This window comes from Bradyrhizobium frederickii (assembly GCF_004570865.1).
Lineage (GTDB): Bacteria > Pseudomonadota > Alphaproteobacteria > Rhizobiales > Xanthobacteraceae > Bradyrhizobium > Bradyrhizobium frederickii.
Genome location: NZ_SPQS01000011.1, coordinates 226854 through 272774 on the forward strand (window position 1 = coordinate 226854; position 45921 = coordinate 272774).

Annotated in this window: 49 protein-coding genes (1 of these 49 cut by a window edge); 22 read left to right on the top strand and 27 right to left on the bottom strand. The window is 61.6% G+C overall.

Going from position 1 to position 45921, the window contains the following annotated elements; translation table 11 throughout:
• Positions 1-1864 carry the 5' portion of an autotransporter outer membrane beta-barrel domain-containing protein gene (locus E4K64_RS20940; RefSeq protein ID WP_235884730.1) on the bottom strand. Its footprint begins 215 nt before the window's first position, so only the first 1864 of its 2079 coding nucleotides appear in the window; its start codon is at positions 1862-1864; the stop codon falls past the left edge of the window.
• Between the two features lie 4 nt (positions 1865-1868).
• Here E4K64_RS20940 and E4K64_RS41215 point away from each other — a divergent pair, with 4 nt between their 5' ends.
• Positions 1869-2441, top strand: coding sequence for a hypothetical protein (locus E4K64_RS41215; protein WP_235884731.1), 573 nt, complete (start codon positions 1869-1871; stop codon positions 2439-2441).
• A 322-nt stretch (positions 2442-2763) separates the two neighbouring features.
• Here the strand turns inward: E4K64_RS41215 and E4K64_RS20945 are convergent, their stop codons facing one another.
• The 3 genes from E4K64_RS20945 to E4K64_RS20955 form a co-directional block, all read right to left on the bottom strand.
• Positions 2764-4077 (bottom strand): GGDEF domain-containing protein, encoded by a 1314-nt coding sequence (locus E4K64_RS20945; RefSeq protein WP_135165201.1) that lies wholly within the window; start codon positions 4075-4077, stop codon positions 2764-2766.
• Between the two features lie 230 nt (positions 4078-4307).
• On the bottom strand, positions 4308-5612 hold the full coding sequence (gene pncB, locus E4K64_RS20950) for a nicotinate phosphoribosyltransferase (RefSeq protein WP_126259868.1): 1305 nt from the start codon (positions 5610-5612) through the stop codon (positions 4308-4310).
• A gap of 75 nt (positions 5613-5687) precedes the next feature.
• A complete protein-coding gene (locus E4K64_RS20955; RefSeq protein ID WP_167772159.1) occupies positions 5688-6617 on the bottom strand; it encodes a LysR family transcriptional regulator in 930 nt (309 codons plus the stop codon).
• Between the two features lie 88 nt (positions 6618-6705).
• On the opposite strand from E4K64_RS20955, the gene pcaH reads away from it, so the two are divergent.
• Positions 6706-7494 (top strand): protocatechuate 3,4-dioxygenase subunit beta, encoded by a 789-nt coding sequence (gene pcaH, locus E4K64_RS20960; RefSeq protein ID WP_135165203.1) that lies wholly within the window; start codon positions 6706-6708, stop codon positions 7492-7494.
• Positions 7495-7497: 3 nt separating this feature from the next.
• Complete coding sequence (pcaG, locus tag E4K64_RS20965; protein ID WP_135165204.1) at positions 7498-8124, top strand: protocatechuate 3,4-dioxygenase subunit alpha; 627 nt, start codon at positions 7498-7500, stop codon at positions 8122-8124.
• Positions 8125-8147: 23 nt separating this feature from the next.
• On the opposite strand, the gene E4K64_RS20970 is transcribed toward pcaG, so the two are convergent.
• Complete coding sequence (locus tag E4K64_RS20970; RefSeq protein WP_135165205.1) at positions 8148-8759, bottom strand: LabA-like NYN domain-containing protein; 612 nt, start codon at positions 8757-8759, stop codon at positions 8148-8150.
• Positions 8760-9096: 337 nt separating this feature from the next.
• Positions 9097-9996, bottom strand: a complete 900-nt coding sequence (locus E4K64_RS20975) for a helix-turn-helix domain-containing protein (RefSeq protein ID WP_135165206.1) — start codon at positions 9994-9996, stop codon at positions 9097-9099.
• 50 nt (positions 9997-10046) lie between these two features.
• Between E4K64_RS20975 and pobA the strand changes: the two genes are divergently transcribed.
• Positions 10047-11219 carry a 4-hydroxybenzoate 3-monooxygenase gene (pobA, locus tag E4K64_RS20980; protein ID WP_135165207.1) on the top strand — a complete coding sequence of 391 codons (1173 nt, stop codon included), beginning with the start codon at positions 10047-10049 and terminating at the stop codon, positions 11217-11219.
• Between the two features lie 277 nt (positions 11220-11496).
• Here the strand turns inward: pobA and E4K64_RS20985 are convergent, their stop codons facing one another.
• The 3 genes from E4K64_RS20985 to E4K64_RS40460 form a co-directional block, all read right to left on the bottom strand.
• Positions 11497-13647, bottom strand: a complete 2151-nt coding sequence (locus E4K64_RS20985; protein ID WP_135165208.1) for an adenylate/guanylate cyclase domain-containing protein — start codon at positions 13645-13647, stop codon at positions 11497-11499.
• Positions 13648-13666: 19 nt separating this feature from the next.
• Complete coding sequence (locus E4K64_RS20990) at positions 13667-14335, bottom strand: hypothetical protein (protein ID WP_167767638.1); 669 nt, start codon at positions 14333-14335, stop codon at positions 13667-13669.
• Between the two features lie 230 nt (positions 14336-14565).
• Entirely contained in the window at positions 14566-14730 is a 165-nt protein-coding gene (locus E4K64_RS40460; protein ID WP_167772160.1) for a hypothetical protein, read from the bottom strand.
• A 104-nt stretch (positions 14731-14834) separates the two neighbouring features.
• Here E4K64_RS40460 and E4K64_RS20995 point away from each other — a divergent pair, with 104 nt between their 5' ends.
• From E4K64_RS20995 to E4K64_RS21010, 4 genes are all read left to right on the top strand, one after another.
• Entirely contained in the window at positions 14835-15113 is a 279-nt protein-coding gene (locus E4K64_RS20995; protein ID WP_235884732.1) for a hypothetical protein, read from the top strand.
• A gap of 149 nt (positions 15114-15262) precedes the next feature.
• On the top strand, positions 15263-15709 hold the full coding sequence (locus E4K64_RS21000; RefSeq protein ID WP_135165253.1) for a hypothetical protein: 447 nt from the start codon (positions 15263-15265) through the stop codon (positions 15707-15709).
• 109 nt (positions 15710-15818) lie between these two features.
• The gene (locus E4K64_RS21005; protein WP_135165254.1) at positions 15819-16100 is read left to right on the top strand and encodes a hypothetical protein; all 282 of its coding nucleotides are present in this window, start codon (positions 15819-15821) and stop codon (positions 16098-16100) included.
• A 146-nt stretch (positions 16101-16246) separates the two neighbouring features.
• Positions 16247-16693, top strand: a complete 447-nt coding sequence (locus tag E4K64_RS21010; RefSeq protein ID WP_135165210.1) for a CHRD domain-containing protein — start codon at positions 16247-16249, stop codon at positions 16691-16693.
• Between the two features lie 43 nt (positions 16694-16736).
• Here E4K64_RS21010 and E4K64_RS21015 read toward each other — a convergent pair whose 3' ends face one another.
• The 4 genes from E4K64_RS21015 to E4K64_RS40465 form a co-directional block, all read right to left on the bottom strand.
• A complete protein-coding gene (locus E4K64_RS21015; protein ID WP_135165211.1) occupies positions 16737-17102 on the bottom strand; it encodes a VanZ family protein in 366 nt (121 codons plus the stop codon).
• An 85-nt stretch (positions 17103-17187) separates the two neighbouring features.
• Positions 17188-18774 carry an EAL domain-containing protein gene (locus E4K64_RS21020; protein WP_135165212.1) on the bottom strand — a complete coding sequence of 529 codons (1587 nt, stop codon included), beginning with the start codon at positions 18772-18774 and terminating at the stop codon, positions 17188-17190.
• Between the two features lie 465 nt (positions 18775-19239).
• On the bottom strand, positions 19240-19371 hold the full coding sequence (locus tag E4K64_RS41630) for a hypothetical protein (protein WP_283812330.1): 132 nt from the start codon (positions 19369-19371) through the stop codon (positions 19240-19242).
• Between the two features lie 38 nt (positions 19372-19409).
• A complete protein-coding gene (locus E4K64_RS40465; RefSeq protein ID WP_164718874.1) occupies positions 19410-19583 on the bottom strand; it encodes a hypothetical protein in 174 nt (57 codons plus the stop codon).
• A 900-nt stretch (positions 19584-20483) separates the two neighbouring features.
• Here E4K64_RS40465 and E4K64_RS21025 point away from each other — a divergent pair.
• The 3 genes from E4K64_RS21025 to E4K64_RS21035 all read left to right on the top strand — a co-directional run bounded on the left by E4K64_RS21025 (position 20484) and on the right by E4K64_RS21035 (position 21817).
• Positions 20484-20774, top strand: a complete 291-nt coding sequence (locus tag E4K64_RS21025; RefSeq protein ID WP_135165213.1) for a hypothetical protein — start codon at positions 20484-20486, stop codon at positions 20772-20774.
• A gap of 42 nt (positions 20775-20816) precedes the next feature.
• Positions 20817-21233, top strand: coding sequence for a hypothetical protein (locus E4K64_RS21030; RefSeq protein ID WP_126259844.1), 417 nt, complete (start codon positions 20817-20819; stop codon positions 21231-21233).
• Between the two features lie 347 nt (positions 21234-21580).
• Positions 21581-21817, top strand: coding sequence for a hypothetical protein (locus E4K64_RS21035; RefSeq protein WP_235884734.1), 237 nt, complete (start codon positions 21581-21583; stop codon positions 21815-21817).
• Positions 21818-21832: 15 nt separating this feature from the next.
• On the opposite strand, the gene E4K64_RS21040 is transcribed toward E4K64_RS21035, so the two are convergent.
• Positions 21833-23041, bottom strand: a complete 1209-nt coding sequence (locus E4K64_RS21040; protein WP_135165214.1) for a hypothetical protein — start codon at positions 23039-23041, stop codon at positions 21833-21835.
• 185 nt (positions 23042-23226) lie between these two features.
• On the opposite strand from E4K64_RS21040, the gene E4K64_RS21045 reads away from it, so the two are divergent.
• Together E4K64_RS21045 and E4K64_RS21050 are read left to right on the top strand one after the other, a co-directional pair.
• Positions 23227-23472: a hypothetical protein gene (locus tag E4K64_RS21045; protein ID WP_135165215.1), complete on the top strand. Its 246-nt coding sequence runs from the start codon at positions 23227-23229 to the stop codon at positions 23470-23472.
• 69 nt (positions 23473-23541) lie between these two features.
• The gene (locus tag E4K64_RS21050) at positions 23542-23784 is read left to right on the top strand and encodes a hypothetical protein (protein WP_135165216.1); all 243 of its coding nucleotides are present in this window, start codon (positions 23542-23544) and stop codon (positions 23782-23784) included.
• 35 nt (positions 23785-23819) lie between these two features.
• Here E4K64_RS21050 and E4K64_RS21055 read toward each other — a convergent pair whose 3' ends face one another.
• A complete protein-coding gene (locus E4K64_RS21055) occupies positions 23820-24197 on the bottom strand; it encodes a hypothetical protein (RefSeq protein ID WP_135165217.1) in 378 nt (125 codons plus the stop codon).
• 361 nt (positions 24198-24558) lie between these two features.
• On the opposite strand from E4K64_RS21055, the gene E4K64_RS21060 reads away from it, so the two are divergent.
• Entirely contained in the window at positions 24559-25008 is a 450-nt protein-coding gene (locus E4K64_RS21060; RefSeq protein WP_235884735.1) for a hypothetical protein, read from the top strand.
• Position 25009: 1 nt separating this feature from the next.
• Here E4K64_RS21060 and E4K64_RS21065 read toward each other — a convergent pair whose 3' ends face one another.
• A complete protein-coding gene (locus E4K64_RS21065) occupies positions 25010-25669 on the bottom strand; it encodes a hypothetical protein (RefSeq protein WP_135165218.1) in 660 nt (219 codons plus the stop codon).
• 61 nt (positions 25670-25730) lie between these two features.
• The gene (locus E4K64_RS21070; RefSeq protein ID WP_135165219.1) at positions 25731-26468 is read right to left on the bottom strand and encodes a metallophosphoesterase family protein; all 738 of its coding nucleotides are present in this window, start codon (positions 26466-26468) and stop codon (positions 25731-25733) included.
• A 194-nt stretch (positions 26469-26662) separates the two neighbouring features.
• Here E4K64_RS21070 and E4K64_RS21075 point away from each other — a divergent pair, with 194 nt between their 5' ends.
• The gene (locus E4K64_RS21075; protein ID WP_126259834.1) at positions 26663-27289 is read left to right on the top strand and encodes a transglutaminase-like cysteine peptidase; all 627 of its coding nucleotides are present in this window, start codon (positions 26663-26665) and stop codon (positions 27287-27289) included.
• A gap of 11 nt (positions 27290-27300) precedes the next feature.
• On the opposite strand, the gene E4K64_RS21080 is transcribed toward E4K64_RS21075, so the two are convergent.
• The 3 genes from E4K64_RS21080 to E4K64_RS21090 all read right to left on the bottom strand — a co-directional run bounded on the left by E4K64_RS21080 (position 27301) and on the right by E4K64_RS21090 (position 29586).
• The gene (locus E4K64_RS21080; protein WP_235884736.1) at positions 27301-28623 is read right to left on the bottom strand and encodes a hypothetical protein; all 1323 of its coding nucleotides are present in this window, start codon (positions 28621-28623) and stop codon (positions 27301-27303) included.
• A 38-nt stretch (positions 28624-28661) separates the two neighbouring features.
• The gene (locus E4K64_RS21085) at positions 28662-28937 is read right to left on the bottom strand and encodes a hypothetical protein (protein ID WP_135165220.1); all 276 of its coding nucleotides are present in this window, start codon (positions 28935-28937) and stop codon (positions 28662-28664) included.
• A 76-nt stretch (positions 28938-29013) separates the two neighbouring features.
• Positions 29014-29586 carry a hypothetical protein gene (locus E4K64_RS21090; protein ID WP_235884737.1) on the bottom strand — a complete coding sequence of 191 codons (573 nt, stop codon included), beginning with the start codon at positions 29584-29586 and terminating at the stop codon, positions 29014-29016.
• A 276-nt stretch (positions 29587-29862) separates the two neighbouring features.
• Between E4K64_RS21090 and E4K64_RS21095 the strand changes: the two genes are divergently transcribed.
• The 7 genes from E4K64_RS21095 to E4K64_RS21125 all read left to right on the top strand — a co-directional run bounded on the left by E4K64_RS21095 (position 29863) and on the right by E4K64_RS21125 (position 37783).
• Positions 29863-31065: a polysaccharide biosynthesis/export family protein gene (locus E4K64_RS21095; protein WP_135165221.1), complete on the top strand. Its 1203-nt coding sequence runs from the start codon at positions 29863-29865 to the stop codon at positions 31063-31065.
• 169 nt (positions 31066-31234) lie between these two features.
• Positions 31235-31816 (top strand): hypothetical protein, encoded by a 582-nt coding sequence (locus E4K64_RS21100; protein WP_235884738.1) that lies wholly within the window; start codon positions 31235-31237, stop codon positions 31814-31816.
• Positions 31817-31848: 32 nt separating this feature from the next.
• Positions 31849-33390, top strand: coding sequence for an O-antigen ligase family protein (locus E4K64_RS21105; protein WP_135165222.1), 1542 nt, complete (start codon positions 31849-31851; stop codon positions 33388-33390).
• Between the two features lie 101 nt (positions 33391-33491).
• The gene (locus E4K64_RS21110) at positions 33492-34103 is read left to right on the top strand and encodes a hypothetical protein (RefSeq protein ID WP_135165223.1); all 612 of its coding nucleotides are present in this window, start codon (positions 33492-33494) and stop codon (positions 34101-34103) included.
• Between the two features lie 263 nt (positions 34104-34366).
• A complete protein-coding gene (locus E4K64_RS21115) occupies positions 34367-36622 on the top strand; it encodes a polysaccharide biosynthesis tyrosine autokinase (RefSeq protein WP_135165224.1) in 2256 nt (751 codons plus the stop codon).
• A gap of 37 nt (positions 36623-36659) precedes the next feature.
• The gene (locus E4K64_RS21120) at positions 36660-37379 is read left to right on the top strand and encodes a hypothetical protein (protein ID WP_135165225.1); all 720 of its coding nucleotides are present in this window, start codon (positions 36660-36662) and stop codon (positions 37377-37379) included.
• On the top strand, positions 37376-37783 hold the full coding sequence (locus E4K64_RS21125; RefSeq protein ID WP_135165226.1) for a hypothetical protein: 408 nt from the start codon (positions 37376-37378) through the stop codon (positions 37781-37783). The genes E4K64_RS21120 and E4K64_RS21125 overlap by 4 nt, the downstream gene beginning before the upstream one ends.
• Positions 37784-37799: 16 nt before the next feature.
• On the opposite strand, the gene E4K64_RS21130 is transcribed toward E4K64_RS21125, so the two are convergent.
• The 7 genes from E4K64_RS21130 to E4K64_RS21160 form a co-directional block, all read right to left on the bottom strand.
• Positions 37800-38846 (bottom strand): glycosyltransferase family 2 protein, encoded by a 1047-nt coding sequence (locus E4K64_RS21130; RefSeq protein WP_135165227.1) that lies wholly within the window; start codon positions 38844-38846, stop codon positions 37800-37802.
• A gap of 81 nt (positions 38847-38927) precedes the next feature.
• A complete protein-coding gene (locus E4K64_RS21135) occupies positions 38928-39977 on the bottom strand; it encodes a glycosyltransferase family 2 protein (protein WP_135165228.1) in 1050 nt (349 codons plus the stop codon).
• Positions 39978-40086: 109 nt separating this feature from the next.
• A complete protein-coding gene (locus tag E4K64_RS21140; RefSeq protein ID WP_135165229.1) occupies positions 40087-41529 on the bottom strand; it encodes an oligosaccharide flippase family protein in 1443 nt (480 codons plus the stop codon).
• Positions 41530-41805: 276 nt separating this feature from the next.
• Entirely contained in the window at positions 41806-43119 is a 1314-nt protein-coding gene (locus tag E4K64_RS21145) for a hypothetical protein (RefSeq protein WP_135165230.1), read from the bottom strand.
• A gap of 74 nt (positions 43120-43193) precedes the next feature.
• Positions 43194-44366 carry a glycosyltransferase gene (locus E4K64_RS21150; protein ID WP_135165231.1) on the bottom strand — a complete coding sequence of 391 codons (1173 nt, stop codon included), beginning with the start codon at positions 44364-44366 and terminating at the stop codon, positions 43194-43196.
• 17 nt (positions 44367-44383) lie between these two features.
• On the bottom strand, positions 44384-45445 hold the full coding sequence (locus tag E4K64_RS21155) for a glycosyltransferase (protein ID WP_167772161.1): 1062 nt from the start codon (positions 45443-45445) through the stop codon (positions 44384-44386).
• Positions 45446-45686: 241 nt separating this feature from the next.
• Positions 45687-45921 (bottom strand): integrase core domain-containing protein (locus tag E4K64_RS21160; RefSeq protein ID WP_135161597.1); only part of this gene is annotated, 235 nt, incomplete at its 5' end.

A 45921-nucleotide genomic window follows, 5' to 3' on the forward strand; every position in this document is an offset into this window, starting at 1 on the left:
CCCAATCATGCGCCCAGGCCGCGCGACCGCGCAACGTCAGGACCGCATTCGGTGCAATCAGTGTCGTCCGATCGAAGCGCGCGCCGAGTTCGCTCCGTGTGTCGGAGGCGGTGCGGCCCTGATACGTCAGCCCAAGACCGCCGCCCGCCAGATCAACCTCGGCGTAAGTCGGCGTGCGAAACGCCTGCGCCTGTGCCGCTGCGTATGGCGTGAAGCCGCCGATCGGCGTCGCGAAGCGATAGCCGCCCTCGATGCGGCCGCCGAAGGTCTGCGCATTGAATTTCGCGGTGAGCTGATTGCTGAACGGCGCGAGGCGGTCTGTCGACATCCAGTGGTTGGCCACGGCCAGCGAGGCGGCGAAATAGGCCGGGCCGGTACGCACCGCGGTATAGACGCCAGCCTGCAGCGCATCGCTCTTGCCGCCGCCCAGCGCCTGCGCCAGATCCCATTTGGTGCCGCCGCCGGAGAGCGCAAAGCCGACGATCGCGTCGCGGCTGACATGATAGTCGGCTCCGGCCGCGACGCCGCCCGCGCGCGCGCTGAGGTCGTGGCTGCCGATCACGACGGGGTCGCCGCCGGTGCGGTTGGCGCCGCCGAACGCCGTTCCCCAGGCGGTCCAGCGCTCCGCGAAGGTCGGCGCCTTCGCGGCCGGTACGCCCAAGACCTTGTTGTAGGCCAGCGCAATATCATCCGGAAGCACGGCGCGCGCGGGGTTGAAACCGAGCACGGTGTCGCTTGTGGCATTGCCGAAGGTCCCGCGTCCGCTGACGAATGGATCGAGCATGAGGCCGAGGAACTGGCCCGTGAACTGGAAAGCGCCCTGCTGGGCTCCTGTCGCGGCTTCCCCCGAAAGTTGGTCCATGCTGTAGCGGAGCTGGGCATCGCTCTGGCCGGCGAACGATGCCAGGAAGGGCAGGTTGGGGCCGAACGCGCTCAATGCGCCGGCCACGGCCTTCTGGTTCTGCGTTTGGGCGACGGATTGGAACACGGCCGTGTTGTAATTGAGCGTCAGGAATACCGAGAGCCCATCGTAGCTCAGGGCGGAGGTGAAGAACTGCGGATTGTATCCGCTCAGCGTGACGTTTGCGAAGGATCCGGTGACGCCGGTCGTCGTGCTGAGGATCGTGTATTGCGTCGATGCGCCGTAGGCGCCGGCAAGCGTGGTGACGGCGACGGTGCCGCCTGTCAGCGTCGCGCTCATGGCGGCAATCTTGTCTGATTGTCCGGCCGCGTTGACCGAGATCGCGTACGTCGACCCTGACTGGAACGCTGCATTGGTGTTGACGATTAGTTGACCGAGATTGCCGGGCGCGACCCTGCCGCCCGACAGCACTGTGAGCGATCCGATCATGCCGCTGCCACTGAGCGTGCCGCCGGTCACGATCGTCGCGATGTTGGCCATCGTGCCGTTGACGATGAGGGTGCCGGCCTGGACGTCCATGGTCGCCGTGTCCGTCGTCGAACCCGTCAGTGTCCAGGTGGAACTGCCGGTCTTTTCCAGCACCTCGAATTCCCGGAACTGACCGGCCGCGCCGAATGTGCCGAGGTCGAACGTCGCGTTGGCGGTCCCGCCCAGGCGCAACGTGTCCAGTCCGTTGCCGCCCAGGACCCAGCCCGTGACGCTCGATCCCGCCCGCAACTCGAACACGTCGTTGCCGTTCTTGAGATCTACGGCCGTGCTGGCGCCGGTCATGATCGTGCCGGAGTTGATGACGGTGTCCTGATTGGCCGAGCCGAGGATCGCGGAGCCGGTGGCGCTCGAGATCGTGCCTGCGTTGTTGACGATATTCCCGGCGCCCGCGCCGTTGAGATCGACAGCCCCGACATTGCTGGCCTGGACAACGCCGCCCGACAGGACGTTCACCTGGTTGTTCGCCGATCCGTTGCCGATCCCAATGCCGCTCGTTATGGGCGCGGCGCTTCCAACCGTCCCCCCGATGACGACGACGTTGTTGCTGGAATTGGACAGGGCGAGTGCCGTAGTTCCGACGGCCGACGACCCGACAACGGCACCCGCATCTATCGTGACAACGTTGTTGTTGCTGCCGCTGACCAATGTAATGCCGTCGCTGTTGGCCGACGTGATCGTCGCGTTGCCGGAAACATTGATCGCGCCATTGGATGCGGCCTCGAAGACGACGCCCGCAAAGGCGGGGTCGTTTACGGACGTCGCGGTGCCGTCACCGATGTTGACGGTGACGCCGCTGACCGCAGGTGCCGTCTTGACGAGGGTGTTTCCCGCGCCGGTGCAGGTGATCGAATCGCCCGATTGGAGCGCCGTCTGCGAACCGCTACCGGTAATCACGCAGGCCGCTGCTGCCGGCGCGGTGAACCAGGGCAGTGTGGTACCCGCAGCAAGAGCACTGATCGCGGTGCTCAAGAGGAGCGCGTGTCGCGGGCGCGTCGTTGCAGCGCTGACGTACGGCGAGGTCATCCAATGATTCCAAGGCAACTGCAAACTCCGTTCGCGATGCGGTCCGGATGGAATCCGGCCAGCAACGCTGGGCGATTGCTATGCTTAGTGATGGAGGCCTTGGCCTTCTTGGACCAGCGCGCAAAGCGAAGTGTCGAAATGCGAAAGACGCAACGTTTTCGGGAATGTTGTGGCCGGGGTACCACAACCGGGGCGTTGCGGCCCTGCGCCTTACGCAACGCTGCTCAGGAGGCAGTTGTGCAGGCCTGGAGCGCACCCGGCCTGATCCCGCTTGCGTCCGAGCGGCCGGTCCTCGTGGCTGACGAGATGAAGCGGCTCGCAGGCGGCGATCAGCCTCGCCCCGCGACGGCCTCGCGCGGCCGGGTTGCAACGAGGACGACGTCGGGTCTCCCGTCGTCGACCTGGACCCGGTTGCGTCCCTTCTCCTTGGCGCGATAACAGGCGGCATCCGCGCGCCGCATCGCGTCCTCGAGCGTGGTGGTGCTGTCGGCGATGCAGGCGACGCCGATGCTGGCGGTCACGGCAAAGCAGCGATCGTCCCAGGCGAAGGTGAACAGCTCGAGCGCTCGCCGCAACCGTTCAGCGATATCGACCGCATCATAAGGCGAGCACTGCGGCAGGATCAGGCCGAATTCGTCGCCGCCCAGGCGCGCCACCAAATCGTGCGGACGCCGGTCCTGTTGCAGGAGGCGCGAGACCTGGCAGAGCAGGCGATCGCCGGCAAGGTGTCCGCAGCTGTCGTTAACGTTCTTGAACTGGTCGAGGTCGAGCAGGATCAGGCTCAGCGAACCCGCGGGGGCAACGTCCAGCTCGCCCTGCAGTCGCGCCTCGAAGGCGCGGCGATTGGACAGGCCGGTCAGCCAGTCGTGCGAAGCCTGGAAGGCCAGACGTTCCTTCTCGGCATGCAAGGCGTCTTCGAATGTCTGTCGTTGCAGCACCAATCGTCTGGTGTGCCAGATCAGGAGCAGGATCAGGGTCACCGCGGTGACGATGTTGATGCCGGTCAGCGTCAGCTTGATGGCGCGGGAGCCTTCACTGAGGACGGCCGAGAACCGTTTGGCATGCACCGTGAATTGGGTGTTGAGCTCGGAGAGCCGTGACGATAGGACTTGCACGCGGCTTGCGTCCTGAACCCGACCGCCCTCCCACTCGGACCGAATGACCTCGCCGAAGACGCTCAGCTCCAGCAGCATGGGGTCGGTGGCGGCCCACTCGCGGATCGCTTCCTGGAGGAAGCTGACGCGGTTGAAATAACGAAACAGCCAGATCAATCCCGGAACGTCATCGGGATGGTTGCCGCCTTGCAGGAAGCCGATGCGGGCCGCCTCGACGTCGACCGGATCGCGTTCGAGTGCCCAGCGCGCGAACTCGTCGCCGATGGGGACGGCGAGCGAGGCCTGGTACTGCGCGAACTGGCTGGCCTCGCCGGAATGCAGATAGAGATTGAGGAAATAGACGGCGTTCTTCTGCGAGCGCGACCACAATGCTTCGCCCGCGACATAGGCGCGAACCGACGACATCACCTCCAGGCTGAATCCCGCGATCGCCGCCTGAAGCACGACGACCATCACGAAAGGCGAGACGAGCTTGATGACGTGAAGAAGGCTGCGCCCCTTCATCGATGTCGCTGTTCTGCGAAACACCCTGGCGTTCCCCAAATCGCGCAACGCCCCCAACGGTGCGCTGCGTCTGCAACGCGAAGTAGAGGCGATGGTTGCTTAACTCGACCTGAAAGGTGCGCAGGACTGCGTCGCAGGGTGAAGGCGTCGTGAAATGATCGGCCGCAGATTGCTTCAAATGCCGGCAAATCGCCCGATCGGCTGATCGCGTTCGTCGTGGGCGCTTTGCTTGACGAGGAGGGACGTGTCCCGAGCTAGACCAGCACCGGCTTGCGCACACGGCCGGCGTCGCCGAACACGCGCAGATACCGCTCGATCTCCGAGGGTATGCCGGTCGCCTTCTCCGGATTGTCGGAGAGCTTGACGGCGGGACGGCCGTCGACCGACGACACCTTGCAGACCAGCGAGATCGGATCGAGATTGAACGAGCCGTCCGGCGTGCAGCCGACGAAATCATTGGTGAGGTTGGTGCCCCAGCCGAAGGAGAGCCGCACCCGGCCGGCAAAGTGATGATAGGTCTCCTCGATCGAGCCGACATCCATCGCGTCGGAAAATACGAGCAGCTTGTCCTTGGGGTTGCGACCCTTCTTCTCCCACCACGCGACGATCTCCTCGCCGGCCTGGATCGGCGGCGCGCTGTCGGGCCGGAAGCCGGTCCAGTCAGCAACCCATTCCGGTGCATCGCGCAGGAAGGCCTTGGTGCCGAAGGCATCGGGCAGTGCGATCAGGAGGTTGCCGCCATAGGTCTGGCGCCACTGGTCGAGAATGCGATAGGGCGCCCAGCGCAATTCCTCATCGTCCTTGGCGAGCGCGGCCGCGACCATCGGCAGCTCATGCGCATTGGTGCCGATGGCCTCGAGGTCGTTGTCCATCGCCAGCAGCACGTTGGACGTACCGATGAAGGACGAGCCCAGGCCTTCCTTCACCGCCTCAACGCACCAGCGCTGCCAGAGGAAGCCGTGACGGCGGCGGGTGCCGAAGTCGGACAGGCGCAGATTTTCCAGCTTGCGAAGACGCTCCACCTTGGTCCAGAGCTTGGCCTTGGCGCGGGCATAGAGCACGTCGAGCTCGAAGCGGCCGCGGCCCTTGATCGCCGCACGGGAGCGCAGCTCGTTGAGGATTGCGAGCGCCGGAATCTCCCACATCGTGGTGTGGGTCCACGGCCCGTGGAAATGCAGTTCGTACTGGCCCTCGACCTTGCGCAGCTCGTACTCGGGGAGGCGGAATTCGGCCAGCCAGCGGATGAAGTCCGCCGAGAACATGTGAGTCTTGCCGTAGAAGGTGTTACCGGCGAGCCAGATCAGCTCCTTCTTGGTGAAGCGGATGGTGCGGGCATGGTCGAGCTGGGCGCGCAGCTCGCTCTCGTCGATGATCTCGGCGAGCCGCACGTGGCGCGACCGGTTGATGACCGAGAAGGTCACCTGCTGATCCGGGTAGGCCTCCCGAATCATTTGCAACATCAATAGCTTGTAGAAGTCGGTATCAAGCAGGCTGCGGATGATGGGATCCAGCCGCCAGCTGTGATTGTAGGTCCGGCTCGCAATGTCGGTCACTGTCATGGGCGAATTCTAGCGTGGCGGCCGGCGCGCAACCAGTGGATTTGGCGAGGGCTGGTCTTCCGAAAGACGGTCCAATCACGCCTTGGCGGCCGTTGCCGCCACCGTCTCGAGCTGGCTCCTGACCCATCGATGGGCCGGGTCCTTCTGATAGCGCTGGTGCCAGACCATGAACATCGGCAGCTCGGCCAGCGTCCGCGTGCGGGAGGCCAGCGGAATCCGCGTTTGCGCGAAATCGCGCATGATCCCCGACGCCAGCAGGCTCGGCATGCTCGCCAGCATCTGCGAGCCGCGCAGGAACGACGGCACGCCGGAAAAGCTCGGCACCGAGATCGCGATGTCGCGGTGAAGGCCGTTGGCCGCCAGCCGGCGGTCGAAGTCGAGCCGCTCATTGTCGGTATAGACGACCGTGATGTGGCGCGCCGCGAGATAGGCACCGCGGCCGGTCGGCGCGGTGCGCATCTTGGAATCGAAGTAACAGACGTAATGATCGCTCAAGAGACGCTTCTGCACGATGTCGATACCGGACGGCGGCAGCGGCGTGATCAGGACGTCGCAGCGGTCTTCGCGCAGCATCGCGGGCGAGGGGGACTGCGAAGGGATCACGCGCAGGTTCAGGCTCTTCACCTGTGCTGCGACATGATCGAAGAACCGCGGCAGCAGCAGATCGCGCTGGAAGTCATTGGCGGCGATCGTCAGCGAAAGCTGCGCGCGAGCCGGCTCGAACGTGACGCCGCCGGCAAAGCTCCGCATCTCGTCGATCAGCGCCCGTGCCTTTGCGGCGAGGGCCTGCGCATGCGCGGTGGCGACGATGCCGCGGCCGGATTTCGCGAACAGCGGATCGCCTGCGATCCGCCGCAGCTTGTTCAGCCCGTGACTGACCGCCGATTGCGTCAGGCCGAGCCGGGTTGCCGCCGCGGTCACCGATCCCTCCTCCAGCACGGCGAGGAACAGTTCGAGCGCGTGGCCGTCGAGCGCCAAATGATCGATTTCTTTCATGCAATACATTATAATCGATCTATTTATCCGGGGAATAGATCGGGCCATGATCTCCCGATAAGCGCGTCCGGACCGGGCGCCCCCAGGGAGAGACACGATGAATGCCCAGGCGCCAGCCTTGCGGGACGCCCGCCTCAACCGTCCCGAGCCCCTGACGCCGCCGCTCGGCGACGGCGGCTTCTTCCAGCGCGACCGTTCCATCCATCCGCCGGCGCATGCGCCGGGCTACAAATCCTCCGTGCTGCGCTCGCCGCGGCAGGCGCTGCTGTCGCTGGAGGGTTCGATCTCGGAGATCACGGGGCCGGTGTTCGGCCATAATGATCTCGGTCCGCTCGACAACGACCTGATCCGCAACTACGCCAAGGACGGCGATCCGATTGGCGAGCGCATCGTCGTCCACGGCCGCGTGGTCGACGAGACCGGCCGCGGCGTGCCGAACACGCTGGTCGAGTTCTGGCAGGCCAATGCTGGCGGCCGCTACCGGCACAAGAAGGACACCTATCTGGCGCCGATCGACCCGAATTTCGGCGGCTGCGGCCGCGCGCTGACCGACGACACCGGTTACTACTACTTCCGCACCGTGAAGCCGGGACCCTATCCCTGGCGCAACTACGTCAACAGCTGGCGTCCCGCCCACATCCATTTCTCGGTGTTCGGCTCGGGCTTCGCGCAGCGGCTGATCACGCAGATGTATTTCGAGGGCGATCCCCTGATCCCGATCTGCCCGATCCTGACGACGATTCCGGACAAGGATGCGCTCGACCGCTTGGTCGCACCGCTCGATCTCAACGCCTCGACGCCGTTCGACTCGCTCGCCTACCGCTTCGACATCGTCCTGCGCGGCCAGCGCTCCACCTATTTTGAAAATCGCACCGCGGGGAACTGAGCCATGCCGCAGCCGCTCAACTATCTCAAGGAAACCGCCTCGCAGACGGCCGGGCCCTACGTCCATATCGGACTGATACCGGCGATGGCCGGCTTCGACATCTTCGAGAAGAACTTCTCGAATGTGCTGACAACGCCGGATACGCAGGGCGAGCGCATCACGCTGGAAGGCAAGGTGCTCGACGGCACCGGCACGCCGCTGCGCGACGTGCTGCTGGAGATCTGGCAGGCCAATGCCAGCGGCCGCTACAACCATCCGGCCGATCGTTCGGCCGGCGCGCTGAGTGAGGAGTTTCGCGGCTGGGGCCGTGCCGGCTCCGACTTCGAGAGCGGTCTCGTGACGTTCGAGACCATCAAGCCGGGTGCGATCGTCGACAGAGCGGGCCGGACATGCGCTCCGCATGTCAATGTCTGGATCGTCGCGCGTGGCATCAATATCGGCCTCAACACCCGGCTCTATTTCTCGGACGAGGAAGCCGCCAATGCCGCCGACCCCGTGCTCAATTTGATCGAGCAGCCGTCCCGGCGCTCGACCCTGATCGCAAAGCGTACCGAGCGCGGCGGCAAGGTGGTGTATTCCTTCACGATCAATCTGCAGGGGCCGGAGGAGACGGTGTTCTTCGACGTGTGACGATCGGGCGGCGTCCCGCAGGGTCACTCTACCCGGTCGTCGCGCTTGATCGTTCCGCGCGCGAGGAATTGCGGTGGGTGCCGCACCTCGCGAGATGCCAGCCGGTCGACCGGATCGCGGCCGACCTTTGGTCTCAGTTCGACCAGATCAATGAAAACGTCCGCCTGCCGGCGCAGGTTGTCGGCGACCATGGGGGGCTGAGTGGCGAGCGTGGAGACGACCGTCACGCGGACGCCGCGGCGTTGCAGGGCCTCCACCAGCGAACGAAAATCTCCATCGCCCGAGAACAACACGATCTGGTCGACATTTTCGGCAAGCTCCATCGCGCTCACGGCAAGGTCGACATACATGCTGCCCTTCACCTTGCGGCGGCCCGTAGTGGCGTCGACGAACTCCTTGGTGGGTTTGGTGACGACGGTGTATCCGTTATAGCCGAGCCAATCGATCAACGGGCGGATCGACGAAAACTCCTGATCCTCGATGACGGTTGTGAAGTAGAAGGCGCGCAACAGCGTGCCCCGGCTTTGAAATTCGTCGAGCAGACGCCTGTAATCGATGTCGAAGCCAAGCGCCTTGGAGGTGGCATGGAAATTGGAGCCGTCGATAAAGAGTGCGATCTTCTCGATCGAAGACATTCTGCACAAATCCCCCGTTCCGAACGAAAGCAGCCAGTCCGGCCGTCAGGGCACGCTGTGTGGGCCGGAAAGCAATGCCGGCGCCGGCGGCCCTGTTGAAAAAAGCGACGCAGACGACCGGACAGGGGGGCCGTCTTGCGCCGAGGTTAGGGAGTTCGATGCCACCAGCGCCAGGGCGCCGAATGCAGCCACGCTAAGGCGCGTGCAACCCTTCCTCAATTGTACAAAGGGTAGCTTCCCCTATACGAAGGTAAGTGGCCGCACCGACAGCCAGCGGAATTACAGTTCGCGGCCGGCCTCCGACCATAAGCGCCGCCCGGATCGTTCGTCCGATGTGTCAGCCCTCGTCGCCATGGAGCTGCGCGCGGAAGGCGCGCGGTGACACGCCCGTGGCTGCGGCATAGACGCGGCTGAAATAGGCGGGATCCTCGAAGCCGAGCGTGTAGGCGATCGTGGAGACCGGCAGATTGGTGTAGACGAGGTTCCGCCGCGCCTCGCGGATCAGCCGGTTGAGGATCAGGTGCGAGGCGGTATCGCCGGTCGCCGCCCGCGTGATCCGGTTGAGATGCGTCGGCGTCACCGCCAGCGCCTCGGCATAGTCCGCGACGCTCCAGCGCTCCAGATGGTGCTGCTCCAGCAGCGCCTCGAAGCGGCGGAACAGGCTGGATTCGACCGTGCCGTTGCCGCCGCTCTCGCTCGTGAGCGCGCGTGCCACCAGCCCGATCATGGCGGACGACAACGCGCGCAGCACATGCGCGCGGCCGAAATCGCGTGCTGCGTGCTCGGCGAAGATCTGCTTCATGATGGCGCGGATCTGCGGCGTGCCGCGCACCACGGCCGAGCGCGACAGCGCGCCACGCAGGCCCTCGGCGGCGAGCAGCGCCTCGTCCAGAATCTCCGCGGCGATGGTCAGCACCCATCCTTGCGTCTCGGGCACGAAGCGGAAGCCGTGGACGTGGCCGACGGGCACGTTGACGATCTGCATCGGCTTCAACGGCACCACGCGTCCGTCGAGCGTCGCCTCGCCGCCGCCGCGCTCGATCAGCAGCACCTGGTGCAGCCGGGCGTGGCGGTGCACGGCCAAGGTCCAGTCGTGCAGCACCGAGCGCGCCGCGATGGTCTCGCAATGCACGACGTCGGGCAGATCGCCGGACTCGCCGAACAGGTTATAGATCCGGATCGCGGGGGCAGGCCCTTTCATGTTCGAATAGTACAAGACAATGACGAAACCCTCCATCGGTCTGCGGCATTAAATCTGCAAAAAAGTGCCGACGGGAGGACGCAAAAATGAAAGTTCAGGTCTGTATCATCGGCGGCGGGCCGTCCGGGCTGCTGTTGTCCCAGCTTCTGCACCTCAAGGGCATCGACACGATCGTGCTGGAGAAATACAGCCGCGACCATGTTCTCGCCCGCATCCGCGCCGGCGTGCTCGAGCATGGCTTTGCCAAGCTGATGCGCGAGGCGCAGTGCGGCGAGCGGATGGACCGCGAGGGCGAGATTCACACCGGTTTCGAGATCGCCCATGACGGCGTGCTGTCCAAGATCGATCTGCACAAGCATTCCGGCGGCAATTCGGTGCTGGTCTACGGCCAGACCGAGCTGACGCGCGACCTCTATGAGGCCCGGGACCGCCTCGGCGGCAAGGTCGTGCACAATGCGGAAGACGTGGCGCCGCACGATCTGACGTCGGACCGGCCCTACGTGACCTATCGATCGAACGGCGAGACGGTCCGGATCGAGTGCGATTACGTCGTCGGCGCCGACGGCTTTCACGGCGTCAGCCGCAAGTCGATCCCGAAGGACGTGCTGCGCGAATATGAAAAGGTCTATCCGTTTGGCTGGCTGGGCGTGCTGTCGCGCACCAAGCCGGTGTCGCCCGAGCTGATCTATGTGAAGCACGAGCGCGGCTTTGCGCTGTGCTCGCTGCGCTCCCAGGTGCTGAGCCGCTATTACATCCAGGTGCCGCTGACCGATAAGGTCGAGGATTGGTCGGACGATGCGTTCTGGGCCGAGCTGAAGCGCCGCCTGCCGGATCAGGTCGCCGCCAATTTGATCACGGGGCCGTCGATCGAGAAAAGCATCGCGCCGCTGCGCAGCTTCGTCGCCGAGCCGATGAGCTATGGCCGGCTGTTCCTCGCCGGCGATGCCGCCCACATCGTGCCGCCGACCGGCGCGCGGGGACTGAACAGCGCCGCGTCCGACATCTACTATCTCTATCACGCCTTGCTTGCGCATTATCAGCGCGGCGATGATTCCGGCCTCAAAGGCTATTCAGCCAAGGCGCTCGCCCGGATCTGGAAGGCGCAGCGCTTCTCCTGGTGGATGACGATGCTCTTGCACCGCTTCCCCGACCGCCCCGACTACGAGGATCGGCTGCAACAGACGGAGCTGGACTATCTGCTCTCGTCCGAGACCGCGCAGCGCCTGCTCGCGGAAAACTACGTGGGCCTGCCGTTTTAGACCGATCCCCACTTCACCCTCCCCTGGAGGGGGAGGGCAATCGCATATGGCATCACTCGCGAGCTGAGCGCGCGCCTCGTCCTTCGAGACGACCGCTTCGCGGTCTCCTCAGGATGAGGCTAAGCAGCATTGGTGCTCGTTGAAGCTCGCCACGCACTCCGTCCTCATCCTGAGGGCCCGCCAAAGGCGGGCGTCTCGAAGGATGGCCGCAGGGAAAAGCTCTCATCCGCGATAGCCCTGCCCACAGGGGGAGAGGGTGAGAAGCGGACGCATGTCGTCACTTCCCTTCCAGAATATTGACCGGTGTCCAATCCGGCGGCGGTGGATTTGCCGCAAGCGCATTCGCGCGCCCGGCGAACAGCGCTGAGGCCGGATCGGCTTCTGCCATCTGCCGAAAAACGTCAGCCGCCTTCGCAAAGTCCCGCGCCCGCCAGCAGGCGAGCCCTTCCGCATAGGCAGCAGCCAGCTTCGCCTGCCGGTCGCCCTCCGCGCCCTTCTCGGCCAATGGCTCGAACACCTTGATGGCCTCGCCGCGGCCCAGCACCCGGATCGCGTCGAGCTCGCGCCAGGCGAAGGCATCGCCGGTCTGCGCCATCGTGGTTTCGGAGGCCATGATCGCGGTGCCGTAATATTTGTTGGCGCCCTCGAGCCGCGAGGCGACGTTCACGGTGTCGCTCATCACGGTGTAATTGAAGCGGCGGCGCGAGCCGATGTTGCCGACCACGGCTTCGCCGCTGTTCAGCCCGATGCGATGCGACAGGCCATGGCCGGCGAAGGCAGGGTTGTCGGCGTTGAGCTCCGCCAGCTTGTCGTGGCACTTCAGCGCGGCGCGAACCGCATTCGTTGCGTGTGCGGGATCGTCGGCCGGCGCGCCGAACATGGCGACGATGGAATCGCCGATATATTTGTCGACATAGCCGCCATGGCTTTCGATGATGTCGGTCATCGCGGACAGATATTCGTTCATCAGCGTCACCAGCTCGCCCGGCGTCATGGTCTCGGCAATGGACGAGAAACCGCTGAGATCGGAGAAGAACATGGTGACGTTGCGCGTCTCGCCGCCGAGCGCCGGCATCTTGCCGGAGGCGACCATGGTCTCGATCACCTCGGGCGCGAGGTAGAGCGCAAAGCTCTTGCGCAGGAAGCGCTCGTCGCGGTCGGCCAGCACGAAGCGGTAGCCGATCATCATCGCGATCGCGGCAAGGCTCGCGAGCGCCGGCTCGGCCAGCGGCAGCGCCAAGGCGTGAACGAAGGCGCCAACGGCCGCGGCGGTGTAACCGGCAGTGAGGACGAGCCAGACCGCGAGCGCCCCGGTCGGCACGAATATGGAGGCCGCGCAGGCAATGATTGCAGCGAACAAGATCGTGAGAATGGCCCGCATCGGAAAGCCGAGCTCGGTTACAGCGTCGTGCTCCATCAGGTTTCGGACCGCCGTGGCGTGGACGAACACGCCCGCGACGTCGCTGCGGGATTTCTGCGGCGCGCTTGCCGGCGCGGGCAGGGCGCATCGGGCGGCCGGCGTGCCGTCGTGGCCGCCGGACAGGCGCATCGAGGTGAGCTTGCGGTCCTCGAAATTCAGCACGGTGCCAAGCAGCACCACCTTGCCGTCGAAAGCGCGGCGAAAGAAATCGCGGTCGCCCTTTTCGACGCAGGCGCGCAGGTCGACGAAGGAAAAGGTCGGGATGTCGCGTCCCAGACCTCGAAAATTGAGCGTCATCGTATTCGGCACCGCGCTCGGGATCGCGTAGCCGGACAAATCGGTCGCGCCGGAAGGCGCAATCTCGGGCTTTGCGCCGCTCGCGCGCGCAGCGAGCTCGACCGCCATCGCAGGGACCGGCCGCCCCTCGATGGCGAAGCTCAGCGGCATTCGCCGGATGACGTCGTCGTGGTCGGTGTGGACATTGAGCGCCCGGACGGTGTTGCGCACGGCCACTTGCTGGGCGCGATAGGGCACTTCCGGATGGTCGTTGCTCAGGATTTCGCCGAGCACCAATTTGCCGCTGTCGGAGATTTGCCGCAGCGCGATGAGATAGTCCCGATCGAATCCTTTCATGCGGCCGCCAAGGGCGGTGTCGCCAAAGGGAATCTCCGACTGCTCGATCGAGTTCTTGAAGATGACGTCGAAGCCGATCACTCTGGCGCCGCCTTCGGTGATGCTGCCGAGCACCCGGCCGATCTCGCGGGTCCAGGTCTGCGTCGGCGATCCCTTGAAGGGCGCCGTCTCGTAGGTCTCACCGTCGATCGCCACGACGACAACCGGTGAATTGGCGGGATCGCGGCGGTCGGCAATGAGCTTGCCGCGCAGCGCCGTGAGGATGTCGAGCGAGAGGCCTTGCAGGACCTGAAGCGGCGGAGACGTGAAAATTGCGCCCGCCAGGAGCGCAATCAGAATCGCTGCAACGATGTCCCGTCCCCCGATCCGCCGCATCGCCCCGTCGCTAGGTCCGCTATTCGAGCCGCAGCAGGCGGCCGATGATCGGGGTGGGCGATGCGGTGGCGCTGGCGTCGACCTGGAAGGTGTAGCGCTTGCTGCCGAGGCTTGCGAGATAGCTGCCGCCCGGGGTCAGCGACTTCCCGGCCTTGGCGAAATCATAAAACTTGCCGCGGGTCATGACGTCGCTCTTGAGCGGTACGCTGATCGTGGGTTCCTTGCCGTCGGTGCGCTCGATCACCAGCGTGCTGCCGCTCTTGGCCTGGATGAGCGGCGCGACGCCATAGATCGTCGGCAGCCTGGATGGAGCGGCCTTGGCATCGGACCGCATGGTCCGGAACGTGGTCGCGGCACTCTGGTTCGCCTCGCGTTCGGAGAGCTGCGCCGCCTTGGTGTCACACGGCACCTTGGCGCGCTGCACCTCGCCGAGCTGCACGGTGCTTTGCTCGGCGCCGACCAGCACGACGCCTTCGCTGATCGTCTCGCGCAGGCAGGATTTGAGATAGCTGAGCGTAATGCTGGCCTTGGGGCCGAGCTTGATGATCTTGCCGGCCGCGACATAGTCCATGAATTCGACGCCGTCGACCTTGCCTTGCACATCCTCGACGATGGCGGCCGGCGTCTCCGCCAAGGCAGGAGCCGCAACACAGAACGCGCCGACAGCGGCGCCGATCAGGCATTTCATTGCAATTCTCATCCAGTTCGACCGACGGTATGACCAGTCCCCGTCCTGGTCCGATGCTTAGCAGCAGGGTTTCCAGGCAAGTGTGACCAGAATCACTCTATGTTGTTGGTGCTACTCTAGCAGGAACAGGTTCAACCCGGCGACCGGAGAAAACGGAGCCGCGGCAAGCTGTTGGTCGAATTGTCAGGCGGCCGGGACGGGCTCGACCGGAGGGCGCTCCGCTGCACTCTCTATATCGGGACGGGCGTGGCTTCGGTCTTCTGAAACGGCGTGGCCCGCTGCCCCGCGGCGCTGCCCGCGGAAAGCGCGCTGCTGGAGACGATCGGCAAGAGCACGGCGGAGGCGTCTTCGCTGCTCAAGCCGCTGTTCAAGCACATCCAGATGATCACCATCATCGCGCGCAGCGCGCGGATCGAGGCCGCCTCGCTCGACGGCGACCGAGCGGCTCGGCAAGCAGATGAGCCGGCTCGTGAACGAAGGCGCGGAATTCGAGAGGCTGATGAATTCGGCCCAGGGCCTGATGACCACGCTCGGCGAAAGCTCGGCGGCCCTGCCTGCGGTCGCCGCGCGGCTGGAGACTGCGGGCGCGGGTGCGCAGCGGCTACAGCTGGAGGTGCAGGATCAGGCGATCCTCGACGATCTCTTCGCGCGCTACACCATGGAACGCGAGCGCGACGTTCATCGCGACTTCCTGCAAACGCTCGGACTGGTATCGACCGCCGCCTCGCGCCGGGTCGAGGCGGTCGAGCCGGCGGACGACGGCATAGAATTGTTCTGACGCGCCGCAGCGATTGCCTCGTGCGGCGGGGGCAATTTGACGGGTTGGCTTTGCAGGGCATTAACCGTGGCGGAATGCTCGCTGCGTCGGTCATTGTCGCGCCCCGGACTTGGTTGCAAATACCGGTGGATTTTACGGTGGGTGCTTCCATGATGCGAGACGGCAAATACGCGGCCTGGTTCAGGACACCGCGCGCCCAGGGCACGGGCATCGTGCATCTGGCGAATGGACGGATCTCCGGCAGCGACAGCTTCTTCACCTATGGCGGGTCCTATCGGTTCGCTGACGACCAGCACTTCACGGCCGTGCTGACCACGCGGCGGTATGCCGAGGGCCCGCCGACCGTGTTCGGTCTGGACGAGGTCGAGGTCGAACTCGCGGGCGTGTGCAGCGGCGCGCTGGCGACCTGCTCCGGAAAAGCCAAGCAAGCGCCCGACGTGATGTTCGAGGTGACGCTGATATTCTGCCGGGACGAGGCGCCGGCTGCGGAGGCTCGATCCGCTGTCGTGAAGCTCAATGACAAATTGCCCAAGGGCCTCGACAGCCGTTCGCGGCCGCGCCAGTTCCCTGCGCCTGCGAGGCCTCCCGTATCTTAGTCTTGCGATGACGGTGTCGCAGTGAAACGGGCTGCGACGGCGGCGCGGCAACGGTGCATTTACACGCAGAACGCTAGGATGCGGCCGCTGCAAGGGAATGAACGAGAACATGCCCCAGATCTGGATGACCTACGACGAACTGGCGACGCTCTGTGGCTGCACGCCGGCAGAGGCCAGGCTGCGAGCCCTCCATTTGTCGCTCGACCGCCGCAAGAGCCGCGACGGGGCAACGCGCGTCAAGCTTGACCTGGCGCTGACGGCCAGGTTCTTCGCATCGATCCGCGAAGCGGATTTCGATCTCGACGGGGCCATCGAGGCGCTCCAGACCACGCACAGGCAAATGGCCGAAAAGCTGGCACCGCCCGGGTTCCGCGAGCGCGGGGCAGCCTAAGCGCCTCGCGTCACGCTCGCTCCTGATGCCGCCAGCGGGATCTCCGATAGCCTTTCGCGAATCAGGCATAGACTCGCCTTCCGGAATTTCGAGCCGGGGGTCGGGGTTTAAACCGCAACGGGTCCAAGAGCCCGCAGGAGAATGCCATGAGGAAAGCCAGGGATCGGATCGGCGCGACGTTGTGGGGAACGGCGATGCTCGGTGGGCTCCTGATCGTCGCAGCCGCGCCGTCGCGTGCCGAGGTCGTCAAGCTGCAGGCCGAGCTCAAGGGCAGCAATGAAGTCCCTCCGAACAATTCCTCCGGTTCAGGCAGGGCCGAGGCCACGTTCGATAGCGAGACGAAAGTCCTGACCTATACGGTCACCTATGCCGATCTGACGGGGCCGGTGATCGGGGCTCATTTCCATGGTCCGGGTGAAGCGGGCAAGAATGCCGGCATCGCTTTGCCGTTCAAGACGGTTCAAAGCCCGATCCAGGGCAGCGCCGCCCTGACGGACGCTCAGGCGGCCGATCTGTTGGCCGGGAAATGGTACGCGAACATCCATACGGCCGCGAACCCGGGCGGCGAACTGCGCGGGCAGATGATGAAGTAGGGATGATGTCCCGGCGGCGCTGAAGAGATTGTCGCCGTGATCTTCAGGCTGGCGGGCGGGGCAGGAAGGCCAGGATCGTCTGTGCGAGCAGGACGCCGACGGTGCCTCCCGCCGCCTTTTGCAGCACGTCGAGGAAACCCGGATCGCGATCGGGGATCAGCGTTTGCAGAACTTCCAGCCCCATGGCGACGGCCACGACGAGCGAGCAGGCCAGAGCGACCCGGCCGGGCAACAGGAAGGACAGCAGGAAGCCCAACAGGCCGTAGGCACTGAAGCGCTCGATCACGACGATCCAATAGGCCTCGTGATGCCCCATCAGCGCCGGCCGCCCCGCCAGTCTTGCCAAGGTGGCATAGACGATGAGAGCGAGGCAGATGGCCGCGGCTGCGATGAGGTGATTTCGACGCATGGCCTACCATAGCCGCTCGGAAATCGTACCGCTTCGAAAGACGAGAACATCGTTAAAGCGCCGTGTTGGGCGCCGGGGAGGATGGTCAGGCGACCAGGACGTCGCCAGCCGGTGCCGCGGCTGCGGAGAGGCGGCGCGACTCGACGAGCTCGCTGAATTTGGCGAATGGGAGCGGAGCGGCGACGAGATAGCCCTGTCCTTCTTCGACGCCGGACGCGATCAGGGCACGGCGCTGCTCCTCGGTCTCGATGCCTTCGGCAACGACCGTCATCCGAAAATCCCTGGCGAGCGCGACCAGCATCTCGACGATCGTCGTGGTCGACGCATCCTCGGTGATGGTGTCGACGAAGAACTTGTCGATCTTGATTGCGCTGGCGCCGAGCCCCTTCAGCCGCGACAGGCCGCTATGGCCGACACCGACGTCGTCGATGGCGACGCGGAAGCCATGGTCACGCAGCTCGGCGACCACAGTCGCGGCGTGCGCGAGATCGTCGAGCTCGTCGCGCTCGGTCACTTCGACCACGATCTGGCGTGCGGAGATTCTCGCCGTCAGCACCGTGCGCCGCAGCGTTTCAACGAAGCCGGCGCTCAGAAGGTGCTTGGGCACGACATTCACGGACATCTTGAAGCTCTTGTCCGCCTTCAGCACGACCTGCAGATCGGAGAGCGCCGATCGCAGCAACTGCCAGGTCATCGCCTGGATGCGCCCGCTGGATTCGGCCAGCGGAATGAAGTTCATGGGCGGCACCACCGAGCCGTCCTTCCGGACCCAGCGCGCCAGCACCTCGCATCCGGTGATCCGGCCGGTCCTGAGGTCGAAGATCGGCTGGTAGTAAGGCTTGAATTCGCCGGCTGCGAGGGCGCGATCGAGGTCGGCGACCGGCCCTTCCGTCCGGCGGCTGCGTGCCAGTAGGATACCGAAGAGTGCCCCCAGTCCGAGCGCGACCGCGAGCGCCGGCCAATAGGCCTCGCTGTTCCAGCTCGAAAGCACCGCCTGCTCGAGCCGGATCGTGGCGTGAAGCGGCAGGCGCGCGGACTGCCTGTCGAAGTTGATCGGCCCCGGCAGCGGCTTGTCGGCATCGAGCCGGAATTCGCCGAGCTTCTCGCCATTGCTCAAGGCGAGGATCACCTCGCTGTGCGCGCGCAGCTCGGCGGGCATGAGATCGAACAGGCCGGCATTGATGCCGACGATGGCCACCAGCGCCGAGCTGCGATTGACGTCCCTGAGCACGCCCAACGCGTCACCGCCGAATTGCTCGACGCGGAACAGGGAGAGCTTCTTGTCCCGCGAGGGCAGCATGTCGCGGCGATCCGCCCATCCCTTGTCGAACTCGAGCGTCTCGGAATAGGCCGAGCAGACCACCGATCCGTCCGGATTGACGAGACGGACGTCCTTGATCGCCGAGCGCTGGTAGACGTGGAGCCGGATGGCTTGCAGCGCTGCCGGCGCGCAGCTGGCAAGATCGCGCTTGGCGAGTTCGTCGAGGCTGGCCGCGGCAAAATCGACAGCCAGTTCGGAGCGGCGCAGAACCACCTCGGTCAGCTCGTTCAGCTGGTGCACCTGCTGGTGGCGAATGACAGCCTCTGCCGCGAAATGGCCCGCCAGCCCGAACGCCATCATGCTCGCAAGCACGAGCGCCACAAACGGCAGGTTCGGTCGCTGGTGTCTCATCCGGTCCGGGTGGAATTCAGGTGAGGCAGGGGACTGATCTTGGGACTGATCTTGGAACTGATCTTGAGAATTATCTTGGGAATTGATCCTAGCCAGCGGGGGCTAAGATAGGGTTTAACGGCCGGACCGCCCCGGAAGGGCGACCGCGTGGTTTGCCTGACCGATGGTCCGCGCGGCCCAAGCATGAAAGTTGAGCAGTATGATCAGGACGTTAAGCCTCCTCCTGTCGTTGGTCCTCGGAAGCTCGGTGGCCTCCGCGCAGGGGACCAAAGATCAGCCAGCGGGCAATCAGCCCACCACCCGCAGCGGCACGGCCACGAATTCCGGCTCGGACAGCATGGGTGGAGCTTTCAAGGGGACGGGGACACCCAATTACGGAACCAGCCCCGGGATGGGCTCCCAGAAGAAGACGCGCAACTAGGTCTGAACGGCCGGGCGGACTGAAGGCAGGACGCCTGGCCGCGTTCACCGGAGGCGGGCGGAGACGGCCTCCGGATAAGGTCTGCCGGACCTGTCGGTGCGGGGCGCGGCGGGATCGCGGACGGCCCGCAGCCGCAGCACCACGAAAGCGATGTTGATCGCCAGCCAAATCAACATTGCGCAAAGCTGCCGTCGGCGACGAACTGTTTCCGGGACTAGCCCTTCTTGCCGGTCTTCGACTTCAGCGAAAGACCAAGCCGCAAAGCCATGCGCTTGATCGCATCCGGCGAGCGGCCGAGAAGTTTCGCCGCCTGCTCCAGCGAAGCCGAAGACTTGGCCAACTCCATGAGCCGGCGGTCTTCCTTGAACGACCAGGGCTTGCGCGCCATAACCGAAATGATCCTCTTGTCGACACAATGACAAAGCCGCCAAGCGACCCATGTTCGCTCGACGGCTTTGCTTGGGTGGGGCCAGGCTTGGGGGAGCCCGGTGCGAAGATGGATATGCGATCGGTGAGACTTCGCAACAAACAACGCGGATTAAGCTAACCGCTCAACCTTACCGCGACAAAATCGGCGGGCGAGGTACCGTACAACCACGGTGAACGAGGGTTCATGGTGTCGGCGGGTCGAGTTCTGGTAAAAAGAACTGGAGCCTCTTCACCGCATCTCTCCCTCACGTGCCGACCAATCTTCAAGCACCACGTTGCACAAACTTCATCTTCGTCTGACAAAAGTTTCGGCGCTGCCGATCTTGAAGTCGGTGCAACGAAAAGATGAAATGAGTGCGGGAGGAACGTTCCAGCAAACGTGGGACATTCCAAATGTTGGCTGTTTTGGTTTTGGTTTCGATTTTCGCAGCGGGCTTTGGCTGCGGCTATGGTGTAAGGGCATGGCGCTCGCGGAGGCGATCGGCGCGATATCGTCTTTACGCGCCCTATACCCCAGCCTCGATGGAGGCCGGTCGAACCCAGGGGCCATCATCATCGTAGACGAAGCGCGGGCCCCCACTCCAACAATCGTGGCGGAAACGAAATACCCATGTGCGGTTAGGTTAACTCGTCGCCGTCCTTGAGCGCTTCGGACAGGCAGCCTAAGACGGAACAATTCATGGCGAGCGTTTGGCCGCCTCTATTTTTTCGGAGGCGCGCAGGTGGACATAGATGACGTATCTCATTGCGTTGCTGGGCGCGACGATCTGCGTCCTCATTTTGATTGCGTTTGTTTGTAGTTATGGCCGGCATCTGAACGACCTTCCGGGTCCTTGGATCATGAACGAGGGTCGTTCAAATGATTGACCAACGGCACAACGCGCCGCGCAGGTATTTCGTTGACGCGCAGGGGCACCGCGTTCTGATCGGCCTTTCGCTGCAGGAGACGGCGGAATTCGAGGCGCTGGATCTTGCACTGACGGAGACGGTGCAAATGGCGGCCGAAACCGGCATAGGCAAGGAAACGGGTGCGGTTGACGACGTTCGGTGGCTTGAGCTCTACTCCAAGCACGAGGGAGCCTGGCGGGCCTGGATCGCACGAAGCCAGGCGGAGCGGCCGCGGGATTTAGGCTTTGTTAACTATGCGTGACCGATGGTAGCGGCTTAAATCTCGAATGTGGGGATAGCCCAAATGTTTCAGCTGTTCCTGAGAGCGCGCGCACACAATCTTCTCGGCTCTCGCCGCGAGGACAAAGGTTTTAAGGCGCGCTCCGTCGAGCGTGATGCGGAGACCGACCGTGTCCGGATCGGTGCGGTCCTGGCGGCGATTGAAACGGCTTTGCAGGAAGCGGAGCGGGAGCAGGCCGGCCTCAACCGGCGTGTCGATGACGCACTTGCACGTGCATCCGTCACCTTCGGAAACGGCACCGACGAATATCTCGAGCGGGAAGCGCTCGACAATCATCACCAGGACCTGTTCGCCGCCGACATCTCCAACGGCCAGCGCCGGCTCAAGGAATTGGCAAGCAGCATTGCGCACTTGAAGTTCGTCAGAACCGCAATGCTGACGCGCTTTCCGGATTTCAAACCGCCGCAGCTCAACAGCTAGGGTTGGGAGCCGCGCGCTCTGCGGCCATCCTTCGAGACGCCCGCTTGCGGCGGGCCCTCAGGATGAGGACCGAGTGCGTTGCACCAGTCCTCGACGAGCACGGATGCCGCTTAGCCTCATCCAGAGGAGGCGCGTAAGCGCCGTCTCGAAGGACGAGGCGCGCGCTCAGGTCGCGCAAAATGCCCTGCACTATATCGGCGTCAGAAGGCAGGCCGCGTGACAATTCGGCACCGCTTTGCGGTTTGGCGCTTCGATCCTTTTTGCTATGGTCCCGGCAAGCATTCATGGTTCGAAGGAGCAACAAGGTGCCGGTCAGACATATGCGAAGATTGGTTGGATTGGCATGCATGTTGACACTGGCTGCGCCAGCGACGGCATCGGCCATTACCGTCGAAGTTGCGCGCGCATGCGACGCGGCGGTGGCCAAGGCCTTTCCGCCGAAGCAAATCGGCAATCCCGCGGCCGGAAGCACCAAGGGCACGGCCAAGGATCAGCGTGAATACTTCCAGAAATGCGTCGCCAACAACGGCAAGGTCGACGACGCTCCGCCGGAAGCGTCCAAGGACAGCAAGCCGGCCAAATAAGAAATCGGGCCTCGGCTAGCGTCGCGGCGGCGGACAGGGCGAGTAGAAGGCCCCGTTCGCCGCATTGATGCGTTCGACGCATTGATTGGGATCGGTGACCGTTCCGGCCACCGTGAAGTCGTAGCCCATGCCCTTGATCACCACGACGTAGCGGCCGGGAGCGAGCGTAAAGCCGTCCTGCTCCGGTTGCAGCAACAGCATTCTCGGCTGGTCGTCGACCGGGCCTACCTTATAGGGGTAGGACATGCTGCGGATGACCCAGGAATCTCCGGCGCTGACCATGGAGGCTTTCCCGCTGGCATCGACGCCCATGGCTCGCGAGACCTTCGCGACGACCCGAACTTCGGTCCCGCTTGCATCGACACCACCATCGGGCCTGAACACGATGAACTTGACGTCGCCGTCCATCAACGTTGTCGCGCTCGGCGTGGTGATGGCCGCCGAGATCGCGACGCGGCGGTCCGGAATCTTGCCCGGCACCGACTTGAGCTCATGGAGCTGGCCCTCGTTCAAGGCGTAGACTCCGAACGTCGTCGGCAGAGGCATCGAGGGGTGTGCAGCTTGCGCCGGCTCTTTCAGGCTATCCGGCGTCCGTTCAACAGCCTCGCCCACGGCGGAAGGCGGGCTGGCGCTCGGCTGAGATGCCGGGCTGTTCGGTGCTCGATCGGGCGGCGGCGCCATCTGCGACAATGCGGATCTCAGCCGAGGCCAATAGACAGCCGCGGTCGAACCACCGCCAATGAGCAGGAGGATGACCGCCAATCGAACCAGATAGGTGAAGGCCCTGCCGCGTTTGGGCGGATCGGGCGATTGCGGCGGTGCCACGGGACGGTGCGGTGCTCCCGCGTCCTTCGCAGTCGGCGCCGCAGCGGAAGCGGATGGCGACGGAACGGGCGGAGGAGCGGGAGTCGGGACCGGCGGGGGCACCGGAACGGCAGGTGCCGCCACGACATTCTGTGGCTCCGCCTCGCCGCTGCGCGCGAAGGAACGTTCGACCTCCTTGATGGCGCGTTCGAGGACCTGCAGGAGCTCGCGGGATTCCCGCGCGTCGGCGTGCGTGAATTGCTCGAGCAGCTTGACGCGTGCCAGCTCATAGACGATCTCCCGCATCTGCTGGGGATCGTCGGATACGGCGCGGATGCGGCTCGACAGGAGACGGATAAACCCGGCTTTGATCTGTTGCGCCGAGGGGGCGTTGGCCGCAGTTTCACCGGAGTCGGTCATCAAGGGCGATCAAGTAGCCCGGATGAGGCCATTTCGCTAGGCTTTTCCGCTTGAGACGTCACGACTGAGGCCGCTCTGCCGCTGGTTGCCGGGTCTGCCGACGCCCCTTTCGGTGCTTCGAAGGTGCTTGCTTTTGGGGGAAAACCTGTGACATTTCGCGGAGCTCCTCATTCCGGTGTTTGATCATGCGCGGCGTTCTAGCAGTCCTCACGGCTTTGACCTTCCTGGCTTCGCCTGCCGTTGCGCAAGGGACCAAGGATCAGGCCAACACCACGAGCTCCAGCATCATCACGACGCCCACGAAGAAGGCGCAGACCGGTCAGACGGCGTCGCGGCCGACCGCCGTTCGAAACCTGTCAGGCAGCCTGCCCGCTGGAAAGTCGGCCCAGGGCGTCTGGCGCGATGGCAAGCTGGTTGCCGTTCCCCGCTGAGGCCGCCACCCAACGAACCGTGATGGAACGGTGATCGCCTCCCTGACGTTCTTGCTTCGGGAGATATTCATGAAAAGACCAGTCCTGATCGCCATCGCGTTGCTTGTGCCTGCAGCCAGCTGGGCCCAGGGCGTCAACGACTCCTCGACGCCCAACCGCAACGTCACCATCATCAATCCGTCGCAGCCCGCGCCCCCCAACGCGACGAGGAATATTCCGAGCCGGATCGAGCCGCCCGTGACGACCGGCAACGGGCGTGCCCGCCCGTATTACGGGAACAGAACCCGGGGCAGCGGGTCGAGCCATCGCTAGCGTGACGCCCAGCTTCGGTCGCGTTGTCAGCCAAGCTAGTCCGGGTTGACCTCGACCTCCAGGGTCGAGGTCCCCGCAACTTGTCGGTTCTTGCCTGAGATCAGCAGCGTGAACTTGTCGGTGCCGCGCGTTTGTTTCTCGGCCGAATAGCGGAAGCCGGAGCCCAACACGGCCAATTGTCCCCGCGAGGGTCCGCTAACGACCGATACGTTGAAGATCTGCATGTACGACCAACGCAGGCCCTGGACGCACTCCGCGCCAGGCGCGATCGACATCGTCCATTTCACGGTATCGTGCGACAGAGCGAACGGCGTTCGCTCCTTGATGCAGAGCGGGCTGGCGAGAGCCGCGAGGCCTGACATCGCGGAAGCCGCCACGGCAACACCCAATAGCAATACCGCTCTTGCACGCATGCTCCGCAACTCCATGAGGGGAGACCGGAAGTTAGCAATGGGCTATGAGGTCTTAGAAGGAGCTGATTGTCCGTTCTGACGCGGATTTCGGATACAGCAATCATCCGTCGGCTTAGCTCGGAACGATGCCATTCTGCCCCCGATTTGTCCGACAAGTCAATATGAACTTCGGAAAATTCGTAAGCCATTGTATTAGCTGGGCCCGGCTACTTTGCATGGGGTTGTTTTTCGCTTTTTGGGTCCGTGTCATCACGCCGGCAAAGCACTGTCTGCGAATCCACGATCTTGCAATTGGCAACCGCATGAGCTGAAGTTCCGAAAGGGCCCTGACTGCTGTGGGGTCTGCTTTGGAGACATCAGATTGCAATCCACTCGCCGCAATTCCGCATCGGGCCGCCGGATGCTGAGGAATGCACCAGTCAAGGCGATCGTGGCCGCCGCGGTCGGACTGACCGTGTATGGGGCTGGTCCGTTCTCATGTCTTGCTCAGAGCGACCCGGAGCCGTCGCTCAGCGACTATCTTCCGCCAAGCGAGCCGGAAGTCTCGCGCGACGAATGGCGGCAACGCATCGAGGAGGCGCGGCGGCGGGCCAAGGAGGTCTCGCGCGAGCGGCGGGAGCATCCCGAACTCTACAAGCCCATCCCGGAAGATCCGGATCTCGTCGCGACCGAACGTCTGCTCCGCGACGACAGCCTGCAGCGGGGTGACATCGTCACGACCAAGAAGGGCATGTTCGTCTACCAGGGGCGATCCGATCAACCGCGCCGCGATCAGGACTTCGTGCCGCTCGCCCCGAGATCGGTGCGCTGAGTTAGTAGCGCCGCAAAATCTCGTTGAATTTGGGATCGGTCACTTTCGTGGTTTCGAGCAGCAGCGACTTGCCTTGCGGCGTTGCCTGCACGTAGGCCGCGACCAGCAGCGGCTCGTAACGAGGGCGGTTGGCGAGCGCGGTGCGGATGTCGGATTGCGCCAGCAGCCTGATCTCCTCGTCCGTTGCGGCGGCGCCCGAGGTCACGGTCCGGACGCGAGACATGGCAACGTCGATCGGCACCGATCCGGTCAGGTAGGACATCTTCACCGCTGGCGTCGCCGCCTCGCCGGCCTGGGCCTGCAGCGTGCCGAGCGTCAGCCACAGTGCCGGCCTGATCGGCGAGACCTTCAAGGCTGCCACGACGGCGGCCTGCGCCGCCTTGTTCTCGCTGGCCCTTCCGCCCGCATCGGTTGCAGGACGGTGAAGAACGTCAGCGGCCGTCGCTGCCGCGTAATTGGCAAGCAAGTCGCCGTCCCATGAAAAGGATGCCAAACGGCCGGCGGTCGCCAGCTTGGCCTTCTCAGGCGGAATCTCGCCCGAGAACAAATCACTCGCGCGAAAGTTCGGCCGTATCAGGTCGCCGTAGAATTCCATGCCGGCATGAAGCGCCAGCACGATCGCAGTTGAGATGCCGATGACGCGAAGCAGGATCATGTTCATGGTGAAATCGGCGAGGCCTGTGAGGGCGAAACGAGCAAGGATTTGAAAGTAAGGCAGGGATTCAAATGGCCAACAGACTATCGCCCTGGATCGTCAGCAGCGTCAAGTTTCCGGTCGCGTAAGCGCCGGTGTCGATGTTGATGCGGTTCGGGCGAATGTCGGGCACGCTGACCGGCGTATGACCGTGGACGATGTATTTGCCGAAGCGTTCTTCGGAGGCGAGGAACTCCTCGCGGATCCAGAGCATGTCCTCATCCTTCTGGCGCTCGAGCGCGACGCCGGGCTTGACGCCGGCGTGCACGAAGAAGAAGTCGCCGCAGGTAAAGGACGACGGCAATTGCTGCAGGAAGGCGAGGTGCTCGGGCGGCAGCGCGCGCCTCAGTCCTTCGATCAGTTCGACCTGTTGCTCCGCCGACGGGTTCATGGTCGGCGTGATGCCGTAGGAGACCAGCGTCAAGAGGCCGCCATAATGGCGCCACTCCTGCAGGCGGGCGGGGTCCTTGAGGACCTCGAGCAGGAAGACCTCGTGATTGCCCTTCAGGCAGACCGTCTCATGTGACTTCGAGCGCGCGATCAGCAGATCGAGCACGGCGCGCGAGTCCGGGCCGCGGTCGACATAGTCGCCGAGGAAGACCTGAATGGCCCGCCCGGGCGTGGAACGGGCCAGATCGGCGTCGATGACGGTTAACAGCGATTGAAGCAGATCGGCGCGGCCGTGCACGTCGCCGATTGCATAGACGCGAACGCCGTCGGGAAGCCGCGGCTTGGACTTCTTTCGAAAACGGGAGGAGAGGCCCATCAGGTCGGTCGAATCGGATCCAGCGTCACGAGCGGAACGTTGTGACCGCTCTTAGCAGAACAAGTCACACATCGGTATTCTTAATTGTTTCCGACCAAGTCGCCCGCATTTTGATTAAAGGGTCGTGCGGCCCTTGAGCCGTATTTCAAGACGTATCGCGTAGCGTCTCCCCCAACAAGAACGGGGAGCGCGACATGCGCAAAGTTGTAAAGTTCCTTGCGGCCGTGGCCGCAATCGTGGTTGCTGCGGGGGTGCAGCAGCGCGCCGAAGCCGCTTTCGTCGGCGCGCCCTTGGGGCTGCGCGGTGCCATCCAGTACATCAAGTTCGACCAGCCGACGCTGGCGCCGATGGCCTTCACGTTGTTCTGCCTGAAGTACAAGGACGAGTGCAAGCCGCGGCCGCAGCAGATCGTGTTCAGGGGCGGCCGGCTGAAGCTCACGGCCGAGCGGCTGGCGCAGATGCAAGATGTCAACCGGCAGGTCAATACCGCGATCCGTCCCGAGGCCAATCTGGAAGGACTGCGCGGCGAGAAATGGCTGCTGCATCCGGCGAGCGGCGACTGCAACGACTACGCTGTGACAAAACGCCACGAATTGATCGCCAAGGGCTTTCCGGCGCGCGCGGTGCTGCTCAGCGAGGTCGTGACCACCTGGGGCGAGCATCATCTCGTGGTCGTGGTGCGGACCTTCTCCGGCGATCTCGTGCTGGACAATCTCTCCGGGCACATCCTGCCGTGGTCGAAGAAGCCCTATCGCTGGGTCCGCATTCAATCGCCCAAGAACCCGAACTACTGGGCCTCGCTCGGCGACCGCTCGGTCTGATCACCCGCGCTCTATCGTGATCCGGACTGGCTGACGCTCTGCGACAGCCCCAGTCCCGCGATCACCGAAAGACACAGGATTGCCGCGGGCCGCAGCAGCCCGGGACCTGCGAAGCTCTGAACCAGCGCAAAGAGCAGACAGGCCGCGGCGGACGCGGGGAAGAAAGAGTCGCGTCCACGCTGCAAAGCGCCGAACACCAGCCGCACCAGAGCGATCAGGCTCGATAGCACCGCCACCGCGAGACCGATCGCTCCCATGCCGGTGAAGATCGCCGTCGCCGTGGACGGTGCCATCAAGGCCGCGCCGGCATCGCCGCTCTGATAGATCCTGCCCAGAGCCGAAAACGTTCCTGCGCCCGCCCCGAACCAGCGCGTGTCCGCCAACATCCGCTCCAGCGCCGCTCGCGTCTCAGCGCCCATCTCGGGGACAAGCCGCATGAGGATTGGCCCGGAGCTCTGTTCGAACAGGAAGGTCAGGACAATGGCCGCCCCGATCAGCGCGGCAATGGCTAGCGCGCCGGCGGCCAATGGCGACAGATCAAGCCGGCGGATGACGAGGATCAGCAGGATCAAGACAACGCCGAAGCCTGCGGCGATCGCGTTGTTGGTCCCGGAAAAGGCAAAGACCGCAGCTGCGCTAATCAAGGCTCCCGCAAGTCCCAACAGACCAAGCACGACCGAGCGAAGCAGCGAATGACGCGTTTCGGCCCGCTCCGCGGCAAGCTGCATGACCGCCAGGTTCAGGACGAGGCCGAAGCCAGCCAGGGTTGTTGCCAGTTCGGAAGTTGCGGCGGCCTGTGCGCCTGCCGGTGACAGCCGACGCAGATCCAGGGTCAGGGCGGCGACTGCGGTGACACCGCCGAGGACAAACAGAACCAGCTCGGCGCGGCCGCGATCGCGGACCACCACGATCGTCACACCGAGCAGCGCGATCGCGGCCAGCGCCAGCATCAATGCGTTCAGGGTCAGGCCGAGATCGGCGGTGATCGGCCCGAACGAGAGGCCACGGAAGACCTCGCGAGCGCTCGCCCAGATTGGATGCCCAAAGCCCAGCGGAAGCGGCATCAGTTGAGCCGCGATCAACAGCGGAATGGCGATCAGGATCCAGCGGCCCCAGGAGGTGGCGCGAACATAATGCTCGTAGTCGGCCTTTCGCGTGCTCGAGGCGGCGGCCAGCAAGCTGAGCGCAGCCGCCATCGTCCCGAGCTGCGCCCCGAGCGTGGCGCCGGCGATGTCGAGAGAGGAAGCGGAAACGACGGAGACGATGAGGGCAAAATAAGCGAGGGACAAACGGCGCTCGACAAGGAATCCTGAAACGGTCAGGTCACCATACAAGCGAGCGGTGCGTTTTCAAACAGAGGCCTGCGTCGCGATCAGCGCGTGGCCTTGACCGGTCGACCGAAGACGCGGGTGGCGCGTGCGGCGGCAAGGGCAAAGCGCGCCCCCGAACCGAAGAGGTAACCGCCTTGGAGGGCGATGGCGGCGAACACCGCAGCCTTTAGGCCTTCAAGGAAGCCAAGGCTGGTCATCATGCTAACCGGCAGCATGGTGAGCACCAAAGCGAATGTGACAGGCAGCAGCACCAGGACGCGAAAGCGTTGGCCCAGCACGGCACCTACCAGAAAGCTGAAAATCAAAAAGGCGGTCATCCGAAACATTCTCCGTGCTTCGGACCCTAGGTTCCCCTCCCTAAAAAGACCCTTAAGTTGTATGGCTAAATTTGGCCTATTGGCTGCAATTTGCCAAAAGTGAATGGTAGGCCTCGCGCAGCCCAGCCAGCGCCACCACACCCTTGATCTCGCTGTCGCTTTCCCTGACCACGACGGACAGCGAGGCCGCCGTCTGCCACTTGCCGGCGGCAAAGGCCGAGACCTCGTCGGGCAGCAGCACCGCGGCCCCGGCGGCGGCCATGCTGGCGTCAAAGGTTAAAGTGCCGCCGCCGCTCGCGGCGATGCTGACCTTGGGGTGGCTCCTGGGCGGGAAGGGCCGGATCAGGGCTACCAGCACATCGACCTTGCCCTTCGGGGCGCAGCGAACAATCAGGCCGGCGAAGTCCGGGTCCGACTGGGTGGTGTCCGCGGTCTTCGTGATCGCGGCAAAGCTCTCGCCGTCCTTGGCCCCTTGGGTCCGGGTGAATTTCCAAACGGACGTGGACGCAGGCGCGGCCACCTCGACAACGGCCGCGCCGCGGCACCACGACCCCGCGCTGCCAGGGCAGGGGACGGCGGGCCTCCAGGCGCGATCGGCGGCGCCAAGGAGGGAGCCCGCCAACAGCGGGATCAGAACGAGGCCAGACACGGGGAGTTCCTATCCTTAACAGCCCAGACTTAGCAGACGGCCGAGAGGTCAAGAAGCCTTGCGCTCGACACACTGAGCCCTCGACTGGGGCGATCTGCTCTCGAACCGAGCACACGAAATACAACAAATGGTCACAAAGGGTTAAACAGAGCCCCAAAGAGTGGCTCACACGCAACAGTGGCTGACCGATTGCTCCGTTAACCACCGGGAACCCTTGTCGCACCACCCCCTAGGCCGTACCAATTTACGTCACTTGGGGACCCTCGGGCGCGATTCATGTCATCTATTGCCAAGACCTATGTGTTGAAGCCGGCGCTGCTGGCGGCCGCTTTGGCGCTCGGGGCGTGTTCGACCAATCCGGGGTCGGGACCGCTCACTGACGACGTCAACAACAAGATCCAGACGGAAAACGCGCCGGCCTACGAGCTGGTGCCGCTCAATCCGGCGACGGTGAAGATCCTGCACACCCATGAGCCCAAGGGCCTCGCCGGCGTGTTCACCGATCGCCGTCCGCCCGCCAGCATCGTGTTCGGCATCGGCGACGTCGTCAGCGTGACCATCTTCGAAGCCGCGGCAGGCGGTCTGTTCATCCCGGCGGAAGCCGGCGTCCGTCCCGGTAACTATGTGACGATCCCGGATCAGTCGGTCGACAATGACGGCTTCATCACCGTGCCCTATGCTGGTCAGATCAAGGCGGCGGGCCTGACGGCGGTTCAGATTCAGCGAGCTGTCGTTGAAAAGATATCAAACCGCGCCATCGAGCCGCAGGTTGTGGTCGCGATGTCCTCGCAACGCACTCAGCTGATCAGCGTGCTCGGCGAAGTCAATTCGCCGGCGCGTTATCCGGCGAGCGCGGCGGGTGCGAAGGACCGCGTGCTTGATGCAATCACCCGCGCCGGCGGCATCAAGGGCCAGGGCTTCGAGACCTGGGTCATGCTGGAGCGTGGCGGCCGCCGGGCCACCGTGCCGTTCGAAAATCTCGTGATGGCGCCCGAGAACAACGTCTATGTTCGTCCCGACGACAGCATCTACGTCTATCGCGAACAGCAGAAGTTCCTGGCGTTCGGCGCCAGCGGCCAGAGCGGCGAGTTCAACTTCGATGCCTGGCGTATCAACCTCGGCGAAGCCGTCGGCAAGGCTGGTGGCCTGCTCGATGGCCAGGCCGACCCGGCTGCCGTCTATCTCTATCGTCGCGAGCCGCGCGAGGTCGCGGCCCAGCTCGGCATCGACGTGAGCAGGTACACTTCGGAGACGATTCCGGTCATCTTCAACGTCAACTTCCGCGATCCGGGCGGTTTCTTCCTCGCGACCAAGGTCATGATGAAGAATGGCGACATCATCTACGTCTCGAACTCGCGCAACGTCGAAGTTACCAAGTTCTTGAACTACCTGCGCGTGATCATGGCGACCGGCAGCGATGCGGTGAACCTCAGCAACGACGCCCTGATCTTCCGCAACAACGTCAAGCTGGCGCCGTAAGACGCCGACTTGATCGACCAACAGCGATGGCACCGGGGCTTTGTCCCGGTGCCATTTTCGTTTCGCGATCCCATCGGTATGGTCGGGGCCGCGGGGATACCGCTGGGAACAAGGCGCCACTGAGTACGTCGCGCCGCTCACCCGCAGCGTTGCAAGGGGCTTCAGCTTCATGCGCTTTCGAACGTTTGGCCGCCTGCCGGCTCTCGTCTTGATCGCTCTCGGGCTTGCATCGGCCGGAACGGCTCTCGGCGCCGCCGCAGAGCTCGGCGTCCGTCACAGGATCGACGTGATGGTCTCTGCCGAGCCTGATGCCCCGATCTTGTCGCGCCTCAAGGGCGCCAAGGGCGAGCTGTCCTTTACCGTCCGCCTGTCGGCGAACTCCAAGGAGAGCAAGTTCTTCGGCATGCTGCGCCCGTCTTTCCCGGATATCGTCGTCCCCGATGGCGCGGGCCAACCGCTGGTGCAGCAGACCAAGCTCTGGGAGGAGGAGGTCTGCCATCAGCGCCGCGGCCTGCCGAAGGTCACCGTGACCCAGCTCGCTGGGCATTTTGCGGAAGGCGAGGGCCGAATCGAGATTTCGGCCATCAACCGGCACATCGGCGTGCTGGTGCCGCCCGACGAATTAACCCCCGGAATAAAACTCGATCCGGGGAGTGATAGCTTTGGGCTATTCTACGCCTTCCGGGCGCAGACCCGGAACAGCCGCCTCAACGTCGATGTGAAGATCTATCCCATTGATTGCTTCCTCTAGAAGCTCAAGCAAAGCTAGCCCCAACAACGACGATGCGCCTTTGGCCTCCCCACATACGCTGGTCCAGGATTCGCTGGTCATGGAGCCTGCCCGCGACCGTCATCCTGTTCTTCGTGGCGGCCGGCGCGCCGTTCCCGTTCGGCTCGACCAACGATCTGTCGATCGCGTTCTGGTGCCTGTGCCTCGGGATCGCGGTGATGTTCGCGCCGACGCGCGATTTGCGCAGGCCGCATCTGTGGCTGCTCGCCGGGATCGGCGTCATCGTTGCTGCTTACGCCTTCGTGCTGCATGAGCAGCTGTCCGATCATCCCTTGGTCGCGCCGTTCCAGCCGATCTGGAAGCAGGCCTCGGATCTGCTCGGCGTGCCGATCGCCCCGTCCGCCTCCATCGTCAAGAACGAGGCGTTCTTCGCGCTCGGCGCGCCGCTGGCCAACATCCTTGCCATCGTGCTCGGCATCACCGTCGGGGCGAACCGCGACCGCGCCCGCCGCCTGCTGTGGGTGCTCGCGATCTCCGGCGCGGCCTACGCGCTCTATGGCGTGCTCTCGTTCCTGATCGAGCCCACCATGATCCTGTGGCGCGACAAGACCGCTTATCTCGGCAGCGTCACCGGCACTTTCATCAACCGCAACACCGCGGCGGCCTATTTCGGCTCCTGCGCATTGATCTGGATGCTCCTGATCCTGGAGGACGTGCGCCGCCGGCTGCCGGAGCGGCACATCGAATGGCGGCGGCTGTCGCTCGATCTGCGCGCGATCCCGCCGAAACAGATCCTGCCGCAGCTGACCTGCCTGCTGATCTGCCTGATGGCGATGTTCATGACGACCTCGCGCGCCGGCGTCGGCCTGTCGCTGCTCGCGATGATCGTCTCGTTCACGCTGTTCCTGAGGAAAGACCTGCCGCCGCGCACCGGCATCTGGATCTCGCTCGGCTCCGGCGCCGCGGTCGCGCTCGGCCTGTTGCAGCTGCTCGGCGGCCGCGTCTCCAGCCGCTTCGACAGCCAGGGCCTGGTCGACGAGGGCCGCATCGAGGCCTGGAAATCGACGCTCAAAATCATCGCCGACAATCCTTGGGTAGGCACCGGCATGGGCACCTTCCAATGGGCCTTCCCGCCCTACCGCAGCCCCAACATCTCGATTCGCGGCATCTGGGACGCGGCGCATTCGACGCCGCTCGAGCTTGCCTCCGAGGTGGGCATCCCGATGGCACTGCTCATCGCGCTCGGCTGGGCCATCATGCTGCTGGTGCTGGCGCGGGGCGTGTTCGGACGCCGCCGCGATGTCATCATCCCGCTGGCGGCGGCGGCGACCGCAACGCTGTCGCTGCTGCATTCGTGCCTCGACTTCACGTTGCAGGTGCCCGGCTACAGCATTCCGTTCTTTGCACTTTTCGGCGCGGGCCTTTCGCAATCCTTCTCGAGCCGAGAAGGCCGATCCACGGCCGATGCCGTCTCCACCAGCCGGCGAGGCGAGGGCCGCCCGCAACCGCGGCGCCAGCCCCGCGAGCGAAGCCCGAGCTTCACAAAAGTGTCTAGATTTGAAGCATTTGCGCCGTTTACGAAGTCTTTAGAATAAATGGACAGTCCTTTTTTCTTCGGATAGGTTCCTGCACAGCACAGCCATTTGCCCGGGCCGAGGAAGCACATCGGGGCAGCTGATTTTTTGGAGGTTGGTTTATGAGCGTTATCAGAATCGCGCTTCGCATGGCTGCGGCCGCGGCTCTCGCCGCGACGATTGCGACGGCCGCCAGCGCCGCCATTTATCCGCCGCAGCGCCAGCTGCCGGCCACCGTCATTTCCGAGTTCAAGGCCGCTCCCAACAGCCTCTTGCAGCAATATCCGACCGGCGGCCCGCAGCTGATCTCGCGCGTGCGCGATCTCGGCGCCTCCGATCCCACCACGGTGCCCGGCCTGATCGCGCTGCTGAAGGATCCCGCGACCACCACCGACCAGATGCGTGCGATCGTCGCCGGCCTCGCCCAGGTTGCCCGCATGGCCGCGCAGCAGGACCAGGCCTACGCCAACGAGATCCAAGCCGCGATCGCCGGCACCGGCAACCCCGACGTGATCGCCGCCTACCAGGCCGCGACCGGCGACGTCGCGATCGCCGCGACCGGCGGCGGCGCTGGCGGCGGCACCGGCGCAGGCGGCCCCACGGGCAACGGCTTCCCCACGGGCGGTGGTGGCGGCGGTGTCGTCGTGTTTGGTAACAACACGACCGGGAATAGCGCGCCCAACGGGGGCAGCGGCGGCGTCACTGGCAGCACGAACAGCGTCAGCCCGCGCTGATCGACCCCGTCCCAGCGGCTGGTCCATGACACCTCACGGCAGCGGCGCCAGCGGCGCCGCTTTGCTTTTGCGCCGTTAAGGTTCATGCAAAATGTCGCACAAGCCGTGCTGTGCAGTGTATCCACCGCGTTCAATTGCAGGCAGGCTTGTGCTAGTGTTGCGCGCAGCGCGGGTTATGGCATCGGGTTTGCTCCGCAGGCATCAGGCTTTTGGCCAGCATTGATCTCAAGACGACAGATCGATCCATTTTCAGGAATTGCTAGATGTTGCAGGTGAACAAGCCGACCTCGGAGATCAACCGTGATTTCGCCGAGGCCGACGGCTCTCCGTCGCAGACGCTGACCTCCTATCTCGACATCATCCGCCGCCAATTCCCTACCATCATAGCGATCGTCTCCGCCTGCGTGATCCTGGCGCTGCTCTATCTCTTCACCGCCGCGCCGCTGTTCACCTCCACGGCCTCGATGGTGATCGACACCCGCAAGGTGCAGCTGTTCCAGCAGCAATCGATGCTGGGCGATGTAACGATCGATTCCGCGACGGTAGAAACCCAGGTCGAGATCCTGAAATCCGAGAACATCAGCCTCGCGGTGATCCGCGACCTGCACCTTACGGAAGATCCGGAGTTCACCGGCAGCGGTGCTGGCCTGCTCGGGGCCATCATGAGCCCGGTCACGGGCCTGTTCTCCTCGGCCAGCGCACCATCGGAATTCGAGCTGAGGCGCAAGGCGCTGGAGCGATTCGCTGGCAACCGCACCATTAGGCGGCTTGGCCTCACCTATGTGATGGAGATCGGCTTCACCTCGCGTGATCCGCAAAAGGCCGAACGCATCGCGAACGCTGTCGCTGACGCCTACATCGTTGATCAGCTCGAGGCGAAATATCAGGCCACTCGTCGCGCCAGCGTCTGGCTTCAGGACCGGATCAAGGAATTGCGGACGCAAGCCTCGGTCGCTCAGAAGGCGGTGGTGGATTTCAAGATCGCCAACAACATTGTCGATAGCGGCGGGCGACTGATGAACGAGCAGCAACTCGCGGAGGTCAACAGTCAGTTGGTTATGGCGCATGCGGCGACGGCTGAGGCTAAGGCGCGTCTCGACCGCATGAATGACATCGTTAAGCAAGGAATCCCGGATGCTAACGTCGGCGACGCGCTAAAGAACGACACCATCGTCAAGCTGCGGGGGCAATACGTCGACATGGCATCCAAGGAATCCATCTGGGCCATGAAATATGGCGCGGAGCACTTGGCTGCAGTCAATCTTCGCCGGCAGATGGCAGAAATCAAGAAAAACATCCAAGACGAGCTCAAGCGTATCCAAGAATCCTACAAGAGTGACTACGACATTGCGCAGACTCGCGAGGATGCAATCAAGTCGAGTCTCGCCAGCGTCGTTTCGGAATCGCAGCTCACGAACCAGGCGCAGATCCAGTTGCGCGAGCTCGAGAGCAACGCTCAGTCGTACCAGGCGATGTACGACAACTTCCTGCAGCGCTATATGGAATCAGTGCAGCAGCAATCCTTTCCTATAACGGAAGCACGTATCATCAGCGCGGCCACGCCGCCACTGGCGAAGAGCTCTCCAAAGTCCTCAATCATTCTTATTGCGGCGCTGGTGGCAGGCCTGCTGCTCGGCTTCGGCGCTGCGATAGCGCGCGAGATCACTGATAATGTGTTCCGAACCGCGCGGCAGGTGGAGGAAACTCTTGGCACGAATTGCATTGCCATGCTTCCGTCGCTTCGCGAAGTCACGGCGCTCTCGATTGTCCCCCATAAGTTCGTTAAAAAGACGGACGAGCCGCAGTCTGACCTGTTACGCTACGTCGTGGACAATCCCTTGTCCCGCTTCTCCGAAGCTATACGCTCCCTCAAGGTGGCAGTGGACTTTAACTCTATCGTGCGTGAGAACCGCATTCTGGCGGTGACCTCGACACTGCCGAATGAAGGCAAGAGCACTCTTTCTACAAATCTCGCGCAGCTTATGGCGCATGGGGGTGCCCGAGTAATCTTGATCGATGCTGACCTTCGCAATCCGTCGCTGTCGCGTGAGTTGGTGCCGGAAGCGCAAGCGGGACTGGTCGATGTTGTAGCGCAGAGGGAGCAGCTCGAAAATGTCTTAGTGATCGACCCGGAAACCAAGCTCGCGATTCTACCAGCTGGCGCGACTTCGAAGCTGCTCCATACCAATGAAGTCTTAGGTTCTAAGCCAATGCGCGAGCTCATGGGCTTTCTGCGTTCGAAGTTTGATTATGTGGTACTCGACATGCCGCCAATGGCGCCTGTTGTCGACGCGCGCGTCACCTCGCCCTATGTCGATGGTTATATTTACGTGGTCGAGTGGGGGAAGACGAACAAGAACGTCGTGCTCCATAACCTGCGAGGCGCACCAGAGGTCAAGAATAAGCTTCTCGGCGTGGTGTTGAACAAGGCTGATACCAAGCTGCTCGCTCGCTACGAGTCTTATCAAGGACGCTACTACTACGAGAAGTACTACGCCCGGTACGGGTATGGCGAGTAGTGGTCGATACGTCACGCAAGTTGGCGTCCGCGGGGCCTTGCTGCTGCTCGGCTTTGCCGGTTCGCTTTGGTCGTTCTTCGCTTTCCCGTCCTTCTGGCGAGCAGTTCCTGCCCGCAGTGTGATTGAGTCCATCATCGCTGGGCAGCACTTCAAACCAGGAGTTCTAACAAGTGTATTGGTAAATATTGATCGCGAGGCGAGACAGACCCTGAATCACTCCGCTCTTGAACGCGCGGAAGCGCTTATCAAGCTTCGTATCGCGGAGAAGACAATGCAGCCAACAAGCCTGGAAGAATCTGATGGAGAGCTGACGGCTGCCGAGCAGAAGGTGAAACTCTCGCTCTGCCTTAACCCTTCCGACGCTTATCTGTGGCTCATGCTCTATTGGGGTAGCAACCTTCGGAACGGTTTTGAGGAGAGGAGCCTGCGCTACCTCGACCAATCATATGAGTTGGCTGCGATGGAGGGCTGGATTGCACTACGGCGCAATAAGCTGGCTCTTGCTATTCTCGCACGATTGAATGAGCCACTGCAGGAAAAGGTAGTGTCGGAATTTGTGGCAATGGTCCGTAGCGGCTTCACGGACAGCGCTTCTGCCAATCTAGCAACCGTCGGCTGGGCCCACAGGGACCGGTTGCTGGCAAGCCTTTCGCAGGTCGATATCAACTCGCGCGAGACATTTGCCAGAGCGCTTGCCTACGACGGGGTCAGCGTGAGTGTGCCGGGCGTCGAAATCAGCGGATTATCGCGGCGATGACTTTCAATCTCAGTTTGAGAATTGCAGCTTGTATCTTCATTGTTGCACTTATCATTACCACGGAAAAGCGTGATGTCTTTGCTCAGACAAGCAGCTCGACCACGCCCAGGTTGACGATGCAGGGCGCTGCCGATCCATCCAACTCACCGACCGCTCGCGATGCACTCGGTCGGCCCTGTTTGGATGTCGAAGCTGCAGCGCGAGCGCATATTGTCAATTCGAACCTCATCGATCACGTCGTCAGTGTTAAGAACAACTGTTCCAGGATGATCAAGATCAAGGTCTGCTACACCAACTCAGAGCGGTGCACGGATGCAGCTATCGGCAGCTATGGTAGATCCGACGTAATTTTGGGGACGATGACGGGAGTAAAGATCTTTCGATATTCGATTTTACAGAAATGACTAGCTTGAAAAGCCTTTAAGCCGATTGAATGAATTTCTGAAGCCACCGCGGGCGGGAAAGCGGAGCAAACCTCCAAGAGACGAGATTACGAGCTATTGAACTGGGTAGGAGTGCAACCGAAATCAGCCAAAGAAACATCCCGATCTGCCGGCCCGCGCTCAAACCTTGAGCCCTTGCGAGGGACCTCATTCCGTCGGCCAGACATCTAGCAACGCTATCTTCCGCGAGCGGGTGTTGATCCCGGCCGAGTCGCAGTGAGGCTATTCGCATTGCCAAGTTGTAGAAGCCATACCTCCAGCGGCTCGGATTTAGGGGTACGCCATGCTCGAAAGCAACTTTCGTTGCATATTCGCAGCGCGCGAGATGTCTCGCAAGGTCACGTCTGATCCTTGAGAGATCGAGATGGGTTTGAGCGCCATCATTCGCCCCGTGAACCCGGTACGAAACGAGCGGCTTACTGATGCTTATGACATCACCAAGAAACGGAGCAGTAGAGAGGAAATAACTATCCACCGCTCTATCGAAGCCTGCGTTTAAGGGAAAGAGCTTTCTTAAGAATTCTCGAGAGAGCAGATTCCCTGAAGTGGGAGGAGTTGGGTAGCAATCCGTTTCTGACGCCCAACTACGGATCTGCTCTGGCGTAGCGCTCGCCAAGTATTTTGGGAAACAGTTTCCAACAGCGATCCCACCATTGTCTATGACTCTCATTTGGAACTGGATCATCGACCAACCCGGCGTCATGACCTTAATGCCTTCTTGGACGATTGAAGAATCCAGCAGATCATCCGAATCGAGAAATATAATCCAATCGCCGGAGCTGCACAGGAATCCTTCTTCGGCGGCCCGCGCCTGACCTCTATTGGGTCGAAGGAGCACCTTCACTCCATCTTCGGCAAATTGCTTTATGATTTCGGGAGAGTCGTCGGTCGAACCGTCGTCAACAACGATGACTTCTACGCGAGGCCAATCTATAGCAAGGGCGCTGCGAATTGCGCTCCCTACAAATTGAGCATAGTTGTAGTTGCAGATGATTACCGAAAGCTGCGCACTATCCTTTGACATAGCATCCTGCCCGGCATCAGTAATTTTGACATGACCGTTGCGCTAGCCTCTTCTTGGTCGATGTTTCGCCGAAAGCCGGCGCTAAGCGGCTTGCATTAATCGACGCAGTAGGTCCGGTCTCGATGATGGGACAAACCGCCAAGAGACGATACGACGTGCAAGGGGTTCGGGAAATGAGGCAACAGCAACAAGCCATATGAAAATTCCAATATGCCGAAATAGAGTTAATCCTTGTGGCGTAATTAACGCAAGAACTGCGTCCCTAAGGCACTTTGCAATCGTATCGTTCGGTATCGGATGACGTGATGGATCTAGTCGCAGAGACGTCAGCCTCATGGCCAAATTGTAGAACCCGTAACGCCATCGATCCGCTGCGAGTACTACCCCAAACTTTGCAGCCAATCTCGTCGCATAGTTGCACCGAGTGATGTGCCTTTGCAAATCGGTCGCAACCTTCTTCAAGCTGAGAGTTGTCGACTGAGCTCCCAAATTTCTGCCGTGGATTCTGTATGAGGCGAGCGGCTTACGTACTGTAAGCACGTCCCCCAAGATTGGTGCAGTAGAAAGAAAGTAGCTGTCTGTGGCGCGATCCATGCCTTTTTCTAATGGGAAAATTTTCTCCAAGAAGTCTCGCGCTAAGAAATTTCCTGAATTCGGAGGGGTGGGATAACTGTCAGTATGCGAAACCCAATAGCGAATAAGGTCAGGCGTCACGTCGCTCCGGTACTTTGGGAAAACAGTGCCTAAAGAGCGACCGGCTTCATCGATTGTCGACATTTGAAACTGGATCATCGACCAGCCAGGTTTCATCACTCCTACGGCTTCCCGGACGATTGCCGGATGTACTGTATCATCCGCATCGAGGAATAATATCCAAGCGCCATGGCTTTCGTTATACGCCCGCTCTGCAGAAGCCGTTTGGCCTTGCTTTGAGCCAAAGATAGCTCGCACTCCGAGCGGAACATACTTTTCAATCACGCGTTGCGAGCTATCGGTGGAGCCATCGTCAATAACGATAACTTCTACATTCGGCCAATCAATCGCAAGGGCGCTAGCGATCGCCTCCCCTACAAAATCCGCGTAGTTGTAGTTGCAGATGATGACTGTGACGAGCTCGGGTTCAATGTTCATTTAAGTCCGGCGCCCCGACGCAATACCGTAGACCGGGCGCTCCTGCACCTGACTTAGGGTTTGATAGTAATTCGAACTGATGGAGCTATTTCGGGCAGAACGCATGATATCACTCGCCGCGTTTCATCAAAATCGTCCGAGCCAATCGAAACGTCGATCGTCTCCCGAATACAGCTAATGATAGGAAATAGGCAAGCAGTCCCGCACAGAACAACAACAATAATGTAAGCATAGGCCCGCTCTCTGGCATCCGTGCGCGTGCCACCATGACGACGATAATCATCATACATGAAGCGATCGTCGATGGCGCCACATCACCGACAAATTGACCGAATGAGATGCCAAAGCGGCGATAAGCAAAGTATTGTAGAAGAAGAAAGTTTAACAGCTCGCTGCTGCACCAAGTTGCAAGGGCCCAAGGAATCGATGGCAGTCGAGTTAGGCTGATCGCCGCCGCCATATAGGTGAGTGTCAATAAGTTTGTCATACTTACAGTCGCTACCTGTCCGCCCACGCTCAAGAGCGACGTGCAGAATATTCTAGGGCACTGGGCAAAAACTAGCAGGCCCAACCAGAAGGCGGGTTCTGCAGCAGGGAGCCACTTGTTGCCAAATAGCGCTAAGATGAGTTCGGGTGCAACCAGTCCTATTCCGCAAAAGATCGGAAACAGGGCCAGACAACCTAACCCCAACGCCGTTCTGTAAGCCTCCAGAGTTCTTTGCGCGTCTTGCTGCAAGCGAGCCATTGTTGGCAGCAGCACTTGGGAAACAGCCGTGGCTGAAATTGCCCAAACCGTATCGACGAGCCTGAACGCCAAATTCAAGAATCCTGCCTGCTCGACTCCAAGGAAGGTCCCGGCAAAAAAAATGAAGGCGCGCTTAGTAAGAAAGTTCGAAGCAAGCGCAATTACAGAACCAAAGCTGTACTCTAGTAGGTCGACGATCGGCGCCAGTCTAATCATAGGGCGCGGTCGCCACTCACTAAATGCAAGTAAGGTGAGAGTCCCGAGTACCGTCATCGATAAAAACTGGATGACCAAAGCCCATATTCCAAGATCGAGAAAGGCCGCGAGGATGCCCAGGGCGGCACCCGCGAGGCGGCCAAACACGCTACGCAGCGCCAAAATCCTGAAACCGAATTTGCGAACCTGTCGGGCATTCAAGATGGCTGCAGGTGCCGAAAACAACAATGCAGAAGCCATGACCCGACCAACCGCTGCGATGCGCGAGTCATCGATTAGAAGTGTGCAGAATGGAAACACTGCATAAAGAAGAGCGAAAAAGAGGCAACCTAGGACAATCGATAAACTGAACGCGCTGTTGAAATGGTCGTCCGTGGCATTTACCTGTCGCACCAATGCGTCATGGAAAAACATGTTTGTAAAAATGCCGACAACTTCAATAACTGCGAGCGCAATCGAATACACCCCGAAGTCACTAGGGCTGAGCAGCTTGGCGAAGATTATGAGTGATAAGAAAGAGACGATAGTAACGCTTCCATTCTCAAGCGCGCTCCATATGACTGAGCTAATAGCGGCCCGTCGAAGAGACAATTAGAACTCCTATCGCAGTAATCTTCGTCATTTTCCAATGGGACGATAGCCGATCAACTAAAGGTTCGCATCCTCTTTTGCGAGATGTAAGCCACGGCTCTTTGGATCAAGGAAGCCCAATCGTAGAAGTTGTCCATGTTGCTGAAGGTGTAAAGACGCTGCGCAGTAGCCTTGGGTCGTTGGCCTTCGGAGCAGAAAATCGCCAGGTGACGCACTCCTCGATTCCATCTTTAGGTAAGCCTCAGCTGACTGCCAAATTGAAATCGCGGCTGTTTCTTAGGAGGCGGTATACGTAGGTCGGCGTGGATCGGGTACGAGAATCTCTGGTTTGGCACTTGCTTTGGTCTTTCTGTCATTTCGAGGGAGCGAGACTAAAGTCAATATCCAGGTCATGAAAACAAAGTCAGGCTTCAGGACGCTGCCGGCGCTCATCCAGGCATAAAATAGCGCCGCACAGACCGCCCTCTGGAGAGAGCTCGAATAGAGCCTGAGGATGAAAATCATCGAAAAAAATAGAAAGCCGACGACTCCGTACTCGTAAATGAGCTTGGCCCAAGTGGGGTCATTGATCTCATACTTCAGCTGTAGCACGGCAACGGTGCGAAGATAGGTGCCTGCGCCAGCTCCAAGCCAGGTTGATGCTCCATCATCGAGGTTGCGTTCCAGCATTTGGAAAGGTGCTACGAAACGTGCGTATCCACTCGATCCAGGAGTTTCAAACTCTGATGTGCGGTCCAACCAAAGGTTTAACACCGGGATCTCCGAGCCGTAAATGAGAACTACGAATACGAAGACCAGCCCCAGTACGAACAACGGCAGTTGACGAACACTCGTGGGAAGTAGAAAGCCAAATAGAACAATGAGCAATCCGGAGCCTGAAACCGAAGCGAGTAGGCCTGCTATTAGGATGCAAAGAACAAGCCGTCGCCTCCTAGAGAAGAACTCTAGCATCAGTGCAATGGCGGTCATTACTGACAAAGTGGACGATTCTCTAAGAAAGAATCCGTTGGCTTTGATAATGCCGCCGCCCTCTCGAACGAAAGCATAGTTGCCGGCACCGCGAATTGCTTCCGGCAGGACAAGGGCAATATTCGAAAAGTACGTTGTTCCTCTGAATAGATTAATCAGGACGAGCTGCACGTCTGCGATTACTGCGATGATACAGGCGACCAGGATGAATTTAGCTTGAATAGCCTTCCCGACCTGCTCGATCCCACTCCTTGGTTGTATGCTTAGGCAAAATGGCGCGTAGAGGACGAACAAAAGCGATAAAGAGGACCACGATGAGAGACTGTTTGGCGAGAGCATTCGGTAGCAAGCAAGTATTGCTGCGAGAAGAAGTAAGAGAAAGGTCTTCGTGCTTAGGGTCGCAAATCCTGACAGCGGCAGATAGGCGGCGAAAAGCAAGTAACAAAAGAAATCGACCGATGCGGGAAACTCACCGATGTTGACCGCAATCTGCGAGCAGAACATAATAGACAGGATTGAGGCATTAAGGGCAAAGCTACCAACAGCATCTAGTTGGACTTCACGCCCTTCAATCGAACGCCGACTAATCGAGGCAGGAGAGGCGGATTGGTTGTCTGTCATTGTCAAAGGCAGATGCTGAGCTCGGTTGGAGAATACTATCGTCCGCAATGCTTCGTAGTGCGAGATTGGTCCTTTCAAGCTTTCGCAAAAAAAACGTCCCTCAATCGCCGTGCGCCCATTTCCAAGCCATAGCGATTGGATGCTAGCTCGTGCAGTTTACGCTGGCTGCGGTGCAATCGATCGGTGTCATCGATGTTTTCGACAATCGTTGCGCCGAGATCGTCGAGGCTGTCGGCTAGAAACATGCAAGACTGTTCCTCTGCAGTCGTGCCGGCGAGCGCTCCTCGCAGCCCGAATATAGGCAACCCCTGAAACGCATAGTCTAGTACTTTGAGTTTGAAGCCGCCCCCGAGCGTTTCGGCGACAAGGCCGCCGCGAGCGCATTGAAACAATTCTCGAACGTCGCCCACCTGCCCGTGGAACGTCACCAATGAAGCCGTGGAAGAAACCTGCTGCGTCACCTCACGCGGCACTGCGCCCACAACGTCTAGATGAATATCGCTCTTCTTTAGTTGTGGCCCGACCATTTTTATTATGCTTTCCAAGTTTCGTTGTTTGGCACGCCATTCGAAGGATCCCAGCAGAAGCAATCTCCTCGGACGAGAGGCGCCAATGGTTATAGAAGGAGTTGATAGGCCCAAATAGACCGGAGGGACGACTTGAACGTTCTTTGCCAACGAGAAGTAACCAACGTCAGCATCGGAAATGCAGATGATGGAATCTGCCGCCGAGACTACCGTATTCTCGAGTCTCCGATATTTCTCGGCATCGAGACGCATGGCTGTACGGACCAGCAAGGCGGTCTCGCTGGCTGCAATCTCGGGGCGAATTTTTCCTTCAGCATTGTGGGCAATGTAGCAGAGCCGTGCTTTTCCTCGCCTGGCCAAGATTGTTGGAAGGAGCCCGGCAGAGTTAGCGTGATCGACTATGATCCAATCCCAATCGCGGGCTAAGAGTTTGATAAGTCCCGCTTGCAGATCTGGCGTAGCCAGTTTGAACGCATCTTTTGGCAGGCTGGATACTATGCTCCACGCGTCGGAGCGAAGCGGGGGCGGAAAGTCCACGAACTCGACGCGCTGAGAACCGATTGCCTTCGTAAAATCCGAGGTGTTGTCTCTTCGATTCCCAAGAACGCAAAGCGTTACGTCTTCCATCGTCGCGAGCGCCTTGATCAGGCCGGCAGAGTATAGCGCATCGCCGCTGAAGAGCGGACCCGGTAAGCGGCCGGAAATCCAGAGAATGTTCATTGTGGTCGGACCCAAGCTCAGGGCGAGGTTGACAGGCGGGCAAAGCTAAGGAGCTTGCGAAGATCCGAAAGCGGGCGAGCTCGACTGTAGCGCGCATGGATCAGGAGTCGCGCTAAACGGTTGGGGAGGGACGCCAGTGAGCAGACCCAAACCAAATGCTTTATGGCGGTCCCGTATCCATATGGGCCGTGCCATATTACTAAGATGGCCTTCCACCAAAGCCCCATAAGAGGGCGATCTGCGTCTGTCCCATCTTCGTGCTCTAGCTTCCGGGCCATAATACGGTAGTTCACGAACACCAGTTCATGATCGAGCAAGTCGTTGTGTGGCAGCGGCTTTCCGACCCGGCGCGCGTGCTCGCGCAGTATCTCAAACTCCTGCTTCCTGATTCGTATGCGCGACGCAAAATCTGGAACGATGTTGATCTGCCCAGTGTCGTTGATTCGACTGATGTTGCGATTGTGAAGCCGATATTGGCCAAGTGGCTCGATGATTGTCTGAACCAGTCCATAGAGTGGCGCGATCGTGTTGAGTGCGCCATCGTGGGAAACTGGTGGAGTGAGTGGCATCACTTTTTCCAGAAACGATCGAGAGTAGGCGTTTCCCGACGTGACGGGCCAGGTGTAGGTGCCAAATCGTTCAAAGTATGCAGCAGTCTCCGCGGCGCTTATTGGTCTCGGGAAATTGCAGTAGCGCCGGCCCAGAGATGAGCCATTTTGATCGACCACATCGAGATCGAATTGAATTTTTGCGACCCCGGGACTATACATTTTCTCAACTTGCTCGAGGGCCTTTGGGTACAGGACGTCATCTGCGTCGAGATAGATGATCAGCGTTCCATTCGAGTGGCCGTAGCCAGTGTTCGAAATCGATTTGATGCCTTCGTTCGCCTGAAAAATGGGCGTTATTCGATTCCCATAAGAGCAAATAATCCGGCGCGATCCGTCTGTCGAGCCGTCGTCTACGACAATGATCTCGTCAGCAGGCCGCGTCTGATGAAGAGCGCTCTCAATCGCTTGGCCAACGTAGCGCTCATAATTGTAGTTCGTAATTATGATGCTAATTGTAATTCTTGACACTATAACCTCGGTCTACTTTCGCCGTTGTCATACCAGATGATTGCGCAGGCTGCGGTTATGCACATCGATCCTGCAGCTCACGTGCCAACCATTGGCGGCTTCACGACGTAGCTGTCAATGCAAACGCTTGGACAGTTGGGCACGTTAGCATATTATAGTAAGGACCAAACCAGTAGAGATTGAGCTGGCCCCGGTTGTCTGAACAGAATATCCGCGTCGATAAGTGGAGCCTCTGCCGGGGTTAGGCTGCCGTGCGGAGCGGCAGCGGGGTGAAGTAGGCTTGATCCGGTGTGCTGCCGTCAAGGCTCGAATGTGGACGGCGGCAATTGTAGAAGTCCAGATAGCGGCCAATCGAGGCGCGAGCGTCGCTGACGCTGTCGTAGGCCCGCAGATACACCTCCTCGTATTTGACGCTGCGCCACAGCCGCTCAACGAACACGTTGTCCCGCCAGGCGCCCCGGCCGTCCATACTGATG

Bases quoted from the DNA above. Each gene is read 5' to 3' on its own strand.
- pncB (WP_126259868.1), bottom strand. From the start codon at position 5,612: ATGACAGTGACCGACATTGCGAGCCGGACCTACAATCACAGCTGGCGG.
- E4K64_RS20955 (WP_167772159.1), bottom strand. From the start codon at position 6,617: ATGTATTGCATGAAAGAAATCGATCATTTGGCGCTCGACGGCCACGCG.
- pcaH (WP_135165203.1), top strand. From the start codon at position 6,706: ATGAATGCCCAGGCGCCAGCCTTGCGGGACGCCCGCCTCAACCGTCCC.
- pcaG (WP_135165204.1), top strand. From the start codon at position 7,498: ATGCCGCAGCCGCTCAACTATCTCAAGGAAACCGCCTCGCAGACGGCC.
- E4K64_RS20970 (WP_135165205.1), bottom strand. From the start codon at position 8,759: ATGTCTTCGATCGAGAAGATCGCACTCTTTATCGACGGCTCCAATTTC.
- E4K64_RS20975 (WP_135165206.1), bottom strand. From the start codon at position 9,996: ATGGAGGGTTTCGTCATTGTCTTGTACTATTCGAACATGAAAGGGCCT.
- pobA (WP_135165207.1), top strand. From the start codon at position 10,047: ATGAAAGTTCAGGTCTGTATCATCGGCGGCGGGCCGTCCGGGCTGCTG.
- E4K64_RS20985 (WP_135165208.1), bottom strand. From the start codon at position 13,647: ATGCGGCGGATCGGGGGACGGGACATCGTTGCAGCGATTCTGATTGCG.
- E4K64_RS20990 (WP_167767638.1), bottom strand. From the start codon at position 14,335: ATGAAATGCCTGATCGGCGCCGCTGTCGGCGCGTTCTGTGTTGCGGCT.
- E4K64_RS40460 (WP_167772160.1), bottom strand. From the start codon at position 14,730: ATGATGGTGATCATCTGGATGTGCTTGAACAGCGGCTTGAGCAGCGAA.
- E4K64_RS20995 (WP_235884732.1), top strand. From the start codon at position 14,835: ATGAATTCGGCCCAGGGCCTGATGACCACGCTCGGCGAAAGCTCGGCG.
- E4K64_RS21000 (WP_135165253.1), top strand. From the start codon at position 15,263: ATGATGCGAGACGGCAAATACGCGGCCTGGTTCAGGACACCGCGCGCC.
- E4K64_RS21005 (WP_135165254.1), top strand. From the start codon at position 15,819: ATGCCCCAGATCTGGATGACCTACGACGAACTGGCGACGCTCTGTGGC.
- E4K64_RS21010 (WP_135165210.1), top strand. From the start codon at position 16,247: ATGAGGAAAGCCAGGGATCGGATCGGCGCGACGTTGTGGGGAACGGCG.
- E4K64_RS21015 (WP_135165211.1), bottom strand. From the start codon at position 17,102: ATGCGTCGAAATCACCTCATCGCAGCCGCGGCCATCTGCCTCGCTCTC.
- E4K64_RS21020 (WP_135165212.1), bottom strand. From the start codon at position 18,774: ATGAGACACCAGCGACCGAACCTGCCGTTTGTGGCGCTCGTGCTTGCG.
- E4K64_RS41630 (WP_283812330.1), bottom strand. From the start codon at position 19,371: ATGTTGATTTGGCTGGCGATCAACATCGCTTTCGTGGTGCTGCGGCTG.
- E4K64_RS40465 (WP_164718874.1), bottom strand. From the start codon at position 19,583: ATGGCGCGCAAGCCCTGGTCGTTCAAGGAAGACCGCCGGCTCATGGAG.
- E4K64_RS21025 (WP_135165213.1), top strand. From the start codon at position 20,484: ATGATTGACCAACGGCACAACGCGCCGCGCAGGTATTTCGTTGACGCG.
- E4K64_RS21030 (WP_126259844.1), top strand. From the start codon at position 20,817: ATGTTTCAGCTGTTCCTGAGAGCGCGCGCACACAATCTTCTCGGCTCT.
- E4K64_RS21035 (WP_235884734.1), top strand. From the start codon at position 21,581: ATGTTGACACTGGCTGCGCCAGCGACGGCATCGGCCATTACCGTCGAA.
- E4K64_RS21040 (WP_135165214.1), bottom strand. From the start codon at position 23,041: ATGACCGACTCCGGTGAAACTGCGGCCAACGCCCCCTCGGCGCAACAG.
- E4K64_RS21045 (WP_135165215.1), top strand. From the start codon at position 23,227: ATGCGCGGCGTTCTAGCAGTCCTCACGGCTTTGACCTTCCTGGCTTCG.
- E4K64_RS21050 (WP_135165216.1), top strand. From the start codon at position 23,542: ATGAAAAGACCAGTCCTGATCGCCATCGCGTTGCTTGTGCCTGCAGCC.
- E4K64_RS21055 (WP_135165217.1), bottom strand. From the start codon at position 24,197: ATGCGTGCAAGAGCGGTATTGCTATTGGGTGTTGCCGTGGCGGCTTCC.
- E4K64_RS21065 (WP_135165218.1), bottom strand. From the start codon at position 25,669: ATGAACATGATCCTGCTTCGCGTCATCGGCATCTCAACTGCGATCGTG.
- E4K64_RS21070 (WP_135165219.1), bottom strand. From the start codon at position 26,468: ATGGGCCTCTCCTCCCGTTTTCGAAAGAAGTCCAAGCCGCGGCTTCCC.
- E4K64_RS21075 (WP_126259834.1), top strand. From the start codon at position 26,663: ATGCGCAAAGTTGTAAAGTTCCTTGCGGCCGTGGCCGCAATCGTGGTT.
- E4K64_RS21085 (WP_135165220.1), bottom strand. From the start codon at position 28,937: ATGACCGCCTTTTTGATTTTCAGCTTTCTGGTAGGTGCCGTGCTGGGC.
- E4K64_RS21095 (WP_135165221.1), top strand. From the start codon at position 29,863: ATGTCATCTATTGCCAAGACCTATGTGTTGAAGCCGGCGCTGCTGGCG.
- E4K64_RS21100 (WP_235884738.1), top strand. From the start codon at position 31,235: ATGCGCTTTCGAACGTTTGGCCGCCTGCCGGCTCTCGTCTTGATCGCT.
- E4K64_RS21105 (WP_135165222.1), top strand. From the start codon at position 31,849: ATGCGCCTTTGGCCTCCCCACATACGCTGGTCCAGGATTCGCTGGTCA.
- E4K64_RS21110 (WP_135165223.1), top strand. From the start codon at position 33,492: ATGAGCGTTATCAGAATCGCGCTTCGCATGGCTGCGGCCGCGGCTCTC.
- E4K64_RS21115 (WP_135165224.1), top strand. From the start codon at position 34,367: ATGTTGCAGGTGAACAAGCCGACCTCGGAGATCAACCGTGATTTCGCC.
- E4K64_RS21125 (WP_135165226.1), top strand. From the start codon at position 37,376: ATGACTTTCAATCTCAGTTTGAGAATTGCAGCTTGTATCTTCATTGTT.
- E4K64_RS21130 (WP_135165227.1), bottom strand. From the start codon at position 38,846: ATGTCAAAGGATAGTGCGCAGCTTTCGGTAATCATCTGCAACTACAAC.
- E4K64_RS21135 (WP_135165228.1), bottom strand. From the start codon at position 39,977: ATGAACATTGAACCCGAGCTCGTCACAGTCATCATCTGCAACTACAAC.
- E4K64_RS21145 (WP_135165230.1), bottom strand. From the start codon at position 43,119: ATGACAGACAACCAATCCGCCTCTCCTGCCTCGATTAGTCGGCGTTCG.
- E4K64_RS21150 (WP_135165231.1), bottom strand. From the start codon at position 44,366: ATGAACATTCTCTGGATTTCCGGCCGCTTACCGGGTCCGCTCTTCAGC.